The sequence below is a fragment of the Falsochrobactrum ovis genome, assembly GCF_003259955.1.
GTDB lineage: Bacteria > Pseudomonadota > Alphaproteobacteria > Rhizobiales > Rhizobiaceae > Brucella > Brucella ovis_A.
This window is the reverse complement of the sequence record NZ_QLMK01000010.1, coordinates 1-57,671: the sequence shown is the minus strand read 5'-3', so window position 1 is coordinate 57,671 and position 57,671 is coordinate 1. Positions and strand designations below refer to the sequence as shown.

Here is a 57,671-nt window from a genome sequence, read left to right as displayed (position 1 = left end):
AATCACATTGCTTTTGAAAAAATCATTAATAGCGGCACCCAACGAAGCGCCGATATGAATAGTCGGGCCTTCACGGCCTAAAACCAAACCGGAAGACAGGGAGACAACCCCTAAGGTGAACTTAACCGGCAATATACGCCGCCATCGCACCACGCGCAGGCCTTCCATCGCGCCTTCAATTTCCTGCACACCGCTGCCGCTGGCCTCGGGCGCAAGTCGCCGGACAAGGAAAGCGCCAAGCACCGTGCAAGTCATCGTTATAAATGCTGCGATTGCAACCAGTTCTACCCCGCTGAAATAGGTAGCAAGCTTTTGCGGCCATAAAAGAAGATAATTGATGGAAAGATGGAAATAGGACCCCACCGCCCCGGTTAATATTCCGGTCAGCGCGCAAAGGGTGATAAATATCGCTTGCTGAGTTTTAGACTCAGCCATTTCCGCCGGTCTTAATGCGGCAGGCGACATAGATTGGATGCCCGTATTTTTGTTGAAACCGTTATTCTCGCCCACGCTACTTTCCTGTGCTTATTCGAACCAGCTAAACTTAGCGGATAGCGATAGAAGAAAAAACAAACAAGATGCAGTTAATTTTTTACTTTTCTAAATGTGAGGTCGAATGCCCGTTTGCAGTTAGATCAATTACGGGCTAGTCGCGTTCGGGAAGTTTTCTTTTCCTATTCTCGCTGCGAATCCAAAAAGCGAATTTGAAAAGCGCAAAGTGTTATTCTTTTGCACATATTAGAATGTTCGAAATGTTGAAAAATACATAAGAATAGCAGAATAATAGTAATAATGAGGGTTTCCTACTGACGAAATTCTGCTTTCGAAAGCATTCGATAGCCGCGTTAGGGCACCCAAAATGAGATGGCCGGTGTTGATTTTAAGCGCAGCACCGGTGGACGTGAACGGATTCTGCGTGGTGTCTAGCGCCGTGCAGCCTAAAATGAGTGTGAATCGATGGCTTATTTGCCAACCCAATGGCTACAAAATCTTGCCAAGATGGCACCGGCACCGCAATGGCCATGGAGGCATTCATTGCGCACGGCCATTGCAATCACTGTTCCTATGGCGATTGGATTCGCGACGAATAATGTCGCTTCCGCAATGATCGTTTGCCTGGGGGCTATGCTCAGTTCCGTTAGCGTGCAATCGGACCCTTACAGGCTTCGCTTCCGCCGAATCTTCATTTCAGCACCGATTGGAATGAGCGGATATCTCCTCGGATCCCTGATCGGCGGGCATGGCGCATATACAATTGCCGCTGTGGTTCTGACTGCGTTGTTTTCCGGGCTTATAAGCGGATATGGGGCATATTTTTCCGCAGGTGCCATGCAAATGCTGATTATGGCTATTGTGGCCTCGCATTTCGGCCATGACGGACCGATCTGGATGATGCCGGCCCTGTTCCTGGCGGGTGCTGCTTTTGCTTGTGTTTTGCTTGCGGTCGAAGCCGTGCTGAGCCCGCACAAGCCGGAGCGGCAGATATTGTCTAATCTGTTAAATTCCTTGGCGGAATTGGCCAATGCAACCACCGATTCACAGATGGATGCGACGAAACTTGAAGCAATCCGCCGGAAGGTGACTGATGCGCAGGTTTCTACCTATAGCGCGCTGATGGGAAAGCCGTCTCATTCTGACGGTGCTTCTGAAAACGGCGATTATGTTGCGTCAATTTTGGCGGTAACCGACCAAATTTCAGCCTTTTTGATTGGGGGATCAAGAGATAAAAAGGTCCTAAATGAATGTGCCTCACAGCTAAGCGCAATGGCGAAGGCGCTGGATAGTAATCAACAAGCCCCGGCACTGTCCGATATTGATAGAAATAACCGGCTATTACGCAATATTGCGCGGCTTTTTGAGCTTCTTTGGCCAGATAATAAGCAATTGCGAAGCGGTCGTGTCGCAAAGCAATCCTGGTCTTTGCGGAACCTCCCTTCAATTGAAACAATAAAAGATCGGCTTACTCTGGGACATGAAGTAATCACCTCTGCTTTCCGGTTGGCCTTATGCATGTTACTTGCGCTTTTGGTTGAACAAGTGGTTCCGGGAAACCATTCATATTGGATTCCCTTATCGGTCGCGGTGATTATGAAGCCGGATTTCGGTTCGGTTTTTGCCAGAGCTGCTCTACGAAGCGCCGGAACCTTCATTGGCGTCTTGCTAGCAACCGCCATTATTATTCTTGTTCCAAAAGGCGTGCTGCTTGTTTTGGTAATTGCTATATTAGGATTTATCCTTCCTTGGGCGGGCTTACGAAGCTACGCTCTTCAATGCGCATTCTTAACGCCTATCGTTTTGGTTCTTATTGATTTTGAGATGGCCAAACCGACAATAGATTATGGAATCCAACGTCTTTCTGATACGCTGATCGGATCCTTGATAGCATTGGTTTTCGGCTACTTGATTTGGCCAAAGTCGATTCAGGTCGCAACGCGTCAAGGTTTTGCCGACGTGCTCACGACTTTAGCGACCTATTTGCGTAGCGCATTTCAAAATGCCGACCGTGACCCAGAAGCGCCCGCGAGAATGCTCGAAGAAACCGCTGCATTGAGAAGCTCAGCCTATAAGCAATTATCGAATATGCGCACAAGACTGCAGCGCAGCCTCCCCGAGCCACCCCCGACAAGCACCGAGGCGCTTGCCTGGTTGCCGGCGATTGCAGGCGCAGAAGCTTTGTGTGATCGCATTACGCAGCTTATCAATCTTTCAGAGGAAGTGGCTGCATCGCCCTCCAATGAGGTGATTGAGCAGCTTGCGACAGCGATCGAGCAGCTCGCCGCAACGGGCGATACTTCGCCTGCTATGGCTAAACTTTTGTCGCAAAATTCTTTGGAAAAAATCGACGAAAATCTGCAGTCGGCTCTTCGTGAAACTGCGGATGGCATTCAGCATCTGGCAGATCTTTGCGCGGTCACAAACCAAGAGCATGCGGCGGAACCTGTTCTTCAGCCCGCTTGATTCAACCTTTGCTTTAAACGGTCCCGGGAATATTTTTCAAATAGGTTGGGGTGCAATATGGCACCCTAGCCCTGCGATGCACCGAGCACAAAGGCAAGGTTTGCTGCGGCTGTAAACGCTGCCGCATGTGCTTCCGCTTCCGCGATTTGCGCATCCAGCAAACCATTTTGGGCAATTGCCGCAGCCGTCACCGTGCCAAGCCCGTTTCGATAGGCTTCCACAGTAGCATCGTAAGTTTTCCACGCAGCTTTCACGAGAGCATTCGCTGCCTGTTGCGCTTCGAGTGCCGTGGTCAACGCATTTGTAGCGATCACGATCTCACGCGCTGCGTCATCTTTCAGCCGCGCATAGTCCAATTCGGCTGCTTTTGCACGGCTTTCCGCCGCTTTCAATTGTGCTGCACGCAATCCTGAATCATAAAGTGGTACGGTTGCCCCTATAAAAACATCGGCAGAGCGCCCACGTGCTCCGATAGATGGTAGACCAGCTGCGTTCATATCTGCGGAATGGGTTGATAGGCTGCTGTAAAGGCCAACTTTCGGCAGAAATGCCGAATTCGCTTCGTCGATGCCCGAACGCGCTGCCTTGAGCGTCGCATAGCCAGCCCGAATATCGGGGCGCTGATCCAAAGCGATATCAACCATTGTCTGAATGGGGACAGCGGACGGAGTGGGAAGCTTTCGCGAACTTGTGTCTTCGATGCGCAATTGGGACGTTGGTGAAATACCAATAGCTGCTAAAAGTGCCTGATAGGCATCTTGTTCAGCACCTTTTGCCGTGACAAGGCGCAATTTTGCCTGAGCCAAAGCCTGCTCCGCTTGGGCAACTTCGACGACCGTACCAACCCCGTTTTTGCGTTTTTCTAACGCAGCGTCGAGCACGGTACGACTGTTTTTGACAGCCTGTTCTGTCGCCTGTTTCTGCTGACGAGACGCATTATAATTGTGGTAGTTGCGGGTTACGTCCAAAACCACTTTCTGATGCATCAAGTTGAACTGATAGTTTGCAGCCAAGGAAACCTGTTCTGCGGCTGAGACAATGGCGCTGCGCCCGCCAAAATCGAAAACCAGCCACTGCAACGCCACCGATGGCATAATTCCTTTCACTTCTGTATCAAAATATCGCTTGGCACCAATTGGAATTGGAAGCGGCGAACGATTGTGATGGATGCCACCAACTACATTTGCCGTAATGATGGGTAAATAGGTCGCTTCCGCCATGCCAACCGCAAGTGCCGCCTGTCGGGCGCGCTCCCAAGCGTTGCGCGTCGATGGGTTGTTACGCTGTGCCAAGTCAATCAAGGTGGGCAGCGTATAAGTTTTCTCTGAATAGACACCGGGTGTGCTAAGCGCAAACGCGGTTTGATTGGCGGTTTCCGCTTTTGAACCGGGTTGAGCCGATTGAGCTGGGGGCGTCCATTGCTGATCTGGGGTCGAAGGGGCAAGTTCCAAGGCGTCAGTTGCACAACCCGCCAACAGTAACGGGATGGTCAGCCAGCAAAGAACCGATCCGCCGCAACCAAATTTTACATGAGAGCGCTTTAGCACATCTAATCCGAGCGTAGCCTTCATTGACTAGGCTCCGCATCGCGCTTGATAGCTTCTGGTGGTAGAGCATCTGCCGCCAGCTCTGCATGGGTAATCTTTTCGTGAAAATCTGCTAAAGCCGACTGGGTCGCAGCGGAAATGTCGGGTTTGAAAAATAATTTCAAAGCTAATTGGTTAAGCTCTTCTGCCAATGCGTCAAAGGTTTTTCTTGTTTCATTATGAGGCCGCAGACTTCTTGGTTCATATGAGGCCATTCTCAGTGAATTATGTACGACACCAAGATCATTCTCGACCGAAGCCATCAAATTGGTCGAGGCATTGCGTTGGCTGAAATCGAGTTGCGCCAATTGTTGCAGTTTCCCCAATGCGCTTTCGAGCCGTGTTCTGATCGCATAAGTCACACTCACAGGCCAGATGGTGGTGAAAATAATAAATATCACGCAATTACCCAGCAAAATGCCAATAATACGATCGCTCGCTGCGCTAAGACTTGTGCCTGGCCCAAAACCTTGCAACGTTGTTAGCAAAAATGCCAGCGCTATCTGCACTCCTCCATAGGAAATGCGCTCATTTCCCGTGGAGACCCATGCTGCAATCGACACAAAAAAGAAGATCATGAAGGCGAGCGACCCAACTGATTCCATATGGGGAATGAGGTAGAGGATTGAAATTAAGCCAAAAAATGCGCCGATCAGGCAACCCGTTATCCGTAAAACAAGCTTGTGAACCGTATCTCCCGTTGTGCCCAGTGCAGCGACATAGCAGGTGATCATTGCTGTATGGATTCCCTGCCAATCCGCTGCGGAATATATGAAATAGCAGGTGACGGCGGCTAAAGTCGTCTTCAATGCAAAATGCAAATGAATGGGATTGCTCAGCGCATCCTTCGCTATAAACGGATCACTAACAGGCGCCTGTTTACCGGGATCTCTGCCTTGCGCTAGGTCTTCGAGTATTTCGGGTATTTCGCGGGCCTGGGTGATGTCTTCATCAGCAAAAGTGGCATTGATCGGCTCATGTTTTTTTTGGGCTGCAAGTTTTTGTGCAAGCACCTTGCAAGAATGAGCCAAACTGCCACGAAGCTCGGCATTCAACGTCTTATCGAAAGCCAGCACGGCGAGCATGAGCTTATAAGAATGCGACTGGGCTCGAAGAAGATATGATTGTTGCGAGGCGGGCAAAAGGTTGAGAACCTTTATCAAAAGCAGACGCTTGGTCTGTTCGCCCTCGCCTTCTTCAAGAGCATCGCGGAGTTTCTCGCGGTTTCTAGTTGTGGGGTTTTCCAGATAATCTGCTGCAAGTTCAAGCCGTTCAATAACCGTTTGTCGCAAGAGGTTTTGCGGCCACATGCCGAAGAATAAATTATAAACAATCATCACCGCCATCGGTAAAGCGACCATTGCCCATGCATAAAGCACGGCACGTGTGGCAACTTCTCCAAGCGGTATAATATCCATCAAAGTGAGCACAAATGCGATGACAAGCGCCACTATTCCTGCATTTTCTCCAAGCTGGCTGCAGGAATCTAAATAGAGAAAGACAAAAGATACCAATACGATAGCAGCAATTCGCGCCGGCGGAGATTCAATCGTCAAATTGATAATTCCGATCAGCAATATAACGACCAAGCTGACAGCCACGATGATGCCTGTGCCGGCCAGAATATTTTCTGCGGCATCAGCCTTCATCAAGAATATAACGAGATAACACCCAATCGCCGCCTCGGGTAACTTGTAGATCATCGCAAACGAAGTCGAGACAGCACAAATTATGCCGATGGAAAGCGCCAGATAAAAGCGGCCTGGAAAAGGCTGCAAATCTTCTAAGAGATGGCGAGCTGCCCGCCTGATCCAGCCTTCCTCAGCAATTTGTGTCATGCTCAACCACGGTCGAAGCTGATGCGCCCGCCCTCATAAGGTTTTCAGGGGGATCGAACAATTCTATGCGGACCGGGAAACGCTGAGCTACCCGTACCCAGTCAAGTTCTTTCGGAACATAGGGCAAACTACGCGGAATATTTATCGAGCTTTCGGAAGAGACGCCCCACCCAATACCTTGCACCCGCCCTTTGATGGCAATCGACTGATCAGCCATCACATAAACGATAGCGCATGAGCCAACAGCGATATTTTTAAGCTCTCCTTCACGGTAAAGAGCCGTGGCATACCATTGGTCTGTATTAACCAGAGTAAAAATGGATTCTCCCGTCACGATAAATTCGCCCGAGGAAACCTGAAGCCCCACGACGCGGCCATTATGCGGGGCATAGACTTTGGTATGCTCAAGATTGCGCTTGGCTATATCAAGCGCTGCTTTGCGGGCCTCGACAAGGGCCAAGGCCGCATCGGGTGAATTGACCAGCAAGTCCGCAGCCTTATTTTGCTGCACCGCCTGTTGAAGTGAGACTTCGGCGTCGAGTTTCAAAGTGCGGGCATCTTGTATTTGCTGATCGGTGACATAGCCTTTGGACTGCATGGGCAGCAGCCGCTCTAGCGACTTTTCCGCAAGATCGAGATTAACGCGCGCCCGTTCAATCTGTTTATTGGCTATGTCGGCATTGGCTTGTTCGGCAGCAATATTGCGTTTTTGTGTTTCATAAAGCGCTTCCGCCGCCTTAAGGTCCGCTTCAGCTTGCACGACAAGTAAGCGATAGGGTTCGGGGTCGAGGCTGAACAATAATTGCCCTTTGGTGACTGCATCATTCTCAGCTACGAATATTTGCGTGATCCGCCCGGGAACACTGGCAGAAATATGCGTTATGGCAGCGGTCAAACTGGCATCGCTGGACAGAAGGTTGGTGTCAGCCCTTTTGAAATAGTTCCAGCCCAGGAACACGGCCGCTGCGATGATGAGTACCGGCAATGCCACCATGATACGGGATTTTGTTTTATTCATAATAATCCTGTCTCACCGACCAAATATCATCAATGAAGAAGCAAATCCAATCGCCAAAGCAAGAGCTACGTAAGTGGCCAGCCGCCAAGCCAGTAGATCGTCAATTCCGGTTTTGATGAAAATCAACCGGATAAAAACAGCGCCAAGGATACCGATTAAAGAGCAGGCGATCCATGAAGGAAAATAAGCGCCATAAAGAGCGATCGTCGGATTTCGTTGACTGATACAACCGCTCAGAAACAATAGGGGTGAGGAAATGAGGCTAATCCGTTTCAACATAATCCGCCCCCTCGCAATATATGGTTTTATGCTTCTCATTCATTACAGATAGCTAATTAAAACCGAAAAGTTAAACCGATCAGGGGGCCATGCAGCGTGCTGTCAAACACCCGCCCATCCCTGCTATAATCAATGTCCATATATTTATAGCCCAAAGCCAGCGAAGTTTTATCGTTTATGGCATATTTGAGCGTTGCAATAGCCTGCACTGTGAGATCGGATCCGACATTGAACCCGCCGACATCGGCCTGAGTAACGAGCTGAAGCTTATCATTAAAATCATATTGAAGTCTGGCGCCAACCAAAGGATCGGCCCAGCCGAAACTGCTTTTTAAACGGTAATCCGCATGAAGAGGCGTATTGTTTATGCGCGCATTAAGTTTGAGATCGGTCCAGACGTGAAAAAACCGCACACCACCCAACGCATCGAGAGCAAAATTTTCATTTGACGCCACCCGATAAGCGCCCATAAAGGTACCGCTGAATATGGATGCATCGACTTTTACATCCAGATTTGTTGTCGCATGTCCAATAGGTAATGGAATTGGGCCAAAACCATGCGCTTCACTAAGGTTGACATACATAATGTCTGCCAGAAACCCGAATTCCCCATTCGTGCCCCAAGCATTTAAGAAAATAGCACCATTCAAATCTTCCAGCACATCGGAAAAGTCTTTTTCAATGCTAACGCTGGGCAGACGTCGAAAAGGTGAAATATCTCCTTTGAGGCCGGTCGCCCAAGCGTAAGGAGTGATTTCAAATTTCCAATCATTAGCCGGTTGAATATTTGTCACTTCGGGGGTGATCACGTCCGCCGCCATTGCAACAATAGGAGTCCCGATTGTGAAACAGGCGAGCAGCGAACATATACGACTAAGAGAATTCATCACCAGACCCGAGATAGAACTTCATTTTGAGATTTTAGCTTCAGCTTGATCAAAACTAAAACCGTGGTGTTTGCAACCTGCGAAAAGTCAACAGGGGAGTTACTAACCAGAAATACGGAATGTATGGTGAAAATCGTCCGTTCGGACCTTGAAACTCATTTCCATTGCGCTCGTCATTGCTGTTCTATAAAGCGTTTTATCAATTCAGTAGATAAGAAAATACAAAACTATTATCGAGGAATAGGTTATGTATCAGCAGAACGCGTTGTTTCAGCTATTTACCAAGGTATAAAATGCAAGCACTTGATATTCTATGGGTCGCTCTGGGGGGCGGTGCGGGTTCCGTGCTCCGTTGGTGGATCGGAAAAGTTGTTGGCGAGAATTACTCCGGAAAATTTCCGTTAGGAACGTTTTTGATCAATATATCTGGAGCGTTCGTGATTGGATTTTTGACCATTACATTCAATATGGAATGGCATGATCGTTTCGGTGGTTTTCTTACATCTGGAATTTTGACCGGTGTTCTTGGGGGCTATACGACATTCAGTTCAATGCAACTGGATGCAATTAAATTGGCCCGGAAACACTATGGCGGTTTGGCGGTGTTTTATCTTGTGAGTTCTGTTGTCGTCGGATTGATAGCAGCAGGCTTAGGCGCATCGCTTGCGCAAATTATTGGATAGGATGGGACGATGTTCAATACGATTATTCTCGTCTTTCTGGGCGGTGCGGTAGGTGCAGTGGCACGGGAACTCTTGATGCTGACGGTTCCTGATCTTGCTGACGGATTTCCTATGTCAATCTTTGTAGCGAATATCGTTGCGTCATTTTTACTAGGGATAGCTTCGGGCCTATCTGAAAAAGGCGCTCTGAGCCAAAATGCAAACCTGTTTATTGCCACCGGAGTTATGGGGGGGCTGTCGACATTCTCCAGCTTTGTATATGGCGGTTATGTTTTGATGACAGGCGGCACAAACGCGGTGTATGTGGCTTTGACCTATCTGGTAACCAGTGTCGTAATCGGCGCAATTGCACTCTATGTAGGTATGCGTCTGACGGGTGCACGCCTGTCGAGTTGAGCGGAATTTATCCCGAAAGTCGCACTATGAGAGCTGGTGTGAACCGATGAATAGAATATTCTTCGGTTCACAGATCTCAACAAGATTATCTAATTGCCGATTGGATCGTTTCAGGCGTCTGATTGTTGTTTGATTGAATGTAAAGCGTTTCGGATGGGAATGCGAAATCAGCACCTCTTGCGTGAACGATATCGATTATTTTCAAATAAAGTTCCTGTTGAGCAGCAAGCCAATCCGCCCAAACGGTGGTTTTGGTAAAGCAATAAATCATTATCTCAAGAGCAGAATCACCAAATCCATTAAAGAAAACCAACGTTGTCTGCCTATGATCAATTTTTTCATCGTTTTTGATCATAGTGCGAATGTCCTCAACGATATCGGCAATTTTTGCAGCATCTTCATATCGTAATCCGATGGTCGTATTGATCCGACGGTTGGTCATTCGGCCAGGATTCTCAACGCTGATTGTAGAAAACGCTGAATTCGGAACATAGAGCGGTCGATGATCAAAGGTCATGATTTTGGTCTGTCGCCAGCCAATTTCTTTGACGGTGCCTTCTATCTGACGATCGGGGGAGCTGATCCAATCTCCTATGCTGAACGGCCGATCGAAAAACAGCATTACGCCAGAAAAAAGATTACTCAAAACATCTTTGCCAGCAACGCCAATCGCTATGCCGCCAATGCCTCCGAAGGCCATTAATCCGGAAAGGCCGATCCCGAAATGCTCTCCAAAAAGCAAGACGAGTACCAAGAAAATTGACAGTTTGAGGACGCGCGCGATCAATCGAGCGGTTGTTGGATCATTGCTGCGGTTGATGTGGCTATAAGTCAGACGGTTGATCAACTGGAATGATTGCAGCATGGCCAGAATTGCCATCGCAAAAATCGATGTTGTATCCACCATGTCACTGGTGATGACGCTGATCTTAAAATGACCAAGCAATATATAAACCGCCTCGCGGATCGTCAGGATGAGGCCAAATACTGCTGCAATGAAAATAAGATGGGTTAAAATACTTTTGGCCCAGCGCTGATTGCGTCGCATCATGAGCCAAAGTGCTAGACTGGCTAAAAAGAGAAGCAGAATTATTGCTGCTAAAATCCAATACTCGGTCATTTTGCTCATGGTCTTATAATTTGGCGCCCTGCGCCAGAAGTTGCCGCGTGAAATCAGACATTTCACAATTCAACAAAAGTTCGAATTTGATCTGTCTACAAATTTAATAGCTGCGGCGCTTGAATTAAGAGTTAATCCATTAGCGATAAAAATCGTCGGATATATGTAATAGGCCTGCCAATGGGACGCAGATCTATTGAGCAGAACTGAATTATGCTCCTGGCTTGCTTTCGTAATCTATAGGATCTGATAAGCTGCTGGCCATTATCGAGGTGCTGATGAATGCAAAGAATTACAATAACAGTTGATGATGAGTTGATGTCCGATCTGGACAGTCTTATTGCCATGAAAGGTTATGCAAACCGATCAGAGGCAATCCGAGATTTGGTGCGCGCCAGTATAAAAGAGAATGCCATTTCGGCCGATAGTTTGCCCGATTGCGTGGGTGTATTGAGTTATGTTTATCAGCATAATGCGCGGGAACTTTCCAAGCGGCTGACTTCCTCGCATCATGAGCAGCATGATCTCTCAGTTGCATCACTTCATCTGCATTTGGATGCTGATTATTGCCTTGAGGTTAGTCTTTTGCGTGGTCCCGTCGACGAGGTAAAACAGTTCGCCGACTCGATAATTTCCCAACGGGCGGTGGTCCACGGTGACATATCGATTATTCCGCATGCAAACCAATCCGGCGTGCACGCCCACAATCACAGCCATAAGGATCGTGGTGAGGGTTAAAAGCGGTATTATTGCTTATAATTTTTCAATCGAAGATGATTTTCTGCGTCGGAAATCCGCGCTAGCAGCTCTTCATTATGGCTGATTGCCACCACGCCCAAATTGAACTTTTGCATCAATTTTTTCAACAAATACCAGATTTGTGCCTGAGCGACGGGATCCAATTCAGAGGTAATTTCATCAGCTATTAAATAACGCGGTCTGGTTCCAAGTGCTCTTAAAAGCGATACCCGCTGCAACTGCCCTCCCGATAATTCATGGGGAAATCGAGTGTTCCAATCAGGATCAAATCCGACCTCTTTCGCCAGATCGGGATCAACCGGTCCGGGCTCGCTGACAATTTCTTTAATACGCCAGCGAGGGTTCATCGCTGTGAGCGGAGATTGATATAAATATTGCACAGGCGAAATACCGCGCTTAATAGCGGCCCCGTCTAGCCAGACTTCACCCGCGGCGGGGGCCTGCAAGCCCGCTAATATGCGCCCAAGCGTTGTTTTTCCGCAGCCGGACGGTCCCGAAATGCAATAGGCTTGGCCGGGCAAGATTTTGAGCGAAACGCCTGAAAACAATATATTTTTAGAATAGCTGGCACTGAGCTTACGGGCTTCAAGCATAGACTTCAAAACCATTTTGCGGCAGCGCGCGCCAAAGTGAGCGCGCATAGTCGGAGGTCAAACCATCCCCGGAACCATTAAATGCGGAAGTGGGCAAGGTGCAGCTCATCTGGCCATCTCTGATCAGCGCTATGCGATCAGCCCGTGTTAGGGCTGGCATAAGATCATGAGTTATCAGCAAAACTGCGCCGCCCTGATCGGCATGTTTTCTTATCCGATCTAGCACCAAATCGCGTGTCGAGGGATCTAGCCCTGTTGTGGGTTCATCCGCTATCAAAAGGGGCGCTCCGGCGGTATTGGCCTGAGCCACGAGAATGCGTTTTGCCATTCCACCCGAGAGTTGATGCGGATAAAGCGAACCAACCTGAGGCGGCAGACCGACATTTATAAGCTGTTCATCCGCATTGACCTTGGTCCCTGCCCGCTCAGCAGCCCAACTGATTTGCTTGCCAACTCGCGCGGTCGGATCAAGGCAACTTATCTGCTGTGGCAAGAGACTAATTTCCCGGCCTCGCTTTTCTTCAATAATGTGTCGGTCAAGGACGACGCCATTATGGTAGATTTCGCCTTTCATGACGCAATTTTTGGGTAAAAGACCCATTATCGCGTGAGCGATCAAGCTTTTGCCTGCACCTGAAGGGCCTATCAATGCCACGACTTCGCCGGGCGCAACATCCAGTCTGATATTGCTCAATCGAGGGATCAGCTGCTGGCGTAACAAGCCATTGTATCGGCGAAACGAAATAGACAGGTCTCGAATTTTGAGCATTAGGTCTGAGCCTCCCTAGGGTTGATCAGGCGGCGCAAACCATTGCCAATCACGTCAAAACACAGCACCATGATCAGCAGTGCCAAACCCGGAAATACAGCAAGCCACCACCGACCGGCGCTGATGTAACGCGAGGCTTCTGAAAGCATGATGCCAATGGCTGGTCGCGACGGTTCCAGTCCGAATCCTAAAAATGTCATTCCCGCTTCGTGCAAAATGGCGTGGGGGAACATCAGCAAAAATCCGACAAGCATTTGCGGGATCAAATGCGGAACGATGTGATGAAACAGTATAAATGTTTGTGACTTACCGAAGCTGCGTGATGCTTCCACCCATGGCGCGGCCTTTACCTGCAATAGTTCGGCCCGCAAAATACGGGCAAAGCGCGGCCAATGCGAAACGGCTATGGCGATTATAACCGCACCAGTTCCGCCACCCAATGCAAAGCTGATAAGGATCAGCAAAACAAGATGCGGCATTGCTAGCATGCCATCTATTACGAAACTGCAAAACGCGTCCGCGGTCTGGCCGAAACCTGCGATCAACACAATTATCAGTCCGATAATTACGGAAAATGCGCCTGCGAATATTCCGACCTTTAGGCTGAGCGTTAAACCATGCATGGTGCGGGCGAACATATCTCGGCCCATTTGGTCGGTTCCAAACCAGTGGGACCAGGACGGCGGCATGTCGCGATTAGCAAAATTGGCGCGAATACCCGTATCACCAAAACTAAATGAAGAAACTGCGATGCCGAAGATGATGGCGAGAGCTAGGAGAGCGCTCGCAAGGGTGAAAATGCGGCTATTGGAAGCGAGTTCTTTCAATTCCTCGCCCTCAATCGCGGATCAACCACATGATAAAGAATATCTGCAATCATATTCGCCGTCGAAACGACAATTGTCGTCAACAAAGCAATGGCCAAAAGCAACGCCACGTCGCCACGAATACCGGCCTCTACGGTAGCGCGGCCCAAGCCGGGCCAGGCAAAAATCTGTTCGGCTAAAATAGCTCCACCAAAGATTTCACCAATGCTTGCAAATAAAACCGTTAAAGCAGGCAGAGCTGCATTTCTGATGCCATGCCGCAAGATAATATTGGCTTGGCTCGCGCCCTGCGCACGCGCAAAAACAATATAATCTGATTGCAAAACTTCGATCAGCTTAGCCCGTGAATGCAGTGCGATTTGCGCTACTCCAAACAAGGTCAGCGCGGTCAAAGGCAAAATGAGATGATGGAGGTGTTCGGAAAATGTGACTTGATCAGAAGGAACGCCAATCGGACCCGCACAACAGATCGGCGTCCAACCCAATTTAACCGAAAACAGCGCCAACATCAGCATTCCCAACCAGAAAGTCGGGGTGGCTGCTAAAATATAGCAATAGATCCTGATGATGCGATCAATCCAGCGGCCTTCAAAAGCTGCCGCTATCAAACCGAGCAAAAATCCCAGCAAGCCGGATAGAATCCACGCTAAACCGGTGAGTAAAAGCGATTTCCCAATGCGGCTGCTGATTACCTCACTGACGGATGTATTATAGGCGGTGCTAAATCCCAGATTTCCATCCAGAAGATTATTACCCCATCGCAAGAATTGCTCAAGGAAAGGACGATCTAGCCCCCATAAAGCTGCGATTTGCGCTTTTTGTTCTGGTCCTACATGAGCAAACGCAGATCCCAGATACGCATTCACAGGGTCTATTGGTGAGAGTTTCATCAGCGTGAACACCGATAAAGCAACGGCGAACACCAATGCACAAAGGCGCAATATACGTGTTGTTAGAAAGGCTATGATCTGGCTGGTCACTGGCAGGTCCACCGCCAGTTAGCAATTGTTGCGGTTATCGGCCAACCATGACCGTGTGGCTCGATTTGCGTCTTACCAACATCGAGACATTGATTTACGAAATAAACGTGATTGATATTGACCAACCAAGCCCAAGCATTGTCCCCTTTGACACCATAATATTCTGCGGCTTCTGACCAAAAAGGCAAAGATGCTTCAAGGCTTTGAGCACTTTGGGCTTTGTTGAATAATGCTTCTACCTTAGAATTCGCATAGTAGGTGGGGTTCATATATTCCACGCCACCTAATTCCGCAGCAAAGAGACTGTAGATTTGATAGGGTGAATGACTACCAAATCCGAATAATACCGGCTCTGAATTCATAACCCGGCCGATAGAATCCCAATTGCCACCCCGCGGGGTCGCTTCAATGCCCAATGGTAGCAAAAGCTCGGCGGAGATTTCAGCAAGTGCCTGACGGGTCGGGTCGCTAGCGGGATAATTTATCGGGAACGCCGCACGTATGCCGTCTTTGGTGCGAATTCCATCAACGCCCACGATCCAGCCGGACTCATCAAGCAGCGCTTTGGCTTTATCAAGTTCAAAATCAACGCGGTCGGCCTTGCCAGCCCAAGGAAGTCCGTCGGCTGGCCCATAGGCGGGCGTTCCATGACCATGCAACACGACATCGACCACCAGATCGCGATCAATCCCGATATTAATGGCTTTTCTTATTGCCGGATCGGAAGTGACCGCATGACCAATTTTGCGTCCATCAATCTCATGAGGTTTTGAAAAGGGCAGACTGATCCCCCGATTATCAACGGTCACTACCGGGACCGCATGAAAGCCATTGGGAACAGCGCTTGCAAGTTGTGCCGGCACCGCAACCATATCGACGACACCGGCATTGGCAGCCGCTAGCCCAGCATCTGAACCCGTGAACAGAAATGTGATTTTTTCGAATGGCCCGGTCTCGCCATAATAATCCTTATTGCGCTCGACGATTAATTGCTCGCCTTCATTCCAGGCAACAAGCTTGTAAGGCCCTGAACCAATTGGATTGCGCCCATAATCAGCTGAATAGGATGCAGCAGGTACAATGCCGAGAGTATAAAACGCCTCAACAAACGTAATCCATGGTTTTTCAAGGGTAATGCGAAGCGTTGATTTATCGAGAGCTTCAGCTTTCACCATTACCCGCAAATCAATAGCATTTGCTGATTCTTTTGCCTTATTGAAGGTAAAGGCGACATCTTCAGCCGTTACCGGCTTACCATCGGAAAACACTGCATCATTGCGCAGTTTGATAGTCCAGACGGTGCGATCTTCCGACAATGTCCATTCTGTGGCGAGGTCTGGCCTTGTATCAAGATTTATATCGCGACGGAGTAATGTGGATTGGAATAAGGGATTTCCATATCCGCCCCATCCTGCCAATGGATCAAATCCATTATCTGGCTCTCCGCCAATGGCCAGCACCAATGAATCTTTCGAATTAGCCTGCGCAAACATGGTGAGTCCAAATAGACAGACCGTAGCCAAAGCAACTCCACGCAGGATCATAAGCTTCCCTCAAAAGTATGATGTTTTACAAAAATGATCATACTGAGAGAAAAAATTGCGGGCAACAAAAAATAGAATTTAGTTGCATTTACTAAGAAGAATATTTCTTGGATGAAACAGTGCCCGCACGTAAATGCGCGCGGACACCGAAGATCTGACGCTTTAATAGCGCTGATAGGTCTTTTATTTTTACTTTTCCATTTCCCATAGGTCGAAAGCATTTTCGCCGTAGAGGTTCTTATCAAGACCGTCGATTTGGATTGAATCGGACACCCGCAGAATTCCGAAGGAATCAATGACTTTCAGCAGTAGCCAAGTGATTGCGGATGCATAAACTGCAATCAATGCAACCCCAAAGAGCTGAACTCCCAACTGATACGCTCCAGCAGAGACTGCATTAATGTGAGGGCTTGCAAGCAGACCGATCAAAATTGCGCCCGTCATGCCGCCCACGCCGTGAGCACGCCAGACTTCCAGAGCATCATCAATTTTGAGCCATCTTTGCACATATTTGGCATTAAAGCAGACGCTGGCGCCAATCGCACCAATCAGGATTGCTGTGATTGGTTCGACATAACCCGCGGCGGGGGTGATGGTGGCAAGGCCTGTGACTGCTCCGACCAACACGCCCGAGAATGTCGGACGGCGTGTTTCCATCCACTCCCACAGCATCCAGACGAGCATTGCAATGGAACCGGCCAGCATCGTATTGGTGAAAGCATAAACTGCAAGCGCGTCGGCCGCATAAGCACCGCCAGCGTTGAAGCCAAACCAGCCAAACCACAATAGACCCGCGCCTATCGCAACCAATGGTAAGCTGGCATGTTCTGATTCAGCTGCGCCGGGACGCAATACGCGTTTGCCAAGATATTTCGCCGCGACAAGGGCCGAGAAACCAGCCGATACGTGGATGACAATACCGCCAGCGAAGTCCACAACACCAAGTTTCGAGAGGAAACCGCCACCCCAGATCCAATGCGCTGCTGGAAGATAGACAATTATGGTCCACAGTGCGACGAAAATGAGATAGGCACCAAATCTGAAACGTCCGACGAACGCGCCTGTCATCAGCGCTGGGGTGATAATCGCAAACATCATCTGATATGCGAAGACTGTCATGAACGGAACGTCATCTGCATAGGCAGGATTTGGTTTAATCCCGACATTATACATTCCAAAATAGGTTGTGATGTCACCAATGACACCGCCCACTGTGGGGCCGAATGCCATGCTGAACCCGCCAAAGACCCAGATAAGCCCTACGACGCCCATACAGACAAAATTTTGGATCATGATTGAGAGAATGTCGCGTTGACGGACAAGTCCCCCATAAAATAGCGCTAGCGCGGGTGTCATCATGCAGACAAGTGCCGTGCAGATCAGAATAAACGCGGTATCGCCTGAGTTTATCGTGTGCATTTTAGCCTCGGTTAGAAGAATGATCAGCTGCTCGTTTTCTTATGCGTAACCAGATGCTGTGCCACGGGTTTATGGGGATGTGGCGCCAGAAGCTTTTTAGGAGCAATGAAAAGATAAAGGGTTAGAACATAAGGTGCAGTGAAAGAGGGCAGCCCAACGGAAGGCATAATCACGTCATAGGCACCTTGAATGAAGACTGTTACGATTGTCGCCAGCGCTGCGTAGGCAATGACTTTGCCATCTGTCTTCAAAAACACTGTGCCCACGGCAATTGCTGTTAAAACAGGGCTAAATCCGTAAAGACCTTGAATCACGACAGCAGGATCTGCACGCATCGCAATTGCCATGATTATGGCAATAAGAGACCCGAAGATCGCCGCTATCCCCGCCGGACGGGAAGCAATGAAGATGCCAAGCAGGATAATCGCTCCGCTTATTTCATTGCCCAGCAAAAATACTTGCGCAATGTTACGGAAGAAAATCTCAACAAGCTCAACAAGTGACGGGATTGAAACCTCGCCCTGCAAATAGTCGGTTGCAAGCTTGGGCGTGTCGCCGGTCACATCCAGAGTTCCAAATGCGTATGCACCAGCCACCATCAGCCAGCCGGTTAGAACAAATGGTCCGGTTGATCCGGGAATGCCCCAACTTTTTGTCAGCGTGGCGCTAAATGCTGCTGTGACAACAGTGCTAAGCGCCGAGCCGACAATGATGTAAAACCACAGCGAAGGCGATGCTGCAATGAAAGTTGGCAAAGCAACGCCGACAAGAATCCCGTTAAATCCGAACAGGCCAGATCCAATGGACGGCTCATCACAGTCTAACAATTGCGCGGTCAGTGTGGCCACGATCAGGCCGATCACCGCACCAATTGTTGTTGCCCAAACGCCAGTCGCAAAAGACGCATATGCAATAGCTGAGAGGAACAGGAGGCCCGTAAAAGAGTTTTCCATAAAGAAAACCTGACCCGCCCCACGCAGACAAGCAGACACGAAATTATTCTTATTTTGTGTCATATCGTAAACCCCATCTCATTAACGCCAGAGGAATTCCTCTGGCAGTGTGCGCCCCCGCGCTTCTTCGCGAACGATCTGCCAGAACCGCCGAACTTCAGCGCGAACATCGTAACTTTCGATACCCACCACGCGCAGAATTAGACCGGCATTATTGGGCAAAGAAGAAACACCCGATATTGCGCGAGGCGACTCCGCTTCAAAATTGACCGGCGTGCGCTCTTTAATCCGCGATGCGATCTCGGGAGGCGTGATGCAGACAATATTTGCAAAAGCATCAAAGCCCCCCATCACTGCCGGAAAATCAATGGTGGAGTTGCTCTTCTCGATCAAAACCTTATCGGTAAATAGGCGTTTTCCGTTCGGACGTTTCGCCGTCATGATCATCGACAGAAGGTCGAAGCCAAACCGCTCACTTTCATGATGGTGTTTTCGGCCCGACATAAACATTTCGCCGTAAAGCAATGTCGCACTCTCATCCACGACCATGTCGGTATGGTTGATAAAGCGGGAATCGCGATAGGGAATCGTGAAATCGGGCAGATATTCAAGATAAGCGCCTGCGTCCAAAGTAACCGTTTGATACTGGGATGCATAATTTGCATCCATGCGATGAATCCGGTTCGCACCTTGCGAGGTTACATGCGCGCAAGCGTCCTCTCCGACGGAGATGTCGATCTTGTAACGATCGCCCTGCAGTATACCTCCACCTACCGAAATGATTGAACAAATCGGCAATTCCGGCATGGCTTCGTCCCAGTACAGCGCTTGCTGGACCAAAATCGGTGCAACACGATAAAGATCGTGCAGAACCGAGCGGCCATGACGCATAGAGAACCCCAGACGCAATTCTCCGATCTTACCAGGCCCGGCAGCGCGCATCTGGGCAGGTTCATTTTGATAGTCTCGGAGTTCTCGGGCCGCGTCAATACGCGTTAACCGTTCGTGCAAACTCATATTGTCAACCGGCTGCTGCAGGAGCCTGGACTGTCTTTACATCGAACAGTGCCATGTCCAGTATCAACTTCATCAGTTCGTCGACGCCCTCGCCTGTTTTGCAATTTGTGAAAACAAAGGGCTTCTTCCCGCGCATCAGCTTGGAATCGCGATCCATCACTTCCAGACTGGCACCAACATAAGGCGCAAGGTCGGTCTTATTGATGACAAGAATATCCGACTGACAAACGCCAGCGCCATTCTTGCGCGGAATTTTGTCGCCCGCAGCAACGTCGATTACGTAAATATAGAAATCAGCTAAAGCCGGGCTGAAAGTGAGCGTGAGATTATCACCGCCCGATTCAATCAGAATAACATCGCTATCTGGATATTTTTCTTCGAGCTCTTCAACCGCCGCGATATTCATCGACGGGTCTTCGCGCACCGCCGTGTGCGGGCACGCGCCGGTTTCAACACCGACGATTTTCTCTTCAACCAGAATCCCGTTAAGGGTGCGCCTAACTTGTTTTGCGTCTTCGGTAGTAACGACATCATTGGTGATGATCAGTGGCTTGATACCTAAATCAATCAAACGCGGCGTGATGGTTTCAATCACCGCCGTCTTTCCAGAACCAACCGGCCCACCAATGCCAATACGAGTGATTTTTTTCATAATGCGTTCCTGTTTCAAATGCCACTCAGTTCATGAAGAGGCGGACATGCGTTTTAGTGTGATGCGCGACCAGCACGTCGAAAACCGGGGCAAAACTCGACATTTCATCCAGAGAAAGCTGGCAAATATCCTGATAATCGCTTTCAACGCGGGCTTGGGTCGCAAATAATATTCGCTGTGTATCGAGATGATCGATGCGCATCAGCCGAACGGCAGCACTCATAATCATCGATGCCACGCCATATTGATGTACGACAAAAGCTTGTTTTTCATCGGCACCCATTTGCGCGAGAGCAATTGAGTGGCCAATGGGAAAACATCCCGGCGTCGATCCAGATTTGATGTCGGCTAGCCACGTTTCGAGCCAAGGAAAATCACTGATCTTCAATGAGAGCTCAGTAAATTTCTTGCCCATTCGCGAAAGCATCAATTGCTGCTCTTCACCCACCCTGCGGTTCCAAAGCTCATGATCAGCCGCAACTGCCGCTTTATAATCGCCAGCCATGTAGGCGCGGTGAGTATGCAAAAGTGCAATACCATCCATGTGAGCTGCTTGACGAACAATTAGTTCGACAAATTGCTGCAAACTGGATGCATCGGTTACCACGCCGGTTTGCAGCGCGGATTCAAGCCCATTGGAAAAGGCAAACGCGCCCACGGGTAAGGTTGAATCCGAAAATTGCAGCAATCTGGATAAAAGAACCATTTCCGAAGAGTTTGTCAGTTCTTTCTTTTGTTTGCCGGTCATGTCCTGTCCGTGGCTACATCGTGCGAATGGGTGTGATCATCACCGTGATGTTCATGCGCATGAACATGCGCGCCATGGTGGTGATGCGGTGTTGCATCGGCACCCGCAAACAACATCCGTACTTCTTTTGCATCTAGTTTGGCTGCTATTTCTTCGCCCGGCGCAAAATAGGTTTTAACGCGATCAAAGGCATGCGTGCGCATAACCGATGCCATCACCTTTTGATCAACCGAGAGTGGCACATAAACATTGGTGCCTTTGATAACTGCAGGCCAATGCTGATTGCCCAACCCATGCCCGAGTTCGAAGCAAATCCGAAGGATTTCTTGCGGTGAAAGACTTTCCAGATCCTGCAGCTCGATCACCATAACTTCTTTGAGCGCAATGCGAGCCACGACGATGATATTCTTTTCCTCGTCGTAATGAAGAACATCGCCATCATGCAGATGTTCGGAACGAGGCAGGGAAATTGCGAGTTCTATGCCGCCTTCGCTGGCCTTGCGCAGTCGGCTTTTGGGTGCTTCCCACTGTTCCAGTGAAAGAAGGTCAACCTGCGCGTGATGCGAACGATCATGCCACACAGGATCCTTGATATTGCCGAGCGTTTTCTCAACGAGGATCATACTAACTCCGAAAGCTTGCAAAAATTTATGTCCGCCGCTGCAGCGCTGTTCAACCGCATGCTAAGCGTCTGCTTACAAGGAGGGGGCATTAAACCCCCTCCTGTTTTTTCGATTAACTGAAGAAATGCAGCTGGGTTAATGGAACCGTGGTCGCCGGTTCGATCGTTGCGTGTTTTCCATCAACGGTAACAGCAAAGGTTTCAGGGTTAACTTCAATGGTGGGCAATGTATTATTGCGAACCATTGACGCCTTGCTGATTGTCCGCGTTCCATGAACCGGCATGACCTGCGACTGCAGCTCATAACGATTAACAATACCCTCATCAAACGCAGCCTGAGATGTGAATGTCACTCGGGTTTTGGCCAGTGCCGAGCCCATAGCGCCATACATCGGACGGTAGGTAACAGGCTGTGGCGTCGGCAATGACGCGTTTGGATCGCCCATCAGAGCCCAGGAAATCATGCCGCCTTTGATAACCATTTTCGGCTTGGCGCCAAAGAAGGCAGGTTCCCAAAGTACCAGGTCTGCCATTTTTCCGACTTCAACCGAGCCGATGACATGTCCGACGCCCTGCGCGATGGCTGGGTTGATCGTAACCTTGGAAATAAACCGCAGCACACGTTGGTTATCATTGCCCGATTCATCACCGGAATAAGCACCAAAACGGGTCTTCATCAGATGTGCGGTTTGAATGGTACGCGCCCAGTTTTCACCCACGCGACCCATAGCCTGACTGTCGCTCGACAGAATTGAAATTGCGCCAATATCATGAAGCACATTTTCTGCTGCGATGGTTTCCGGACGGACGCGGCTTTCCGCAAATGCAACGTCAGTCGGAATCTTGGGGCTCAAATTGTGACAGATCATCGTCATGTCGAACAATTCGGCCTGGGAATTGATGCCATATGGCAGCGTCGGGTTGGTCGAGCTCGGTATAACGTTTGATTGACCCGCAACGCGAATAATGTCAGGCGCGTGTCCGCCGCCCGCACCTTCGGTGTGATAGGTGTGGATGGTTCGACCTTCGAAAGCTGCGATTGTGTTCTCCACAAAACCAGCTTCGTTAAGCGTATCAGTATGGATACAGACCTGAACATCATACTCGTCAGCAACCGTCAATGATGTACGGATTGCCTCAGGCGTGCTGCCCCAGTCTTCGTGAATTTTAAGACCCAACGCGCCAGCACGGATCTGTTCTTCACTGGTTAATGCGCAGGAGGAGTTGCCTTTACCCAACACACCCGCATTGACAGGCCATGAATCGAACGAGCGCAACATCATTTCGATGTTCCAGGTGCCTGGCGTGATGGTTGTGCCGTTGGTTCCGTCCGTTGGCCCTACGCCGCCACCAAAAAGCGTGGTTACGCCATTGCTAAGAGCAGCCTGAGCCTGTTGCGGGGAAATGAAATGAACGTGAGCGTCAATGCCGCCTGCTGTCAATATCAGATGTTCACCGGAAATAGCGTCGGTGCCAGGACCAAGTGGCAGGGTGACGTCTGGCATGATGGAAGGATTGCCAGCTTTACCGATACCGCAAATCAAACCATTCTTGATCCCGACGTCGGCCTTAATAACGCCCTGAACAGCGTCAAGAATTGTTACGTTGGTGATGACGAGATCGGGAGCGCCCGCAGCACTCGTATATTCGCTGTCATAACCCATACCGTCGCGCAGCGTCTTACCGCCGCCATAGACTGCTTCCTCGCCATAAACGCGAAGATCCTGTTCGATCTCAATATAAAGATCAGTATCACCAAGGCGTATCTTGTCGCCTGTCGTCGGACCGTAAAGATCCGAATATTGTTGCCTTGAAATCTTTGCCATTTCAGAATCCTGCTACTGATATATTTGGGGCGAGGGATTACGGCTTGTTTTTGAAGCCGTACCGTTCGACGCGTTCCATCGCATCGGTCAGTCGCGGCCGAGACTTGTTGTAGCTCTCTTCGCCGATCCAGCCATTGACCAATCCATTGAACCCAAGCACTCGCTGCTTGCCTTGAAACGGAACGAGGGAGACTTCTTTCTCGTCGCCAGGTTCAAAACGTAAAGCGGTTGTTGCAGGAATATTGAGGCGCTTGCCGAAAGCCTGTTCGCGATCAAATTCCAAAGAGGCATTGACCTCGAAAAAGTGGAAATGTGACCCTACCTGAATAGGACGGTCGCCCGTATTGCGCACTTTCAAAGCCGTTACTGGATAACCGGCATTGATTTCAATATCGCCCTTGCCGAGGACTAGCCCACCGACGGGTGTCTTAACTTTATCTGTAGTCATGATTTGACCTCCTACAGGAATCACTGAATAGGATCGTGAACGGTCACCAGACGGCTTCCATCGGTAAATACAGCTTCAACCTGAACATAAGGAATCATTTCGACTACGCCTTCCATCACATCGTCTTTGGTGACGGTTTTACGGGCCAGTTCCATGACTTCTTCAACTGTCTTTCCCGCCCGTGCGCCTTCAAGAGCGGCGGCTGCGATTAAAGAAACAGTTTCGGGGTGATTGAGTTTTAGCCCCTGATCTTTTCGACGCTGAGCAACCATTGCCAGCGTATGGATCATGAGCTTGTCTATTTCACGAGGCGTGAAATGCATATGAAACCTCCGTGCCTGAACGACTGGAAACCTAGATTCACCGATCGACCTAAGCTCCAGCTTCGAAAGCGCTACCAATTAAATGCTAGTCGTTCAACGCCATAAATAAAACACAATCCTCTTATGCGCAGATAATTTAGCATTTAGATAATAAGGCAAACCATTATTAGCGTTTTACTTTCTTTGGCGCGGATTATCGAAGTCCGGCAATGGGCCGTTTACAGAAAATAATATACCCAACCCAGTGCGACGAGCATGGACACCACCGAGACGATCAGTCCGGTACGTGCAAATTCCCAAAATGATATTTTAATCCCGCGGGCTTCTGCTTCTTCCACCATTATAATTCCCGCAAGACTTCCAAAAATGATCATGTTACTGGAAAATCCGGTTCCAAGAACAAGAGCCGCCCCTAGCGCATCTGCACCAGCACCGGTGTGCAAATAGGGTATTAAAAGCATTACAGCAGGATTGTTGCCCACAAGATTACTCACCAGCCCGCTAGTCAAAAACAGCGTAACCGGCTCATTGAGGTTAATTCCCATGCTGGCCAGCGCGGTTAGAAACTGTTGCGGCAATCCAGTCGCCGCCACTGCCGCATTCACAATGAACAATCCCATAAGTAGCAAAATCAGATCGCCATCGACATGTTTAAGCATATTATGCGACGAAATTTTTCGGCTTAATAACAGAACGCCCGCACCCGCCAACGCCACAATATCCCTAGGCAGATCGCTGAAGATGAGTGCTCCAATCACCGTTATTGCAACCACAGCGGTTTTTGCAGTCTCAAGAAGGTCAAGCGGAATTGTTTCCTCAGCGACATCTTTAACCGCAGAGTCTTTCGGTAATTGCCATCGTCCCCGGTAAGCAGAAGTGACCACTGCCCAAACGATGGGAAGCGATAACAGGGCGGGTGTAGCGGTCGCAGCTACAAAATTGTTAAACGATATATCGAGTTTCTGTGCCGTGATCATATTTTGCGGGCTGCCGATCAATGTGGCGGTTGATCCGGTATTAACCGCGAAACAAAATGCGAGCAAAAAAGGCACTGGATTTAAACCGCGTGCAAGGGTGACGGACACAAGAAGCGGTGTCATCGCAACGGCTACGACATCTTTTGTCAGTAAAGACGATAAGACCGCACCAACAGCGATCAGCACAACGCACAATAAAGGCGGCGACAGGGGCAAACCAGCAACCCGCGATGCCGCCCAAGCGTAGAAACCCGACACGGTAAACCCGGCGGATACCACCATTAGGCCGAAAAGCATTCCCAGCGTGTGATATTCTATCGCGTTCCAAGCAGCTTGCGAAGTGATGCTGCCTGCAGACAACATTGCTAATGCGCCAATAATTGCAGCGCCTGTGCGATCGACCTTGAAACCGGGCAAAGTTCCGCAGCCCATGGCAAGATAGACCAGCAAAAAAATTATTATTGTAATATCCATGCCAGAGTCCCAGCCCGTCTCTTTTACAACGACAATGGCATTGATAGCCTGAATTTGCCGAGAAGCATTCCTTAGTCAGTACTAATGTTCTCTTAGGCTTATCAAACAGTTAAAAAGATTAATGCAATCCATAAATTACGGCAGCAGGCTTTTGCATCAAAATAACTGTTGAAGAGAGGCGCAAGCGAGCGTCACTCGCTCAACCCTCCACAACGCACGATTTAGCATGGTCAGGATTATCCGCCTGCTCATGATTTTCATGCGAACAAACTTGCGCCCGCTGCGTTAGAAAGGAGAAACACTGTCCTGGCGAGGTTGATATGAACAAGGTTATTTTTGGTGCATTGGCAGGCATTACCGCTACCACAGCGATGACCTGCTTCATGCGCGTCAGTTTCAAATGGCTTAAACCCGAACACCGCTATCCGCTGCCCCCGCGTGAACTAACAGATAATCTATTACCGCACATCTCTCCTAAAAGTGATGCGGCTCCGGTTGCTGCGCATTTTGCCTATGGTGCTTTGGCGGGCGCGCTTTATCCAATATTGAGACGTCGAAAACCCAATGGATGTCTTTACGGCTTAGCTGTCTGGGCAGCGAGTTATCTCGGTTGGATACCGCTTATCAAAGTGCTTAAACCCGCAACACAGCACCCGGCTCAGCGCAATCTATTAATGATTGTGGCGCACCTCGTCTGGGGTGGCATACTTCAACATAGCTATGAAGAGATTTCGAGATCATCTGCCACACAATTTGCGGCCGGTTGGAATAAGGACACGTTCTAAACTATCCAACCGCTAGGGCTTGAGCCACAATGATAGTTTGTTTTTGCGTTATTTACGCGGTTTAGAGCGGAGTTTGGGACGGCTTGTAAAGGCACAGTCAGCCAGCCAGAACCGCCACGGCAGCTCGGTGGCGCGGCTTATTCCTATACGTTCACCTTCCAATATTTCAACCGGCTGTTCACTACGTGCTCTTAATGTAAAGGGTGGAGCAAAGAGGGATGCACCGTCTAAATTTCCGCTTATGCCGAGCGCTTCGGAAAGTTTGGCGGGTCCCGAACAGAGTTGAATCTCGCTGACCCCTCCTCTGCGTGCTTTCATGAGCTCGATGCCGTTAACGGGCAAAAGAGCACGTAACAGCACCGCTGATGCGTCCGCGCACACAAAATTCATGCACCAATGCAGACCATAAATTCTGTAAACATAAGCGGTTCCGGGTTCACCAAACATGGATTGGTTTCTGCGCGTCGGGCCGCGAAAGCTGTGCGATGCGGGATCAAACCTTGTATAGGCTTCCGTCTCGACAATTTTGCCGCCCACCCCCTCAACGAAAAATTCGCAACCGATCAAGTCTGGGGCGACTTCTTCTGCACTTCGAGCAAAGAACGAATTCGTCAAGCCAGCATTCTGTTTTCGCATGATCAAATTTCAGTATTCTGCAATGCGGTTGGGAACATCATTTGCCTTCCATGGTTTATTTTAAGACCCAAACAGAAATTGGAGGGCGTGTCATGTATAAGGATAAAAATATTTTTGAATCCTGGGGCGAACGCGCAGATCATGGAGTAAAAGTTGACAAGAACTTTACATGTTATGCCTTTCTGCTAACGCCTTTTACTAAGGAAGATCAGGGGGATCTCGCCTCCAAATATGGTTCTGTTTTGGTATCGGCTCGATCGGCCGCTGATGCGCGGGTGGTCGCAAGCCAAGCCGAAACATGTGCACGATCCGGCGAGGTTGCAATCGGCGACAAGGATCTGACCACAAACAGTCACAGCGCTTTTCGCAACGAAAAACTATATGGCGTCTTTCAACTCTCTGCTGAGCCGGTTGACGCGCCGCGCGGGGTGATCGTGTTGGAACGGGGCGGGTTTAACACGTAAATCTTCCGCCCTGCCCCCAATTATGAAGTCGTAAAAAATTTAGTTTTATCCCAATACCGGTTGATTCAGCCTTATGAATACGGCACAATAATTGTTGAAAAGGTGGGCGATGTTTCTTCTTTATCGAAAGGAGACTATCATGCCGCTTTTTAATGAAGCGCATCGCATTTACCATCCGGACGAAATCAATTTCCTGCGTAGCTGTTACTCTAAAGCAGCGATGAACCTTGAAAAGCAGGGTCGAGATTATTGTGCTTCGGAATTGGCTTCCTGCATAATGATGCTCTATGAAAGCGGGCTGCGCAATGCAGCTTATGTTAGCGAGATGGCCGCGCGCTTGGCATATCAAAGATCCAAAAAGCGGCGTCTTGACGGGCCTTATCGCGCAGCGAATTCCAACATATCGTCCTCACTTGATCACGATCCCCGGCATCCAGATAATCCAAGCGGTTAACGCTTTCTCATGTCCGGATCTCGGCGCTGACATTTTAAGTGTAAAATTCCGGTATCTTGGAACAATTCTTTTTCCCCTTCGTTTGAAAGTACCATTTCCAATGGTGCGTGTTTAACGTCATGGACACGAGGCCCCGACGAAGGGAAGCGTCGGGGCCAGCCGTTTGATCCTTCCGATCACCAAATCAGACGGTGTTAGGCAAAGCATTCCGAATTCTGCGAGTGAGGAGGCAAGTCAATGCCAGCCAAATCCAAAGCACAACAGAAAGCTGCAGGCGCAGCTCTTTCGGCAAAACGCGGTGACACTCCAAAAAGCAAGTTGCGTGGGGCGTCAAAAGAGATGGAAAAATCCATGTCTGAGGAGGAGCTTAAGAAAATGGCTTCGACCAAGCGAAAAGGCAAGCCCGAGCATAAGTCCAAAAATTGACGGTTTCTCGGTCAGGCAAGGCAAGGTGACCGTGCCCTGTTCACATCATCAGAAATCATCTTTTTCTAAATGATGCAACAAAACGCAATCCTGAATGTTGAATCAGTTCCGAAGCAAGTTTTCGCAATTTCACCATAGGAGGACCGGCATGGCCAAGAAACAACGCAATCTGGAAGATTTGTTTTACGATACTTTGAAAGACATTTATTACGCTGAGCGTAAGATTTTGAAAACACTACCTAAAATGGCAAGAGCTGCGAATGACGATAAGCTCAAAGCTGCTTTCGAAAAGCATCGTTATGAGACCGAAATGCAGATTGAGCGGCTACAGCAATGTTTTGAAAGCCTTGGCAAGCGTGCGCAGGGTAAAACCTGTGATGCTATTGAGGGCATTATTTCTGAAGGCGAAGAAATCATGGAGGAGTTTGCAGGCACTCCCGCACTTGATGCTGGTCTAATCTCTTCTGCTCAGGCCGTGGAACATTATGAAATCACCCGTTACGGCACGCTGAAACGCTGGGCTATAAGGATGTTGCGAAGCTGCTTGATCAGACCCTTCAGGAAGAAGGCAAGACGGATGAGAATCTCACGCAGCTTGCTGAATCTTCAGTGAATGCTCACGCACAAGCGGCGTGATCTGAGAATTAATAAAGTGAAAAGAACCGTGCAAGCTGCGCGGTTCTTTCTTTTGAAACGCAGTTCAGTCTTAGTTGTGACTATCGGTTTTTATTGCGCAAATTTAATTCTAGTGACCGCATAAGGCGCGAGCGTCAAATTTTGAGCCGATTGCGGTTTAAGCTCGTCCAGTAGGTTGGGGGTTTGAGCTGCCTCCACAAAATTATTCTCATCAAGCTTTGCCATCCCGCTTGGTTCCTTTTCCAGACTTACCGTGACTGTTTCCTGTGTCAGATTGGCAAGCCACAATTCCACGTCTCCGCTCTCCGTTTCGGCAGCTATGGCCTGGACAAGATCGGAGCGGGAAATTTCCAACTTTCGCAAAGATTTATGATGGAGTTTAGCCAGACCTCGAAGGATATGAAACACCGGATAGACTTCTCCGGCGGTGTCAAAGGCTGGCAGGGGCAAGTCGGCCTGCGTCACCACGGCACCTGACGCCCCCACAGGCGCGCCGATGGCGATATGACTTGCGCCACCATAGGAAAAGCGCGCAAAATACCCAAGCGCCCAGGCAGCCCCCAGCAATCCGCGCTGGCGCGGATCATTGCGGTTCATTGCCTGACGAATATTGCTCGGATTTTCTTTCGGAGCTTCACCATAGGGATTATCGCGCATGCCTATGGCTGATGGACCCACAGCATAGGGTAAATGTTCAGCTATTGCCTGAGCACTTTCGGCAATTGCTGGCAAAGATTGCAAGGTCTCCATAACAGAACGATCGTCACCGGCATGAACCAGTGCGGATGTGGTGAAGCTTACAAGATCAAGCGGGCCAAGCGGCGGACGTTTGCGGTTAAGCTCGGTGAAGTAGCTGAACATTCCGCCGCCGATTTCGGCACTAGGAAACGCCTTTCGGGCAGCTTCGTACATTTGTTCGGCTGGCGGAGCCGGAGGCCAGACACTCCCGGGCAATGTGCATTTAAGGTCGGGAGCCGGTGATACCAGAACGACGCTAAATGGTGAGCCAAGTTCAGAGACTATTTTGCCTAGTTCGGAAATCTCGGCTTCGTAATTGTCAACGGATGCAACCACCGCTTCGAGCCAGGGGGTTGCGTTGATTTTCCTCGCCAAATTAATCTGGCCTTCAAGACTGGTTCTGTCATGGCCACGACGTGGATCAAAATGGCAAACTAGGTGATGGGCGCCAATATCTGCAACCCTATTTACGACGCTTTGAGCCGCTTCAATATCGTCAGGATCAATCCCCAATCCAAGTGCTGGCACTTTTCCATCCGTGCCTAATATTCGTATCGATACAGGACTACCGGTCGCATTTCCTTCACAGGTTCCGCTTACGCTCAATGTAATGCATTGGACAATTTTCTCTCCCGCCCTGATCGTATAAGGCCAAGGCAGCGCTAACGGGCGGACATAGGTTTTATAAGAAGCGTCAGTCCAGTTCCGCTGATCCTCCATTTCATAGGTATCGCCTTCCATAAGGCAATCAATGCGTAATTGGCCGTCCCCTGCCCAGTGTGTCAGTCTCCTGAGTTCCATCATCGGCTGCACTGGATCAATGAGACGTGGAAACCGGCTTGCTACGATCTTGCCGTCAACATGTTCGATCTCGACCTTTTCGCCCGCGACACCATCAATCGGATGCAGGATCACAAATCCGGTGCGATTGGTGAGAAAATCTGTGTCGGCGCTGCCAGTCGCATCGAAAATGAGCTTGCCATCTGTATTGCCAGTAATTTTCACCTGATAGGTGAATGACTGCACGTCATCTTTCGTGCAAGCCTGATAGCGAATCGTAAATCCGTGCTCATCTTCTGCGACTTTGAGATCAAATATATCGGGTTCATAAGTGCCCCAATCTTTATCACGGACGATAAAGGAAATCGCCCGCATCACTTCCACGCCATTAAAGCGGATATAACGAAGATTACCCGCTTCAAGTTCAGCACTCAGAGCACCAGCCTTAAGTAATAAAGGGGGAGTAACAGGCTGATCTGTTCCAAAAAGTCGGATATTTCTGCTGGGATTTTCTTGCATGATAACCTCCTTATCGAGCAGATCGCCAGTTGACGAGACGCTCAGCTAGCAATGCCAAAATGATAATTGAGCCGATGGCAGTGCCCTGCCAAAAAGGTGAAACGCCCATCAAGTTCAGACCATTGCGGATCATGACCATTATGATGACGCCAATAAGTGTGCCGATGATGGAGCCACGACCGCCATAGAGGCTTGCACCACCGATCACGACTGCGGCAATTGCATCAAGTTCCATCTGATTGCCCGCGAGCGGGTCCGCAGATAGGATTTGCGCAATGGAAAATGTGATCGCTACCGCGGCAAGAGCGCCGGAAATCACATAAGGCAGGATCGAATAAAATAGCACGTTTAGGCCCGCAGCACGCGCTGCTTCGGCGTTTGATCCCACCGCATAAATGGTGCGCCCGCCCTTAGTATAGGTGAGATAGGCCCAAGCTATCGCGTAGAGAATAAGAAGAAACAGCACATTGCCCGGAATGCCCAACACTGTTGTGTAAACAATGTCCGACAATCCGCTGGGAATATTTGAAATCGCCGTCTGGCCTGAGAAAATATAGGCAAGGCTGCGCGCAATGGCCATCATGCCAAGCGTCACCACAAAGGGTGCAAGGCCGAACACTGCGATTAGAATGCCTGAAATAAGACCGATGCCGGCACCGCTCAGCACCGCAACAGCTATTGCAACGGGAATTGGCAGGGATTGCAATGCAAGGCCCAGAATAATCCCCGTAAGTCCCGCGACAGAGCCAACTGAAAGATCAATCCCCCCAGTTAGAATGACCAAAGTCATACCCACGGCAACAATGCCGATAACCACCGACTGATCAAGAATGTTGAATATATTGTTCTGGGTCAGAAAATAGGGTGAAAGCAGCGAAAGACCGATAGCAAGAATTAAAGCCAGACCGAGCATGCGGATTTCCAGGCTACGGATCACGCGCGACCAGACCTTTGACACAGATGAGGTAGATGTCGACATTATGAGGCTCCAGAAGATAGATCGGCGTCTGTCATGTCCGAAATTTGGCTGATGATTTGCTGGCGGTCGGGCAAGGGCGCATCAGGATTGATGCTCACCCCAATCCAGCCAAGATCGTGCCCACGTTTATTGCGCATTGGGACCAGTAGCGTTGCAATGCCACTTTCCGGTTCGCGTATAAAATCATCAGATTGCTGATTTAAAGCATAAGATATATTTGTTTCTTCATGTGGAAAGGCATTGCCAGCAGTCAGTCCCGTCTGCGGAGCCGATTTTCCCGAAGATGTACCAAGACAAATAAGCTCATCAGTATCGATCAATGCCCAGAAGGTGCTTGCATTATATTCATCACTGAGTTTTTTGAGCAGTTGCATGTTGCGCTGAGTTGAGGTGCGCGGCGCGGCAAGCAGGGTGAGCTTTTCCTCATTCAGCACGCTTTTTGGCAAATCAGCAATCGTTATTCCATCACTCATAACCACGACTCGAGCACAGACGCCGAGCAGTTCTTCAAAATCGGATGAGATGATGATAACAGCCACGCCTTGATCGGCGATTTCCCGCAGGATTGAATAAATCGAACTGCGCGTTCCAATATCAACGCCTTTTGTGGGTTCGTCGAGAATAAGGATAGATGGCTCAACAAGCAGCCAACGCGCGATAATGACTTTCTGCTGCATGCCGCCTGAGAATGTCAGCAGACTAGCATCAAGGCGATCTTTCGGTAGGTCGAGCTTGCTAAGAAGCTCATCAACCATTTTACGGCGCGAGCTATAGCCAAGGGTAAAACCCTTATGGCTGCCAATATGGGCCAGATAAAGATTTTCACCCACTGTCAGGTCAGGCACAATATTTTGCGCACGCCGATCTTCTGCAACCAGACCAATGCCAAGTTTAATTGCCTGAGCGGGACTGCGTGGGTCCACCTGTTTGCCATTGATTTTGATTGTTCCACCATCGCGATGGCGCAGGCCAAACAATGCACCAACAGCTTCGGAACGTCCTGCCCCCACCAGACCACCAAGCCCTAGCACTTCGCCTTTTCGCACGCTGAACGACACATCATGCACAATGGGATGGCTGACGAGATGCTCAACTTCCAATATGGTTTCGCCAAAACGGTTATTTTCCGTTTCATCGCGCTGGCCATATATGCTTTCCAAATCACGTCCGACCATATGACGGATTATGTCAGACTGCGTTAAGGTGGCCGTTTGCAGATTGCGAGCGACTGTTGCGCCTTCCCGCATGATCGTAACTCGATCTGTAACCGCAAAGACCTCTTCCAGACGATGCGAGACGAAAACCAGTCCATGCCCCTGCTCTTTCAGACGGGACATGATGTCAAATAATCGGCTTACTTCTGAAGGGCTTAGCGAAGATGTCGGTTCATCGAAAATCATCAAGCTCGCTTCAAGTGCGAGAGCTTTGGCGATTTCTACCAGCTGCCGTTGTGCTGCCGAAAGGTCGCGCACAATTTGGTCCAGTGGTAATACTTGTTCATGTCCCAAACGGCTAAGAATCGCATGCGCTCGCTGGCGCATTGAGCCATAAGACAAGCGCCCACTTGTACCATATTCAGGCAGAAAGATATTTTCCAACACCGAAAGATCCGGCGCTAGGCTGGTTTCCTGCGCGACAAGGGCAATGCCGCTACGAAGTGCATCGCGGGTTGAGCGTGGATTTAGTGGTTTTCCATTATAGAGAATATCGCCACTATCGCGGCGAATATGTCCGCAAATAATGCGTGAAAGAGTTGATTTGCCCGCACCATTTGCGCCGAGTAATCCATGCACCTCGCCGCGCCTGACTTCAAAAACAGCGTCAACGAGGGCGCGGGTACTGCCAAAGCGTTTAGCAACACCCGTAGCGGCAAGCATTGCCGGTTGTGCAATGCTATTTGCCTTATCATTCATAGTTTCGCCTCCGAGGGATCAAATCTGTCGCCCAGCAAGCCAGGCGACAGTATGCTCGTAATCAATGTATCGAGACGGAATTTCCGCTCTATTCCATTTCATTAGCGAATACGGTTTCTTTAATTGTAGGCAGCATTTCCTCAATATTTGTCGAGGTAACGACGACAATTGGCACGAGGATTTCTTTTTCAACTTCCTTGCCTGCAAGGTGGTCAAACAATGCCTTGCCGGAGGTTTCGCCCATTAGATATGGCTGCTGCATGCCGGACGCGACCAGCTCACCAGATTGAAGTAGCGGCACAAATTCTGGGATACCGTCAAATGCAGCAACGGCGACTTCGCCTTGGCGTCGGGCCGCTTTAATTGCGCGCAGCGCGCCTATAGCGGGCTGATCTGTCTGCACAAAAAGGCCACGCATATTTGGATTTGCCGTCAGCATGTCCTGCGTGAAGCGAAAGGTTTCGTCCGCCGTGTAAGACTGCATTTGCTGTAGGCCAGCATCACCGGTAATATTGGCTTCCGCCAGCGCATCTTTAAAGCCCTTTGTACGGGCCTGGCCGTTCAAACGGGCTTGTGAAATGGCAACAATACCGACAGATCCGTCTTCCCAACCTTTTTCTTTCAACGCGGCTGCCAATGCTTTGCCGGTGCCGTTCGCGCCTTCATAATTATCAGAGATAATAAAGGAGACGTAATCGCCGCTATTTGTACCAATATCTGCGATAACGACCGGAATATTGGCTTTTTCAGCGAGTTGAAGCACACTGGGCGCGGTTGAACTATCAGTTGGCGACAGCACAATACCCGCAACTCCGCGGGCTATGGCATCCTGAGCATTTTTTAGTTGCGTCTGGGCGCTGTTTGCTGAATCAAGCGCTTGAAAACTATAGCCATTTTCCGTTGCAACCTTCTCAACACCCTTTGAAAGATAGCGCCAGAACGGCAAATCCAGGCCGGGTGTCAAATAAACAACTGATTTTTCTTGCGCATAGGCAGGGATAGCGCTACCGAAAATGGCGCCTGCCATTGCGACTGCACCTGCCGTCAGCGCCAAAATACTACGTCTGGTAATCATGATTTTCCTCCTCCGTTAACAGCCGATTTCATCGGCTTGATAAAATTTAAATGTTTCCGGCTTTCGTTCTGCCCGCAACTTGCAGCAGTTTTTGTGTGGAAACGTAAATGCGCTCCTCATGCGCAGCGAACGCCTTCATAGCAGCTAGTCGATCGCGCTTTTCCAGTGCGCTCAGGATAGACTGATGATCAGCGAAACTTTCTTGGATCGCACCGGGTTGAGAAACCGCACGGCGGCGAAATTCCATCATATATGTGTAAAGATCCGTAACAATATCGGCGAGCAGAGGATTGCCGCATTCACGATAAATCGTAACATGGAATTCACGATCACAGATCAGAAAACGCACCGGCTCTTTCATGCAGGTGGATTGCGTATCCAGCGATCGACGCAATAGTTCAAGCGCTTCGTCAGAGATATTCTCTGCCGTATCGCCAACGACTTTTTGCTCAATAAGCAGGCGCGCCGCATGCACCGAATGGACATCATATAGATCGACATTCAAACGGGACGTTATTCCCACTGCTGTGGCAGACAGGTTGGGATTGGCAACGCGTGTACGAGAACCGTGGGTAACTTCGACTATTCCCTGCGCCGCAAGCGATTGAATGGCGATCCGAATTGTCTGGCGACTAACAGAAAGCGCTGTGGCCAGCGCCCGCTCACCCGGCAATTCATCACCGACGCTAAGCAGCCCGGACGCGATCAGAGCTGCGATTTTATCCGCGATTGCATCGGCAAGTGTGCGCCGTTGCAAGTCCCGGTTAAGAGTTGCGTCCTTTCCCAACAAAAGGTCATAAGCGACTTTCACTGAGGGCCCCCGAAGTGATCTGCTGGTCTATCCACTAGTCCAGTTAAAATCATCAACCGGTGACCCAGAGTCAATAGGTTTTTATAAGATTCTACGGATTGCTTACGAAACCGTCTGAAAAGCGTTCACTGCCGTTTGGGCTAGTTCAGGCGGCAGATAGCTCCATTTCACGCTCCGTAAGCACCTGCACGAAATGCCCCGGCGTGACCTCAATATATTCGCGTCTTGGTGGCACATAATCCAGCGGCCTCAACGCGCTTTTTATTTCTCCCGCCAGCCGCGGCCTTGTGAGGTCTCGGTTTTTCGGATCCGGGATCGGGACTGCCGAAATCAGCCGTTTTGTATAGGGGTGCTGCGGATTGTTAAACACCGATTCCCTCGGCCCAATTTCTACGATTTCGCCAAGAAACATCACCGCCACACGATGGCTTAACCGCTCGACCACCGCCATATCATGGCTGATGAACAAATATGACAGATCGTGCTTTTCCTGTAGATCAAGCATCAAATTGGCAACCTGCGCTTTTACTGAAACGTCGAGTGCTGAAACAGCCTCATCTGCCACTATCAGTTTGGGATCTAGCGCAAGCGCACGCGCAATGGAAATACGTTGACGCTGACCACCGGAAAATTCATGCGGAAAGCGATCAGCCATGGCTGCCGAAAGCCCCACCTGCTCAAGCAATTCAACAACGCGATCTTTTGCTTGACGCTTTCCCATCAATTGATGCGACAAGATCGGCTCGGCAATCGCAGAGCCGATTTTAAGCCTCGGATTGAGCGAAGCGAAAGGATCTTGGAAAATCATCTGAACTTTGCGCCGCATTGATCGCAACTGGGAAGCTTTGAGTTGGGTGATATCCTCGCCATCAATCTTTATTTCGCCAGATGTCAGTTGCAGAAGGCGCATAATTGCCCGACCGGTGGTGGACTTTCCACAGCCCGATTCTCCAACCAGGGCCAAGGTTTCACCCGGCCGCAAATCAAAAGAAACATCCTCAACCGCATGAATGCGCCCATGAGGAAGATCAAAACGCACGACGATATTTGAGGCTTCTAATATCGGCTGGCGATCCTGATTTAACGGGCGCATCTGCACGCCATCAGCGGCCTCACCGGTTTTTGGATCAACTTCAGGAAAACGCTCAGGCGCGTTGGTATCTGCCATTGAACCGAGCCGCGGAATAGAAGCCAGAAGGGATTTTGTATAGATCGCTTTCGGAGCGGCAAAAATATCTGGGGTCGTCCCGGTTTCGATCATGTCGCCACGCAACATGACAACGGTGCGATCAGCCACTTCCGCCACCACGCCCATATCATGCGTGATGAAAAGAACGGCCATATTCTCTTCTTGTTGCAATTCGCGGATGAGATGCAAAATCTCTGCCTGAATGGTAACATCCAATGCTGTTGTCGGCTCATCGGCGATCAAAAGCCGTGGGCGACAGGCCAGAGCCATAGCGATCATAACGCGTTGGCGCATGCCGCCGGAAAACTTATGCGGATATTCTTTCAAACGCGACTTTGCTGCCGGAATTCGCACCCGTTCCATAAGCTGCAAAGCTTCATTTTCGGCCTGTTTCCAGCTCAATTTCTGATGAAGAACAATCGCTTCAGCGAGCTGATTACCAACCGTGAAAACGGGGTTGAGCGATGTCATCGGCTCCTGAAAAATCATGCCAATGGATCCGCCGCGGACGGATCGCATTTCTTTTTCTGAAAGTGCGAGCAAATCCCGCCCATCCAGAAGTATTTTTCCCGTCATGCGGGCGGAAGGCAACAAGCGCATCGTCGAAAGCGCTGTTACACTTTTGCCCGATCCGCTCTCACCAACTATGGCAACGGTTTCGCCTGCATTCACATGGAAATTAATATCTCGAATGACCGGTTTCCAGCCGCCATCGCTTTTGAAAGAGGTGGTCAGATTTTCAACCGCCAGGACAGGTTGAACAGAAGATTTAATATCATTCATCATCAACTCTCCTTCGCAAGGCGGGGATCGACAAGATCACGCAATGCGTCTCCGACAAGTTGCAGCGAAAGGACAGAAAAGACGATCGCAAGCCCCGGAAAAATCATAAGCCACGGTGCATTATTCATATATTCCCGGCCCGAAGCGAGCATAGTTCCCCAGGTCGGCATATCGGCTGAAACGCCCACGCCCAAAAATGACAGGCTGGCTTCGGCAAGCATAGCAGAGGCAAAAACAAATGTTGCCTGCACCAGAATAGGCGAGAGAAGATTGAGAAGAATATGGCGGGATAGAATTTGCCAAGTGGGCAATCCCAGTGACATCGCCGCTTCCACATAGGGCATTTCACGTATCACCAATGTTGATCCCCGGACAATGCGGGCAAGACGCGGAGCATAAGTAATGCCGAGCGCGATAATCACTGTGATAACGGATGGACCAAGTGCCGCTACCAGTGCAATCGCCAGCAGAATATCCGGAAACGACATCATTGCGTCCAGCAGCCGGGAAATCGGTGCATCAAGCCTGCGGAAATAGCCCGCCAAGACGCCAAGTATGACACCAAGAACCGTTGAAAGAATGACCACGCCCAAGCTTACAAGCAGTGAAATTCGCCCTGCATAAATTGCACGCGAAAATATATCGCGACCAAATTCATCGGTTCCAAACAGGTGCTTTAGCGAGGGTTCCTGCAATTTATTGACGATGGAAAGCTTATTGGGCGCGTAAGGGACAATCCACGGCGCGAGCAAAGCTGCGAGCACCACAGTGAGCAGGATTAGAGTGCCAAACAGGATTGCGCGATTGCCTAGAAACCGGCGCAGACTGCTTGCAAAAGGCATGGACATAGAAGCAAGCATCACTGGCGCACCCTCGGATCAACGAGAATATACAGCATATCCACCATGAAATTGATCAGAACATAGATAGCGGCGACAACAAGCAGGGTTCCCTGAATGACTGGATAATCCCGACGAAGAACGGCAGAAACAACGAGATTTCCGATGCCCGGCAGGCCAAAAACGGTTTCTGTTACCACTGCGCCGGCGACCAGCATTGCGATGGAAAGACCAATCACCGTAATGATCGGAACCAGTGCATTTTTGAATGCATGTTTGAGAATGACCCGGCTTTCGCTCGAGCCTTTGGCCCGCGCTGTACGAATATAATCATCACCGAGCACGTCAAGCATGGCAGCTCGTGTGAACCGGGTAATGAGAGCGGAGTTGACCACGCCAAGTGCCACAGCAGGCAGCACTAAGTGCCGTAATCGGACCCAAAAACTCGTATCGGGTCCACCATAACCCGATGCCGGGAACCAGCCGAACTTAACCGCAAATATTTGAATGAGCATAAGCCCCAGCCAGAAGCTCGGTACGCTGGCTGCAACCATGGTCAGAGTGACAACGGATTGGTCAAAAACGGTTCCGCGTTTTACGGCTGACAATATTCCAACAGGCAATGCGATCAGCACTGCTATCAGTATGGAAAAAAGCGTTAGGAAAAAGGTTGGCTCAGCCCGTGAGGCCAAAGCCTGTGTCACGGGCTGATTGAGGAATATAGATTGCCCCAGATCGCCTTTGAATATGCCCAGCACGAACTGCCCATATTGCACCAGCATTGGAGCGTCGAGCCCCATACGGCTGCGCAGTTCGGCAATATCTTGCGGGGTTGCGTCAGAACCCAACATAACAGCAGCCGGATCGCCCGGCGTTACACGGACAATGATAAACACGACCGTTACCACCAGTGCGAGAACGATCAACATTCCCATTAGGCGATTGATTATGGCACGGGCGATCCAGAGCATGTTTCAAGCCTCACTTTGCCGGGGTGACATTCCAGAAATGCGGCCAATAGGTTGGCGTATAGCCCTCTACACCGGCGGCAAGGCCGGAAAGAGCGTTGAAGTTACCAACCTTATAAAGCGGTGCGTCATCATAAATCACGACCTGTATATCAGCCCAGGCTTTCTGCTTGGCTTCTTCGGTCGTCGCATCCATATAGGCGGCAACTACTTTGTCTTTCTGGTCAGATACATACCAGCCCGGATAAGTGTCGGTAATCGTGTTGATGGTTGTGGGATCACCCGGAAAGTTTGAATGGGTGATGAAAATATCCCATTGGGCCGGGTCTGCGCGGCGGGTTGTTAAGGTTGCCCAGTCAACTACTTGCAGATCGACTTTGAAGCCCGCAGCTTCCAAATAGGCTTTTGCCACTTCGCCGATTTTGTAATGGAACTCATATTGACGGCTGGTCAGAAGCCGGATCGGAGCGCCATCATAGCCCGCATCTTTAAGCAGCTTTGCCGCTTCTTCCGGGTTGCCCTCTCCATATCTGACAACGCCTTCTTGCGTATTCCAGAATGAGCCTTCCGGGAAAATCGAACCATCAAGACTATAAAAACGATCATCAGAGAAGGCGGCTAGCATCATATCTGATGCATTAAGAGCTGCCTGTACTGCTTGTCGCAGTTCTTTACTCTGTAGCGGACCTTCTTTCATATTCATATTGAGCGAAGCCCAGCCGGAATTCTTGAAAATCACCGGCTTTGCCTTGTCGCTTGTCTCAATGCGATCATAAGCGCTGACGGGAAGTGAATCCGCAAAATCAAACTGTCCGGATATTAAACCTTCGACACGCGTATTGGCATCGGGCACGGGAATAAAGCGCAATTCTTTGGCAATCGCTTCGCGCTTGCCGGCAAAGTTGCTCGGCTCACCTTCGGGCGATTTATAGTCATCAAATCGTTCAAGCTGGGTATATTGGTCAGGCTTGCGCTCTTTGAGTTTATAGGGACCGGTGCCGATAAATTTGGTGAGTGTTTCTTCTACTGTCTCAGAAGGAATAATCACCGAAGCTTGCGATAAGGTCGCAAGCAGTGGCGCATAGCGCGACTTTAATTTGATGATAACCGCATGGTCGCCATCGCTTTCAATAGTTTCAACAATTTCGGCTACTTGCTTGCCTTTGGAGTTGATTTCCATCCAGCGCTTTAGTGAGGCGACGACGTCTTCTGAATCCAAATCGCTGCCATCATGGAATTTTACGCCCTCACGAAGAGGAATGCGATATTGCAGACCATCTTCAGAAATTTCCGGCATATCAGCCGCCAGAAGCGGTACAGAACGCCACTGTTCATCATAGGTGAAAAGGGTTTCAAAAATGTGCTGATCAATGGTCAGGACAATATCGGTTGGTGTCTGCATCACATCGAGTGTCGGCGGCTCACCTATGGTGGCGATGTTAAGGACACCTTCTGTATTGGCGCTTGCCAAAGCGCTGGAGCACAAAAGTGCGCTAGCAATGAGTAAAAGTTTCTTTCTCATCAGTTTCCCCTATTTGTAAGATTTATAGATCAAGCCTAATCCAGACCCAGCGGATCACTCACCCGCGGCCAGATTTCCAAACTGGCTTTGCGATAGTCTGTGACTGTTGGATCAGTCGGATAAGACGTTGGCGCAGCGATATAGACGATTTCCGATGTGATGGGTTGAAACCCAGCCTGAAAATGATTGGTAGATTTCACCAACAGATAATCTTTGCCCGCATAATTGATGTCGAGATTGGAGAAAATGTCCGGCTCATAGGTTTGTGAGCGGTTGGTAATCAGGATGATATCAATTTGCGTGCCAACAGGACGCACAACAGCTACGCGACCAAGATTAACCCGGCTTTTGCGAAAACTCTGCCAACCCGTCTCTGCAACCTTGCGCACGATCACCTGTAGATCAAGCGGCTCGCCACCGTGGCGAGAGGATTTACCGCCCGTGCGCAGTTCCAGTTCGGCCCCCTCACCTGCTGCATGGCAAAAGGATACTGCGATCGGATCCCAAATCGTCGCGACCGCAAAATTATCCATACCGCGCTCAAGCATCCGCCGTAAAATAGTGGTGGCATCACCGGCGACCCCGCCACCCGGATTGTCCCAAATATCCGAAATTACAACCGGCCGGCTTTTATCTTTGGCTCTGGTCTCAACAGCGTGATCAAGCCCCGCCTCAATATCAAATATGGGCATGATCGTCCGCTTGCGCATACGGTAAAGCTCATGCCCCAGCTCCTGTGCCAACTGGTCGCCACGCGCCTCATTATCATCGGTGATCACAAGAATTTTTGTGCCCATTTCTGGTGCATCACCAGCCATAAATCCATGGATCACAGAAATAGACAGAATATCGACTTTTCCATGCAGCTGTTTTATCCGATCAACAAAGGAGCGCATCGGCTCGCGATTGGTCGGGAAAATGCTGATCATGCGGCAATCGAAAGTGGAGATGACGGGTTTTATCTCGCCGCGCAATGCGCGCAAAGTGAGATCCACTACATGCTCACCACGCTCTTCAAAATCGGTATGCGGGAATTCCAGAAAACAGGCCAGAATATCAAGCTGCGCCACGCGTTTTGCGGTCAGATGGCTATGCGGATCAAATTCGGCAGCAATCAAAATATTTGGACCGACAATTTCTCTCACATGTGAGAGCAGGTCACCTTCGGGATCATCATAACCCTGCGCAATCATCGCGCCATGCAGACCGAGCACCACAGCGTTGACGGGCAACGCCGCTTTTAGCTCGGAGAGAATCGTATCACGCAGATGCTCATAGGTCTGGCGCTGGATAAGACCGGCAGGCTCCGCCCAACAGGACGTGCCTTCGATAACGGTGAAGCCCTCAGCCGCGCCGCGCCGACGCAAAATCGGGACGACCGAAGAACACAAAGTCGGTGTTTCGGGATGTTCACCAGGTCCCGCATAAAAACCGTTACGGAAAGAATCCATATCGGTAGGGACAGGAGAGAAAGTATTTGTTTCAGTCGCAAGAGAGGCAGTGAATATGCGCATTGTTTGATCCGAACAGATAGTTCGCGACACTCTGTCTGCAGAGAGTTCCGTTAAGCGGCTTTAAACCGGAGTAATAATGGCCACAGTGAATGTGATCGCTAGTTTCACCTGAAACAGCGTTATAAAAGCAGAATTGTCTTATTTCCTCCCTACACTCCCTTAGCTGTAAATTATTTTCTTCATAATGCCGTGAAGTGAAACACTGTCAACTAATTTTGTAGAAAAACACGCAGAGCTAAGCCTCTAATGAAAATTACTTGAAATTGATTTTCAGAAGAATGCGCCATCACGCATGCGGCTATTTTCCAATTTCTTATTTGGTTCAATCATTTCTGCTGTTACGGATCAGTTCCCACCAAAATGCTCACAAAAAACGATGAAAATCAGAACCTACAAGTCGGCCATAAATTTCATCCGGTGGCGCCTGCCTTCTGATCGCCTTTCTCCACATTGCCACTGTTGATGGCGAATCAGTTGTTATTTAATTTCTAAAATAGTGAATTGGGGGCCTATTTTGGCTCGCTAGGTTCTGATAAGAACAAATCAATGAAAAGAATTTTCATCAATCCAGTTTTCCGGGACACGGAGCGAAGATGGATATTATTCAAGCTTTAAACGACAAGGGTGAAAAACTATCGGCGCTTGAGAAAAAACTTGCGTCTTTCGTGTTGGAGAATGTCGACTTTGCTGTCAATTCTTCAATTGGAGAATTGGCCGCTCGCGCCGGCGTATCCCCGCCAACGGTCACGCGCTTTTGCCGTCGTGTTGGATGTCAAGGCTATAGCGATTTCAAAGTGCAATTGGCCAAAATTACCTATGTCGGCTTGCGTTATCTCATGCCGGAAACGCAGACGAGCACGGTCGAAGAAGTCGCGGAAGATATTATCACAAAAGCCCAAAATGCTTTGTTTCAAATTCACCGCCAACTTGATTTGGAGAAGCTCGAACAGGCTGCATATTTATTGCGCGGCGCAGAATTTATCCAGGCTTTCGGAGCCACTGGCAATTCATCCATGATTGCAAAAGAGCTTCATAACCGGCTTTTTCGCCTTGGCTGCCGCATCAACGCATCGACCGATCATAATATGAGCCTGATGTTGTCCGCCGCGGCCCAGCCGGGAACGGTGGTGATCGGATCCTCTATTTCTGGACGGGACCGGGATCTGGTTCATTGTATGGACCTTTTGCGCGCCCGCAATATCCCAACCATTGCGATTACTCAGAGTAACTCCCCCGTCGCTGAGGCCGCCGATATCGTTATCACGATAGACCTTGAGGAAGGGAACAATATTTTCCGCCCAACCTCGACCCGCTACGCTTATCTTGCAACGGTCGATATTTTGGCAAATATGGTCGCTTATGCCGATAAAGATCGCGCGATTCAGTATCTACGACATATCAAACATGAGCTGGTACGCTCGCGGGATGGCGATAACCGACAAGTGCTTGGGGATTGAAGTTAAAATCTTCCATTTCAAGCAATTGCTGCACGAAATGGCATTTTTGCTTTAAAGTGTTTTTCTCGCAAATTGAAAGCAGCTCAGTACGATTTGTTGGTCTCCGCCGACTGTTTATCAAATACTCATCTTTGCCAAAAAATATGCCGGGATTGATTTCACGCGCCCGGTTATAAACAAAGAAGATCTCTTTGACCGCCAGTTCTTATTGACCCGGGCAGTCTATTGCCTCAAAGATACTTGGATTAATCAGGCATTTTGTAACCGAAAAAAGTGTTAGGCTCGCTCTGTGAGCACAGCACAGAATAGGAACGGCCGTGTCGGTCATAAATTCAATAGTAGACTTTCTAAACGCCATCATTTGGAATTATGTTCTTATCTACGGCCTTATTGCTGTGGGAATTTATTTCACTTCACGTCTTGGATTTATTCAGTTCAGACATTTTCCGGAATTTGTACGGTCAATTGTCCGCGCACCGGTTAAAGATAGTAGCGGTATCACGCCGCTTCAGGCGCTTTGTACCAGTCTCGCTTCCAGAGTAGGCACTGGTAATCTTGTGGGCGTTGCGGTGGCATTATTTTTGGGCGGTCCGGGCGCTTTATTCTGGATGTGGGTTGTTGCTGCTCTGGGCATGGCAACGGCTTATGCAGAAAGCTCTCTTGCCCAACTTTATAAAGTCCGCGATCAAAACGGCCAATATCGGGGTGGACCGGCTTTTTATATCGCACGAGGTCTCAACGCGCCTTGGGCAGCGGCGTTTTTCTCTATCTGTCTGATCATTGCCTTTGGCTTGGTCTTTAATGCCGTGCAAGCAAATTCGATTGCGGATGCTGTTCAGGGGGCTTTCGGCATCGATAAAGTCTGGGTCGGATTAGCGATCGCAATTCTTAGCGGCATAGTTATCTTCGGCGGTATCCGGCAGATTGCTCAGGTCTCCGAATATATAGTTCCGTTCATGGCAGTCCTCTATATTGGTATGGCTGTTTATGTGATGATTGCCAATATCACGGAAGTGCCAACCGTTCTTGCGCTAATCGTAAAAAGTGCGTTTGGTTTTGAACAAGCAGCCGGCGGCATAGCTGGCGCTATGCTCAACGGTGTCAAGCGCGGCCTGTTCTCCAATGAGGCTGGCATGGGTTCAGCGCCCAATATTGCAGCTGTTGCTACCCCTACTCCACATCATCCTTCCAGCCAGGGCTTTGTTCAAGCATTGGGAGTGTTTATCGATACAATCTTAGTTTGTACCGCCACCGGTATTATGATCCTTATGTCCGGGGTAATGACGCCCGGAGGAGAGTTGACCGGAACACCCCTCACTCAAGAAGCTCTGACGGTCCATATTGGCGAATTTGGCCGCTATTTCATCGCTATTGCGATCTTTTTCTTCGCATTTACTTCGATCATCGGCAATTATGCCTATTCAGAAAATGCGATGGTTTATCTGAAGATCGATAATAAGGGTACCATCACTATTTTGCGCTTAGCTGTATTGCTGATGGTGGTCTGGGGTGCCTATACCACGGTCGACGCCGTCTTTAACCTTGCAGATGCGGCCATGGGCCTGATGGCATCGGTTAACCTTATTGCTATCGTATTACTTTCAGGAACAGTGGCTAAACTGACCAAAGACTATTTCGAGCAGAAGAATAAGGGGGAACCCCGGTTTGACCCCGATCAATATCCAGAATTGAAAGGCAAAATTGAATATTCAATCTGGGCTAAAAAGGACCTAAAATAAGATCGATCCATATTTGGAAAAACAGCCGCAGAGATCATCTGCGGCGGTTATTTGGGGTTGATCACAAAGCGAGCTGAACCTTCATAGATCGGCTGCGATCGCCGGCGATTTCAAAGGCCTCGATTGCTTTTTCCAACGGGTAGACTGCGCTTAACAATGGTTGGACATTGACAGCCCCACGATTAAGCATATCGACCGCTAATGAGAATTCTTCATGGAAACGGAATGAGCCGCGAAGTTCTATTTCTTTGGCAACAACCATATTTTGCGGAATAGACACATCACCGCCAAGCCCCACCTGCACTATAATGCCGCGTGGCTTGATCACTTCAAGACCTGATCGCAGCGCCTGTTCATTGCCGGATGCTTCAAATATCACATCAAAATAGCCTTTATTGGCCGCATAGGCAGAAAGTTGCTCCGGATTTTCAGACACATTAATTGTCCGATCAGCACCCACTTCCTTCGCTTTTAGCAGAACCGGGTCCATCACATCGGTGGCAATAATTTCTCTGGCACCATAGGCGCGGGCGGCAATAACAGTAAGCGCGCCGATAGGTCCGCAACCTGTCACCAAAACGCGTTTATTTAGAAGCGAACCGGCTTGAGCAATCGCATGAAGCGTTACGGCTAAAGGCTCGGCGAAAGCGGCTTCGTGAACTGAAATATGCTGTGCTACTTTATGACATTGCCAGCTTTCAGCCACTAGTTTTTGACGAAATGCGCCCTGAATATGCGGCATCGGCATTGCGCTACCGTAAAAACGCATATTCAGACAATGATTTTGCATTCCTCTCAAACAATATTCGCACGCGCTGCAAGGCCGGCTGGGTGATACTGCAACCCGATCACCTATCGAAAACTCGCTGACCGATGCGCCAAGCGCAGTAATCGTTCCTGCAACTTCATGACCAAGGATCATAGGTTCACGTATGCGAATCGTGCCAATCCCGCCATGGTGATAATAATGGAGATCGGAGCCACAAATTCCACCGGCCTGAATGGCAATTTCCACTTGGCCTAGGCCTACGCTTTCTGCGACCCGCTCTTCTATCCGAAGATCTTTCGCAGCGTGAATGACAACCGTTTTCATGCGCTCCTCCTTATAGGCTTGCCTATGTTTCCGATAACAACTAGGGCATAAGCAAGCATCACTGACGCTTTATACAATTAGCAGCTAGGATTGGGAGGAATTTATGGGATTTCCGCTTTTTGATCTGACCGGCAAACTGGCCTTGATTACCGGCTCCAGCCAGGGGATTGGATTTGCGCTTGCTCAAGGGCTTGCCGAGCACGGCGCAGCGGTCGTCATTAATGGGCGAGACCCCGGCAAAGTCGATGCAGCTGTGAAAGCGCTCATTGACAAAGGTCACAAAGCGTATGCTTCGAATTTTGATGTCACAGATGCGGATGTAGTTGAAGCGAGTATAGATGCAATTGAGCGCGATTTTGGCCCCATTGAAATCCTCATCAACAATGCTGGCATGCAGTTTCGCGCACCGCTTGAAGATTTTCCGCAAGATAAATGGCAGCTTCTGCTTGAGACAAATATTTCAAGTATATTTTATGTAAGTCAGCCGGTTGCTCGCCATATGATTGCACGCAAACGTGGCAAGATAATCAATATTGCTTCGGTACAAAGTGAATTGGCGCGGCCTTCGATTGCCCCCTATACCGCTACCAAAGGTGCTGTGCGCAATCTGACGCGTGGTATGGCAACGGACTGGGCTAAATATGGGCTTCAGGTCAACGCTATCGCACCAGGCTATTTTGCGACACCGCTCAATCAAGCGCTGATTGATGATCCGGAATTTACAAAATGGTTAGAAAAGCGCACGCCTGCTGGCCGATGGGGCAATGTCGAAGAACTGGTCGGCGCAGCAGTTTACCTAAGCGGCGATGCCTCTTCCTTTGTGAACGGTCAGGTTCTGCATGTGGATGGTGGCATGACCGCGAGTGTTTAGCTCTTTGACTAAAATTGATCTGGAAATCTGACTACCTGAAGAACCGGAGCGGCTGGCTGATATTATCTTATGTTATTGGCGCTTTCGGTATTTAAGATAGGCAACAAGACCAGAAAGATAGTGCTCCACATCGTCTATCCGAATTCGAAAAGCGTGGTGACGAATGAAAAAGCTGCCTCGGATGCGTTGAGGATTAGCATAGAACATTGCCAGCTCTGGCCAGAAGTGCCCATTAAGCAAATAATGGGCACGCTTTTCTAATGCCGAATAAAATTTTTCGAGATCGACTGCAGCCAGCAAAGCAGCAAAAGTTTCGTCATTTTGCAGCCGCTGAACCATTTGCTCCGCCGCCATCATCAATTCGAGCAATGTTGGAAATGTGGTGATGCGATTGGCCACAAAATCGAGATAATCGGCAAAGTTCTTTATGCCGAATTCGAAATATTCCTGCCTTGGGTGATAGCGGGTCAGTTCATTGGTTGCATAGGCGAGCCAATGATCATGCGCTTGCCAGTGATCAGCCGCAATAAAATAAGAATATCCTCGCTCGACCGCCTCAAGCCACCGCCTATCTCGGGTTAAGCCATAAAGCCGCATCAATCCGAAGGCAGCTTCTCCATCATAGTAAATAATGCGGAATTCTTCTTTAACGGTAAGGTCAGGGAAATTAAGCACATGCACGAATTTGCCGGTTTCGCGATCCTGCATATAGAGAATGGCTAATGCGAGTTTTTCTAATAAGCCCAGATACTTATCAGATCCAGTCACCTCACTATATTTAACGAGCGCAAGTAGACAAACTGCGTTGCCGCCAAGTTTTACTTCGTTATTGGCATCAACTAGGACAGCTATTTCCTGTCCATTATGCTTTACCGTCTGAATGAGTGAAGTTGTGAGATAATCAAGCCCGCGGTCAATCGCAGATTTGAGTTGCATATTTTGCGTAATTTCCCAAGCCTCAATCATTGAATAGAGCGTACTTGCATGCCGCAAACTATTATAGGCTTTGATCTCTCGATCGAAACAAGGATGCCATCCATAGATAAACCGGCCATTTTCTTTCACTTGTGATGCAAGAAACTGGCTGCCATCCTCAATCAAGGTCTCAATTTGATCGGGCTGAAGATGTGTGACCTCACGACGACCCGCATTGCGCCCTACGCCATTGATAAGATAGGTCTTTTCACTATCTAACGTTCCAAAAACAGCGCGTGTTGAAAACTGAATAAGTGGGGCATCATCGTCAAAGGAAATTTGTTCAATTCCGTGCCGCAGCTTTGCATAACGAAGAAAATTGGCCTCGTTTACAATTGCATGACTGATCTTCGGCCCACCATAAAGCATAGCATTGGCATTTAATTCTGTTTCCAAAAATGCCGTGCGAAAGTGACGATCAAGCGCCAAAGAATGACGAAAATAGTTACGTTTTGTTGATTTTAGCCGCGATTTTAACGTTTTCCAGTCGATTTTTTCAGCATTTTCGACCCAATCGACGCGAATCCACGCTGGTTTAACCCCAGTTTTCACCGTTTTTTGACGCAATTTTTCAACACCAGCTCTCCACGCATCTCGTAGATTCGCCGCAGAAACCGTAAAAACGGTTGCACGCTGTTTTGTGTCGGTGAACGAAAAAAACAAGGTGCATGACGGTGCAGATCCTGTGGCTGGCTGATATTCGGCAGCAATTTTTTCCTGAAGGCGGCTAAGCAAATTTTGTAACTTATCTATATTTGAATCGAGAGGCATTTATCTTTCCCGCAACGCTTCGCGAGCGCGATTAAACGGCTTCACCAGATATTCAAACACGGTTTTGCTTCCAGTATGAATGTCCACGGTCGCGATCATTCCAGGCGCTATAGGAAAGCGTTGGCCATTTTTATTAAAAAGCGCGTCGTTTTCTGTTTTGATATAAACCCGGTAGTAGAACTCTTCCGGCCTGACTTCATCTTGAATTGTATCCGGCGAAATACTCACCACCTTGCCTTCAAGATCGCCATAAATAGCATAGTCATAAGCGGTAATTTTTACGCTGGCGGGCTGATCGGGATGAATATAAGCGATATCTCGGGGCGAAATACGCGCCTCGATAAGCAATTGCTCATCAAGCGGAACAATCGCCATTAATTTCCCATTGGGCGGTACGACCCCACCAATCGTAGATACTTCAATGTCTTTGACGATACCACGCACGGGAGACCGGAGGGTTAGGCGCGAAAGTGAATCTGAACGCCCGCGAATAACTGAGCTTAGCGCTTCTACTTCAGCATTGGCCTTTGCCAATTCCTCTCGCGCCGTCACAATATATTGCGATTGAATTTCCGTTTCTTTGAGTTGAAGCTCAACTAATTGTCGTTTGAGACGGATGACTTCCACACTGCTGGCCGCACCCATTTTGGTCAGAGATTCATTGATTTTTAGTTCCGCTTCGACCAGCTGCTTGGATTCACTGATCCAGCCAAGAGATTCACGCAAGCTGCGCGCACGCGCCTCATATAGTTTGGTTTCAGAGGCTATCAGCGATGGGTAGTTCTCAAGTTCTGCCGGAAACTCAAGCTCCGTACCACCCACTTCAGAGGTCAATCGAGACGCGCTGGCCAGTGCTGCACGATATTTCGCAGCGCTTTCCTGCACATTGGATTCAGTCACGGTCGGGTCTAATTGCGCGAGAATTTGCCCCGGCATGACGACGTCATCCTGCCTTACATGTAGTTTTGCCAAAACTCCGCCTTCGAGTGAAGCGATAACCTGTTCCTGAGACGTCGGCACCACTTTTCCGGTACCGGTAGAGACTTCGTCGAGTAGCGCAAGATAGGACCAGCCCAAAAGAACCGCGAAAAAGAGAAGTACCAGACGCACAAAGCGTTTATTACGCTTCAGGCGATCACCCTCTTCGTTTTCCCGGCCCAAGGCCCCAAACTCGTCGCCAAAGGCGGCCATTGCGTTTTCCGTCTCCTAGATCTTAGGGCTTTTGAACTTTGCTCATGCCGAGCAAGGTCTGCAAGCCGCGTTCTTTGGTGTCATTGAGTGCTATCTGGCCGTTTTCTACGGCAATGAGCCGATCAACCAGTTCGAGAACCCGCATACGGTGCGTAGCAATCACCACGGTCCGCCCCTTGCTCCATTCCGCAAATTGCTGAATGAAATGTCTTTCGGTCGCCTCATCCATGGAAGAGGTCGGCTCGTCCAGCAGCACAATGGATGGATCACGAATTAATATGCGAGCCAGTAAAATTGCTTGTTTCTGGCCGCCGGAAAGACCCGATCCGCCTTCCTGAACCAAAAAATCAAGTCCGTCAGGCAGTTTGCGGATGAAATTGTCTGCCCCCACCATTTTGAGCACATACTGGATATCTTCATCAGACGCGTTTGGTGCGCCCATTGTGATATTGTCCCGCAGGCTTCCGAAGAAAAGCCGGGAATTTTGAGTGAGAAGCCCAACATCTCTGCGCACATCCGCCGGGTCAATCTGCGGTAAAGAGAGATCATCAAGCAGCACCTCGCCCTCCGCCGCTTCAAGCAAGCCCGATAAAGCAAGCAAAAGAGTGGATTTCCCCGCTCCGTTTCTGCCCAGTACCGCTATGCGTTCACCCGGTTTAATTTTGAGTTCTTTAACCAACAGCACCGGTGGCGAGTTCTGATCACCATAGCGAAACAAAGCATTAGAAAACCGAAAACCCCCGCGAATATGAGGGCAGTGAATTTTGCTCTCATTGTCGGGATGATCAACCGGCAGCTGCATAAGCTGATCAAGCCCTTTTTTAGCAATTCGCGCATGCTGAAATCGTCCTGCTATCTGCGAAATTTGCCCCATAGGTGCAAGCATACGCGAACCAAGAATAGATGCGCCGACCAATGCGCCGGTTGTAATATCACCATTAATTACCATCGGCGCACCGACAAAAACGGTTAAAGCATAAACGCCGGTTTGGACATTTTGGGTCCAAACGCTCAAACCATTGGTAATGGAGCGCAATTTGATCTGCGCATCGCCGGTTACCGCGTTAAAATGGTTCCATTGTTGTTGAAATCGGTCTTCTGCCTGCAGAGTTTTTATATCTTCAAGGCCCTGAACCGTCTCAACCAGCATGGCATTGCGTAAAGAGGCTTCTCGCATGGCCTCATTGGCATGTTTACGCAAACGTCGTTGCAGCAAAATTCCGGGAAGCAATAGCGCAACCAAAGCGCCTAGCGGAATGAAAACCAGAGGACCAGCCAACCACCAGAACAATATCAGAAACAGAAAAAAGAAAGGAAGATCGGCAATCGCGGTTACTGTCGTGGATGTCAAAAGCTCCCGCACTTGGTCAATATCACGCAACTGCGCGATATAGGAGCCAGTCGAAGTTGGCCGCGCACAATTGCGCACGCGCAAAGCGTGGCCAAAAATAACATCGGACATTTCCAGATCGGCTTTTTTGCCCAACACATCCGCAATGCTCATACGTGCCCGGCGCATCAGGAAATCAAAACAAATTGCCAAGACCACGCCGCTAAACAACACATAAAGCGTATTAAATGATTGAGCAGGAATTACTCGATCATAGACCTGCATAGAAAAAAGAATACCCGCAAGCCCAAGCGTGTTAGCAATTAAAGAGGCTATCATCACATGGCCGTAGGAACCCAGATCACGAAATAGAATTCGCCGCAGCCAGTTTTCTTCATAAGGCTTGATATAGGCATCGACGCGAGCATCGGGTATTGTTTTTGCAGGTCGCGCCAGAATTACCTGTTCTGTTTGTTGAAGAAGTTCATCTAGTGCGAATATTTGTTCGAGCCCTTCCTCACCGATCAGTGAAGTAGCGGCTTCACGCTGAGCCGAGATTTTATGAACAATCGCCAGCTGTCCACCGGTAAGCTGGAGAATAAAAGGCACATGCCAAGCAGAAAGTGCAATGCGCTGCGGCGCAATAAGCCGTAGGCTCAATCCCATCTGCCGCGCGATTTTTTCAAGTTTGGCTTTATCGGATTTGTTATGATCCGCGCTTGCAGCAAGCTTCGCCCGTTGGATCGAAACAGGAAGCTTATAATGTAGCGCAACAAGCTGCAGCGCTTCGGCCCATTGTTCATTTTGAATCTGCTTTGCGGCGGGCGGCTCAGTTTCAAAAGATGCGTCGAAATTGACGTTGGTTATAATGTCATCGCCTTTCATTGGGTGATCACACCTCCCGCCAAGGCAAAAGCATTAACCCCAAATTGCTGACGTATCTTACCGGAATTATAGAGGCAATTGATGTTCAGCCGTCGAATATCATGAGTGGTGTTTGCAATTTGAAACCGCGCTTCATGCAGTTCTTGTTCAGCATTGAGCAAATCAAGAAGCGTGCGCGTTCCGAGCTGGACATATTGTTCGCGGTACAGATCCCGTGTTTTTATCATCATGCTAGCACGTGATTGAAGTGCATCAGCAAGGCGTCCGAGCGTGCCGACCTGACTTCGCGATTCCATTAAATTACGCTCTACATCATAACGGGCGGTGCGTATGGCCGCCTCAGCAGATCGCAATCCATGGGCCGCAGCGCGCTTTTGCGCCGCTGTTTGCCCGCCATTATAAAGACTGGATGACACATTGATGCCGACAGAATATTCGGGTTGGCGATCATTGCTTCTTGTGTCATCGCGCGAGGCGTTGAAATCATATCCGGTGGATGCTTCAAGCGAAACTGTTGGCAGCCCATCTGCGCGGCTCGCAGCGAGTTGGGCTTGGGCTTCTTCCTTTTCCGCTTCGGCCTGACGTATAGCAGGAACCTCGTCCCAATCCGGAGTTTGAACGCTGCAAGCCTGTCCAAGCCATGTTGGCGCATCAGAGCGCGGATCGGGCGAGCCTCCTCCGATAAGAGCTGCAAGAGCGACCTTCCAACGGCTCAATTCTGATTGATATTGTAATTGTGTTGCAAGAGCAGATTCCACACGTGCATCGGCCTGCACCTTGTCAGACATTGTGCTCGCGCCACGATCTGAGCGCTCATTGACAAGCGCGGCAATGCGTTTGACGCCCTCAACCTGATCTTGCGCAAACGCCAAAAGTTGACGGTATCGCTGTACTTCCACCACCGCATTGGCTGTATCACGTGCGAGATTATCAACCGCAAGCAGCAACTGTGCCTGACTGATATTTTTCCCCGCTCGTTCAATCTCAACTGAACTTGATACTTTACCGAAATCGTAAAGCATCTGCGATGCTGAAACATTAAGATTTGGGCGCCAGCCCTCACGATTGCGGCTTTGATAGCCAGAGTTTACGCCTGCATTGAGCTGAGGATAATAGCCCGCCTTTGCTGCACGAATACGCTCTTCCGATTGAAGTATTCGTCCCGTTGCATCTTCGACAGACGGATGCCATCCCACTGCGCGCAGGACCGCGGCTTCCATTGAAAGGGAGCCACGGTCCCGCGTCTTGGGAGCATTGCCTTTGTCGGCATTGCCCCCCTCAATGGCGCGTCCGGGGGTTGACGCGGCCATTGAGAGGGTTGGGGGAGCTTCGATTTTATTTGCCTGTTTGATCGAATTATCGGTCAAAGCGAGGTCATTTGCAGACATCTGGCACGCGGCCAAAAGGCATGAGCTCAGAAATAGGGGCACCAAACGTCGCAAGACCGAAATTTTCTGCATTCATCATCCGCAATAACCAGTATTAACCGGTAATTCTCATGAGAGCCTCCGCCGCTAATCAATCAGCGGCGGAGGAATTATTCAGCTCCAAACACATCGGTCGTATGGTCTGATAGACCAGTTAGATCACATGTGCCGGATTGAGATCATCCTCCTGAGCAAGTGGGTCTGGAGCCAGATGCCCCAACGGGTCAGCAGATGCGTTGACCGGATCAACTGGGAACGAGGATAGATCTGAATTGGCTTCGCTTGCATTATCGCTATTGCCAAAGGGCAGTGTGATTTCACCACTGTCTTCCTCAAGAAGAAGGGTGTTTTGCAAGCTAGCTGGCTCTTCGATATCACCCGGCTGAGCATCTTCATCGGTTGAAAGTTCAGCCATCGGAATAACGTCACTATCTTCGATGGAGAAGGATGCGATATCAGGGATTGCTGGCTCAACCACCTGCCCTTCGACAGTCGCATTTATCGTTACTGTCAGCGTTGCTTCCTCATAATTGCCGTCACCGCGGTCGATACGATAGGTGAACGTATCGGTGAACTGGCCACCGGGCGTTGCCCGATCATCCGGGGTGTAAGTATAGCTACCATCGGCTTCAACAATCAGCGTGCCGTAGCTACCATTGACCGTCTGAGATGTAGCAACTTCGACGAAGCCTTCTCCATTATTAATTTCGAAAACTTGCCCAGCTTGGACCAGATCATTCTCGAAGAGATCACCCGTTGCCGCATAGGAGTGAGGGGTCTCATATTGATCGAGATGAGTGACAGTCGTACTTATATCTAAGGAGAAATTGCCCGCAACGCCTATACCGGTTGTTACAGTCCTTATCCGGTACTCGCCCGGCTCAAGTCCCAACACCAAGATTTCACCCGGTCCGGAATCGCCAATCAGGGTTACTAGGCTTGATGAATCATACGTCGAATGTACGCTCCATGCTCCAGTAGAAGATGATCTAGTTTCAACATAGACGGTCACGCTACCGCCAAGCCCAAGCAGATTCCCCGCGTTCACGCCCAAGGTCATATCCTGAAGCGTGTTCTCTGCTACGAAGATTGAAGAGCTTGTGTTTTCTCGCGGCGTCACCGCCAGTAACCAGCTGTCAGTAATCGCACCAGGACTGTTAACGCCCGGTGTCACGAGATATTCATAGTCAATACCGGCTCTCGCGACATCATCAGTCAGAATAGCACCATCCACGGTGATCGTCAGATCAGCCGTAGCCGAACTCGAACCATCCGAGATAGTATAGGTGAACACATCCGTTTGCCCCACTGACTGAGCATCACCATTCGGTGTGTAAGTGTAGGAACCGTCAGAATTGATCACGAGAGTACCATAAAGACCTTCGATGGTCGCACTGCCATCGGTCAGCGTAACCGCATCTCCTCCTTGAAGCGCCACTTGGGTCACAGTCGTTCCCGGAATAATGCTATCTTCACCTGCCTCGCCGCTTTGCGAGGCGTCAGGATCAATCACATTTCCACTAATAGGTTCGCTTCCGGCCTCGAAGCTATGTTCGGTCACGGTAGCGGTGACTGACGTACTCTGCAAAAGCGTCAGCGTGTTACTTAACAGTGCGTCTGCGACAGCGCCGAGAACCAGATCCAACGAACTGGTCAATCCAAGATTGCTGAGCGCGGTACTAAGGACCTCTACCAATTGGCCCGCACCGAGCGCAGTAGTGGTATCGAGGACAAGCTCTAGGATCCCACGGACAGTGCCTCCAAGGACAGGCCCCAATGCGTCTTCGATAGCGTCTAGAATTAATTCTTGGTTTTCCGCACCGAGAACAACCCCGCCTTGGCCGAGTTCCTCCAAAGACACCCCATCGCCGTCAGCATCCAACAAACGACCAAGCGCGCTATCGCCTTTACGGACGACGATTGTGTAATCACCCGGAGCAAGCCCAGTGACATTGGCGACCAAAGTGTTGTTGTTGGTCAGCCCCAAGACGCCCAGTCCCAAAACATCGCCGAGTAATGGATCGCTGTCTTGAGTTGTGATCACACCGACAAGCTCGCCATTTTGGTCGTATATTTCGACGTTGAAAGCGTCAGCTACTGCGATCAGCGCTGTTTGGCTAACCTCAATAACAACATCGCCTGTTGCGCCTTCAGCGACAGAGAATTGTACTCCGGTTGAGGGCGCGCCTGTATCCAGCAAGCCCAACACTTGAAGGTTGTCGTTAGAGATAGTTTCTTGAGTTTGAGATACACGACCTCCCATGTCGACCGCGGCGCTATCATTAACTGCGGCGAGTGAAACGATAGATATTGCTCCAAGTTGGGAAGCCGGACCTACATTTTGCCCCGTGTCGGTCTGGCGAACCTGAATGTCGCCTTCACCATATTGGCCCGGTTCGAGCACAAAGCTTGTACCCTCTCCTTCCTGCCAGGTGACGCCACCATCGACCGAGTATTCCCAAGTCGCTCCCTCTTCGAGACCTGTAACTGAGACTGTTCCGTCGCTGGTGACACCGTCATCTTCGAGGCCGGTATCGTTTGCAAGCACGGCCTCTAATGCTTCTGGCGGAAGCGTATCGGGTAGACTTGCAGGGGTGGAAGCGGATTCATTACCTGCAGCGTCAGTCAGCGTGACCGTCACATCTTGGCCATTGCTAGGCGCCATCACGAATGTCGCAGTGCCATTTTCGGACAGTTCAGCCGTGCCGATAACGTTCTGGGCGGCATCATAGATGGTTGCGAGGGTATTGGCTTCGCCAGTGATCATGAGCGTCACGCCGTCGATGTCCACCTCGACCCTAGGAGCTTCAGGTGCTTCGGTATCAGCATCCGAATCTGCATCCGCGTCCGCATCAGCATCTGCGTCGGCATCCGCATCTGCATCCGCGTCGGCATCAGCATCGGCGTCCGCATCAGCATCTGCGTCGGCATCCGCATCCGCATCGGCGTCGGCATCCGCATCAGCATCCGCGTCGGCATCAGCATCGGCGTCGGCATCAGCATCTGCGTCGGCATCCGCATCTGCATCGGCATCCGCATCTGCATCCGCATCCGCATCGGCATCGGCGTCGGCATCCGCATCAGCATCCGCGTCGGCATCAGCATCGGCGTCCGCATCAGCATCTGCGTCGGCATCCGCATCCGCATCGGCGTCGGCATCCGCATCAGCATCCGCGTCGGCATCAGCATCGGCGTCGGCATCAGC

Annotated in this window: 49 protein-coding genes and 2 pseudogenes (1 of these 51 running past the window's edge); 12 read left to right on the top strand and 39 right to left on the bottom strand. The window is 49.7% G+C overall.

Features of this window, described 5'->3' with window-relative positions; translation table 11 throughout:
- Positions 1 to 510 carry the 5' portion of a H(+)/Cl(-) exchange transporter ClcA gene (clcA, locus tag C7374_RS11560; protein WP_245412644.1) on the bottom strand. The gene continues 855 nt to the left of window position 1, outside the view, so only the first 510 of its 1,365 coding nucleotides appear in the window; its start codon is at positions 508 to 510; its stop codon lies beyond the left edge, outside the window.
- A 447-nt stretch (positions 511 to 957) separates the two neighbouring features.
- On the opposite strand from clcA, the gene C7374_RS11555 reads away from it, so the two are divergent.
- On the top strand, positions 958 to 2,958 hold the full coding sequence (locus C7374_RS11555) for an FUSC family protein (RefSeq protein WP_111575782.1): 2,001 nt from the start codon (positions 958 to 960) through the stop codon (positions 2,956 to 2,958).
- 65 nt (positions 2,959 to 3,023) lie between these two features.
- Here the strand turns inward: C7374_RS11555 and C7374_RS11550 are convergent, their stop codons facing one another.
- The 5 genes from C7374_RS11550 to C7374_RS11530 are packed head-to-tail and all read right to left on the bottom strand — an operon-like array spanning position 3,024 to position 8,566.
- Entirely contained in the window at positions 3,024 to 4,529 is a 1,506-nt protein-coding gene (locus C7374_RS11550; RefSeq protein ID WP_111575781.1) for a TolC family protein, read from the bottom strand.
- Positions 4,526 to 6,382, bottom strand: a complete 1,857-nt coding sequence (locus C7374_RS11545; RefSeq protein ID WP_111575780.1) for an FUSC family protein — start codon at positions 6,380 to 6,382, stop codon at positions 4,526 to 4,528. The genes C7374_RS11550 and C7374_RS11545 overlap by 4 nt, the downstream gene beginning before the upstream one ends.
- Positions 6,366 to 7,400, bottom strand: a complete 1,035-nt coding sequence (gene mdtN / locus C7374_RS11540; protein ID WP_111575779.1) for a multidrug transporter subunit MdtN — start codon at positions 7,398 to 7,400, stop codon at positions 6,366 to 6,368. The genes C7374_RS11545 and mdtN overlap by 17 nt, the downstream gene beginning before the upstream one ends.
- 12 nt (positions 7,401 to 7,412) lie before the next feature.
- Complete coding sequence (locus C7374_RS11535; RefSeq protein WP_111575778.1) at positions 7,413 to 7,679, bottom strand: YtcA family lipoprotein; 267 nt, start codon at positions 7,677 to 7,679, stop codon at positions 7,413 to 7,415.
- 56 nt (positions 7,680 to 7,735) lie between these two features.
- Complete coding sequence (locus C7374_RS11530) at positions 7,736 to 8,566, bottom strand: outer membrane protein (protein ID WP_111575777.1); 831 nt, start codon at positions 8,564 to 8,566, stop codon at positions 7,736 to 7,738.
- Positions 8,567 to 8,859: 293 nt separating this feature from the next.
- On the opposite strand from C7374_RS11530, the gene crcB reads away from it, so the two are divergent.
- Together crcB and C7374_RS11520 are read left to right on the top strand one after the other, a co-directional pair.
- Positions 8,860 to 9,249 (top strand): fluoride efflux transporter CrcB, encoded by a 390-nt coding sequence (gene crcB / locus C7374_RS11525; RefSeq protein WP_111575776.1) that lies wholly within the window; start codon positions 8,860 to 8,862, stop codon positions 9,247 to 9,249.
- Positions 9,250 to 9,258: 9 nt separating this feature from the next.
- Positions 9,259 to 9,645, top strand: coding sequence for a CrcB family protein (locus C7374_RS11520; RefSeq protein ID WP_111575775.1), 387 nt, complete (start codon positions 9,259 to 9,261; stop codon positions 9,643 to 9,645).
- A gap of 85 nt (positions 9,646 to 9,730) precedes the next feature.
- Here the strand turns inward: C7374_RS11520 and C7374_RS11515 are convergent, their stop codons facing one another.
- Positions 9,731 to 10,765, bottom strand: a complete 1,035-nt coding sequence (locus tag C7374_RS11515; protein WP_280969939.1) for a mechanosensitive ion channel family protein — start codon at positions 10,763 to 10,765, stop codon at positions 9,731 to 9,733.
- Positions 10,766 to 11,047: 282 nt separating this feature from the next.
- On the opposite strand from C7374_RS11515, the gene nikR reads away from it, so the two are divergent.
- Positions 11,048 to 11,503, top strand: a complete 456-nt coding sequence (gene nikR, locus C7374_RS11510; protein ID WP_111575773.1) for a nickel-responsive transcriptional regulator NikR — start codon at positions 11,048 to 11,050, stop codon at positions 11,501 to 11,503.
- Positions 11,504 to 11,511: 8 nt separating this feature from the next.
- Here nikR and C7374_RS11505 read toward each other — a convergent pair whose 3' ends face one another.
- From C7374_RS11505 to C7374_RS11435, 15 genes are all read right to left on the bottom strand, one after another.
- On the bottom strand, positions 11,512 to 12,117 hold the full coding sequence (locus tag C7374_RS11505; protein ID WP_111575772.1) for an ABC transporter ATP-binding protein: 606 nt from the start codon (positions 12,115 to 12,117) through the stop codon (positions 11,512 to 11,514).
- Positions 12,110 to 12,886: an ATP-binding cassette domain-containing protein gene (locus C7374_RS11500; protein WP_111575771.1), complete on the bottom strand. Its 777-nt coding sequence runs from the start codon at positions 12,884 to 12,886 to the stop codon at positions 12,110 to 12,112. The genes C7374_RS11505 and C7374_RS11500 overlap by 8 nt, the downstream gene beginning before the upstream one ends.
- Positions 12,886 to 13,713, bottom strand: coding sequence for an ABC transporter permease (locus tag C7374_RS11495; protein WP_111575770.1), 828 nt, complete (start codon positions 13,711 to 13,713; stop codon positions 12,886 to 12,888). Before C7374_RS11495 ends, C7374_RS11500 begins: the two co-directional genes overlap by 1 nt.
- Positions 13,710 to 14,693 carry an ABC transporter permease gene (locus tag C7374_RS11490; RefSeq protein ID WP_245412643.1) on the bottom strand — a complete coding sequence of 328 codons (984 nt, stop codon included), beginning with the start codon at positions 14,691 to 14,693 and terminating at the stop codon, positions 13,710 to 13,712. Before C7374_RS11490 ends, C7374_RS11495 begins: the two co-directional genes overlap by 4 nt.
- On the bottom strand, positions 14,690 to 16,237 hold the full coding sequence (locus C7374_RS11485) for an ABC transporter substrate-binding protein (RefSeq protein ID WP_170130245.1): 1,548 nt from the start codon (positions 16,235 to 16,237) through the stop codon (positions 14,690 to 14,692). The genes C7374_RS11490 and C7374_RS11485 overlap by 4 nt, the downstream gene beginning before the upstream one ends.
- A 189-nt stretch (positions 16,238 to 16,426) precedes the next feature.
- Positions 16,427 to 17,656, bottom strand: coding sequence for an ammonium transporter (locus tag C7374_RS11480; RefSeq protein WP_111575769.1), 1,230 nt, complete (start codon positions 17,654 to 17,656; stop codon positions 16,427 to 16,429).
- Between the two features lie 23 nt (positions 17,657 to 17,679).
- Complete coding sequence (yut, locus tag C7374_RS11475; protein WP_111575768.1) at positions 17,680 to 18,672, bottom strand: urea transporter; 993 nt, start codon at positions 18,670 to 18,672, stop codon at positions 17,680 to 17,682.
- A gap of 18 nt (positions 18,673 to 18,690) precedes the next feature.
- A complete protein-coding gene (locus C7374_RS11470) occupies positions 18,691 to 19,626 on the bottom strand; it encodes an urease accessory protein UreD (protein WP_111575767.1) in 936 nt (311 codons plus the stop codon).
- A gap of 4 nt (positions 19,627 to 19,630) precedes the next feature.
- Complete coding sequence (gene ureG, locus C7374_RS11465; RefSeq protein ID WP_111575766.1) at positions 19,631 to 20,278, bottom strand: urease accessory protein UreG; 648 nt, start codon at positions 20,276 to 20,278, stop codon at positions 19,631 to 19,633.
- A gap of 25 nt (positions 20,279 to 20,303) precedes the next feature.
- Positions 20,304 to 21,026, bottom strand: coding sequence for an urease accessory protein UreF (locus tag C7374_RS11460; RefSeq protein WP_245412642.1), 723 nt, complete (start codon positions 21,024 to 21,026; stop codon positions 20,304 to 20,306).
- Positions 21,023 to 21,649, bottom strand: coding sequence for an urease accessory protein UreE (locus C7374_RS11455; protein ID WP_111575765.1), 627 nt, complete (start codon positions 21,647 to 21,649; stop codon positions 21,023 to 21,025). Before C7374_RS11455 ends, C7374_RS11460 begins: the two co-directional genes overlap by 4 nt.
- 112 nt (positions 21,650 to 21,761) lie before the next feature.
- Entirely contained in the window at positions 21,762 to 23,474 is a 1,713-nt protein-coding gene (locus C7374_RS11450) for an urease subunit alpha (RefSeq protein WP_111575764.1), read from the bottom strand.
- Between the two features lie 37 nt (positions 23,475 to 23,511).
- Complete coding sequence (locus C7374_RS11445; protein ID WP_111575763.1) at positions 23,512 to 23,922, bottom strand: urease subunit beta; 411 nt, start codon at positions 23,920 to 23,922, stop codon at positions 23,512 to 23,514.
- Between the two features lie 20 nt (positions 23,923 to 23,942).
- The gene (locus tag C7374_RS11440; RefSeq protein ID WP_111575762.1) at positions 23,943 to 24,245 is read right to left on the bottom strand and encodes an urease subunit gamma; all 303 of its coding nucleotides are present in this window, start codon (positions 24,243 to 24,245) and stop codon (positions 23,943 to 23,945) included.
- Between the two features lie 218 nt (positions 24,246 to 24,463).
- Positions 24,464 to 25,696: an ArsB/NhaD family transporter gene (locus C7374_RS11435; protein ID WP_111575761.1), complete on the bottom strand. Its 1,233-nt coding sequence runs from the start codon at positions 25,694 to 25,696 to the stop codon at positions 24,464 to 24,466.
- Between the two features lie 320 nt (positions 25,697 to 26,016).
- Here C7374_RS11435 and C7374_RS11430 point away from each other — a divergent pair, with 320 nt between their 5' ends.
- Positions 26,017 to 26,481, top strand: coding sequence for a hypothetical protein (locus C7374_RS11430; RefSeq protein ID WP_111575760.1), 465 nt, complete (start codon positions 26,017 to 26,019; stop codon positions 26,479 to 26,481).
- Positions 26,482 to 26,529: 48 nt separating this feature from the next.
- Here C7374_RS11430 and C7374_RS11425 read toward each other — a convergent pair whose 3' ends face one another.
- Positions 26,530 to 27,117 (bottom strand): DNA-3-methyladenine glycosylase, encoded by a 588-nt coding sequence (locus C7374_RS11425; RefSeq protein WP_111575759.1) that lies wholly within the window; start codon positions 27,115 to 27,117, stop codon positions 26,530 to 26,532.
- 92 nt (positions 27,118 to 27,209) lie between these two features.
- On the opposite strand from C7374_RS11425, the gene C7374_RS11420 reads away from it, so the two are divergent.
- The 4 genes and pseudogenes from C7374_RS11420 (at position 27,210) to C7374_RS11405 (ending at position 29,097) form a co-directional block, all read left to right on the top strand.
- The gene (locus C7374_RS11420; protein ID WP_146612728.1) at positions 27,210 to 27,581 is read left to right on the top strand and encodes a hypothetical protein; all 372 of its coding nucleotides are present in this window, start codon (positions 27,210 to 27,212) and stop codon (positions 27,579 to 27,581) included.
- Positions 27,582 to 27,720: 139 nt separating this feature from the next.
- Positions 27,721 to 28,035, top strand: a complete 315-nt coding sequence (locus C7374_RS11415; protein ID WP_111575819.1) for a hypothetical protein — start codon at positions 27,721 to 27,723, stop codon at positions 28,033 to 28,035.
- Between the two features lie 237 nt (positions 28,036 to 28,272).
- Complete coding sequence (locus C7374_RS11410) at positions 28,273 to 28,461, top strand: DUF3008 family protein (protein ID WP_111575757.1); 189 nt, start codon at positions 28,273 to 28,275, stop codon at positions 28,459 to 28,461.
- Between the two features lie 148 nt (positions 28,462 to 28,609).
- A pseudogene (locus C7374_RS11405) lies at positions 28,610 to 29,097 on the top strand (YciE/YciF ferroxidase family protein).
- 90 nt (positions 29,098 to 29,187) lie between these two features.
- Here the strand turns inward: C7374_RS11405 and C7374_RS11400 are convergent.
- From C7374_RS11400 to C7374_RS11355, 10 genes are all read right to left on the bottom strand, one after another.
- Positions 29,188 to 31,134 carry a D-apionate lactonase family protein gene (locus tag C7374_RS11400; RefSeq protein ID WP_111575756.1) on the bottom strand — a complete coding sequence of 649 codons (1,947 nt, stop codon included), beginning with the start codon at positions 31,132 to 31,134 and terminating at the stop codon, positions 29,188 to 29,190.
- Between the two features lie 10 nt (positions 31,135 to 31,144).
- Positions 31,145 to 32,113 (bottom strand): ABC transporter permease, encoded by a 969-nt coding sequence (locus C7374_RS11395; RefSeq protein WP_111575755.1) that lies wholly within the window; start codon positions 32,111 to 32,113, stop codon positions 31,145 to 31,147.
- A complete protein-coding gene (locus C7374_RS11390) occupies positions 32,113 to 34,026 on the bottom strand; it encodes a sugar ABC transporter ATP-binding protein (protein WP_111575754.1) in 1,914 nt (637 codons plus the stop codon). The genes C7374_RS11395 and C7374_RS11390 overlap by 1 nt, the downstream gene beginning before the upstream one ends.
- A gap of 88 nt (positions 34,027 to 34,114) precedes the next feature.
- On the bottom strand, positions 34,115 to 35,101 hold the full coding sequence (locus C7374_RS11385; protein WP_245412641.1) for a substrate-binding domain-containing protein: 987 nt from the start codon (positions 35,099 to 35,101) through the stop codon (positions 34,115 to 34,117).
- Between the two features lie 46 nt (positions 35,102 to 35,147).
- Complete coding sequence (locus tag C7374_RS11380) at positions 35,148 to 35,912, bottom strand: FadR/GntR family transcriptional regulator (RefSeq protein WP_111575753.1); 765 nt, start codon at positions 35,910 to 35,912, stop codon at positions 35,148 to 35,150.
- 145 nt (positions 35,913 to 36,057) lie between these two features.
- Positions 36,058 to 37,884: an ABC transporter ATP-binding protein gene (locus C7374_RS11375; protein WP_111575817.1), complete on the bottom strand. Its 1,827-nt coding sequence runs from the start codon at positions 37,882 to 37,884 to the stop codon at positions 36,058 to 36,060.
- 2 nt (positions 37,885 to 37,886) lie between these two features.
- Entirely contained in the window at positions 37,887 to 38,744 is an 858-nt protein-coding gene (locus C7374_RS11370) for an ABC transporter permease (RefSeq protein WP_111575752.1), read from the bottom strand.
- Positions 38,744 to 39,685, bottom strand: coding sequence for an ABC transporter permease (locus tag C7374_RS11365; protein WP_111575816.1), 942 nt, complete (start codon positions 39,683 to 39,685; stop codon positions 38,744 to 38,746). The genes C7374_RS11370 and C7374_RS11365 overlap by 1 nt, the downstream gene beginning before the upstream one ends.
- A 19-nt stretch (positions 39,686 to 39,704) precedes the next feature.
- Positions 39,705 to 41,213 carry an ABC transporter substrate-binding protein gene (locus C7374_RS11360; protein WP_111575751.1) on the bottom strand — a complete coding sequence of 503 codons (1,509 nt, stop codon included), beginning with the start codon at positions 41,211 to 41,213 and terminating at the stop codon, positions 39,705 to 39,707.
- 35 nt (positions 41,214 to 41,248) lie between these two features.
- Entirely contained in the window at positions 41,249 to 42,727 is a 1,479-nt protein-coding gene (locus C7374_RS11355; protein WP_111575750.1) for a M81 family metallopeptidase, read from the bottom strand.
- Positions 42,728 to 43,320: 593 nt separating this feature from the next.
- On the opposite strand from C7374_RS11355, the gene C7374_RS11350 reads away from it, so the two are divergent.
- Positions 43,321 to 44,184, top strand: coding sequence for a MurR/RpiR family transcriptional regulator (locus tag C7374_RS11350; RefSeq protein ID WP_111575749.1), 864 nt, complete (start codon positions 43,321 to 43,323; stop codon positions 44,182 to 44,184).
- Between the two features lie 326 nt (positions 44,185 to 44,510).
- Positions 44,511 to 45,923 carry an alanine/glycine:cation symporter family protein gene (locus C7374_RS11345; protein ID WP_111575815.1) on the top strand — a complete coding sequence of 471 codons (1,413 nt, stop codon included), beginning with the start codon at positions 44,511 to 44,513 and terminating at the stop codon, positions 45,921 to 45,923.
- 61 nt (positions 45,924 to 45,984) lie between these two features.
- On the opposite strand, the gene C7374_RS11340 is transcribed toward C7374_RS11345, so the two are convergent.
- The gene (locus C7374_RS11340; RefSeq protein WP_111575748.1) at positions 45,985 to 47,016 is read right to left on the bottom strand and encodes an L-idonate 5-dehydrogenase; all 1,032 of its coding nucleotides are present in this window, start codon (positions 47,014 to 47,016) and stop codon (positions 45,985 to 45,987) included.
- A 103-nt stretch (positions 47,017 to 47,119) separates the two neighbouring features.
- Here C7374_RS11340 and C7374_RS11335 point away from each other — a divergent pair, with 103 nt between their 5' ends.
- Positions 47,120 to 47,887, top strand: a complete 768-nt coding sequence (locus tag C7374_RS11335; RefSeq protein WP_111575747.1) for an SDR family oxidoreductase — start codon at positions 47,120 to 47,122, stop codon at positions 47,885 to 47,887.
- 72 nt (positions 47,888 to 47,959) lie between these two features.
- Here C7374_RS11335 and C7374_RS11330 read toward each other — a convergent pair whose 3' ends face one another.
- From C7374_RS11330 to C7374_RS11310, 5 genes and pseudogenes are all read right to left on the bottom strand, one after another.
- The gene (locus C7374_RS11330; RefSeq protein WP_111575746.1) at positions 47,960 to 49,633 is read right to left on the bottom strand and encodes a glycoside hydrolase family protein; all 1,674 of its coding nucleotides are present in this window, start codon (positions 49,631 to 49,633) and stop codon (positions 47,960 to 47,962) included.
- Positions 49,634 to 50,824 carry a beta-barrel domain-containing protein gene (locus C7374_RS11325; RefSeq protein WP_111575745.1) on the bottom strand — a complete coding sequence of 397 codons (1,191 nt, stop codon included), beginning with the start codon at positions 50,822 to 50,824 and terminating at the stop codon, positions 49,634 to 49,636.
- A 22-nt stretch (positions 50,825 to 50,846) separates the two neighbouring features.
- Positions 50,847 to 52,949: pseudogene (locus C7374_RS11320) on the bottom strand (type I secretion system permease/ATPase); the annotation flags it as partial.
- An 86-nt stretch (positions 52,950 to 53,035) separates the two neighbouring features.
- Positions 53,036 to 54,499: a TolC family outer membrane protein gene (locus C7374_RS11315; protein WP_111575743.1), complete on the bottom strand. Its 1,464-nt coding sequence runs from the start codon at positions 54,497 to 54,499 to the stop codon at positions 53,036 to 53,038.
- Positions 54,500 to 54,620: 121 nt separating this feature from the next.
- Positions 54,621 to 57,671, bottom strand: a 3,051-nt coding sequence (locus C7374_RS11310; protein ID WP_170130244.1) for a BapA/Bap/LapF family large adhesin, incomplete at its 5' end; no start/stop codon positions are given.

Excerpts from the sequence above, each read along its gene's own strand:
- C7374_RS11375 (WP_111575817.1), bottom strand. The coding sequence starts at position 37,884 with ATGAATGATATTAAATCTTCTGTTCAACCTGTCCTGGCGGTTGAAAAT.
- C7374_RS11460 (WP_245412642.1), bottom strand. The coding sequence starts at position 21,026 with ATGACCGGCAAACAAAAGAAAGAACTGACAAACTCTTCGGAAATGGTT.
- C7374_RS11515 (WP_280969939.1), bottom strand. The coding sequence starts at position 10,765 with ATGACCGAGTATTGGATTTTAGCAGCAATAATTCTGCTTCTCTTTTTA.
- C7374_RS11455 (WP_111575765.1), bottom strand. The coding sequence starts at position 21,649 with ATGATCCTCGTTGAGAAAACGCTCGGCAATATCAAGGATCCTGTGTGG.
- C7374_RS11395 (WP_111575755.1), bottom strand. The coding sequence starts at position 32,113 with ATGTCGACATCTACCTCATCTGTGTCAAAGGTCTGGTCGCGCGTGATC.
- C7374_RS11370 (WP_111575752.1), bottom strand. The coding sequence starts at position 38,744 with ATGCTTGCTTCTATGTCCATGCCTTTTGCAAGCAGTCTGCGCCGGTTT.
- C7374_RS11350 (WP_111575749.1), top strand. The coding sequence starts at position 43,321 with ATGGATATTATTCAAGCTTTAAACGACAAGGGTGAAAAACTATCGGCG.
- C7374_RS11385 (WP_245412641.1), bottom strand. The coding sequence starts at position 35,101 with ATGATTACCAGACGTAGTATTTTGGCGCTGACGGCAGGTGCAGTCGCA.
- C7374_RS11420 (WP_146612728.1), top strand. The coding sequence starts at position 27,210 with ATGTATAAGGATAAAAATATTTTTGAATCCTGGGGCGAACGCGCAGAT.
- C7374_RS11440 (WP_111575762.1), bottom strand. The coding sequence starts at position 24,245 with ATGCATTTCACGCCTCGTGAAATAGACAAGCTCATGATCCATACGCTG.
- C7374_RS11430 (WP_111575760.1), top strand. The coding sequence starts at position 26,017 with ATGAACAAGGTTATTTTTGGTGCATTGGCAGGCATTACCGCTACCACA.
- yut (WP_111575768.1), bottom strand. The coding sequence starts at position 18,672 with ATGACACAAAATAAGAATAATTTCGTGTCTGCTTGTCTGCGTGGGGCG.
- nikR (WP_111575773.1), top strand. The coding sequence starts at position 11,048 with ATGCAAAGAATTACAATAACAGTTGATGATGAGTTGATGTCCGATCTG.
- C7374_RS11505 (WP_111575772.1), bottom strand. The coding sequence starts at position 12,117 with ATGCTTGAAGCCCGTAAGCTCAGTGCCAGCTATTCTAAAAATATATTG.
- C7374_RS11335 (WP_111575747.1), top strand. The coding sequence starts at position 47,120 with ATGGGATTTCCGCTTTTTGATCTGACCGGCAAACTGGCCTTGATTACC.
- C7374_RS11520 (WP_111575775.1), top strand. The coding sequence starts at position 9,259 with ATGTTCAATACGATTATTCTCGTCTTTCTGGGCGGTGCGGTAGGTGCA.
- C7374_RS11325 (WP_111575745.1), bottom strand. The coding sequence starts at position 50,824 with ATGGCCGCCTTTGGCGACGAGTTTGGGGCCTTGGGCCGGGAAAACGAA.
- C7374_RS11410 (WP_111575757.1), top strand. The coding sequence starts at position 28,273 with ATGCCAGCCAAATCCAAAGCACAACAGAAAGCTGCAGGCGCAGCTCTT.
- C7374_RS11480 (WP_111575769.1), bottom strand. The coding sequence starts at position 17,656 with ATGCACACGATAAACTCAGGCGATACCGCGTTTATTCTGATCTGCACG.
- crcB (WP_111575776.1), top strand. The coding sequence starts at position 8,860 with ATGCAAGCACTTGATATTCTATGGGTCGCTCTGGGGGGCGGTGCGGGT.
- C7374_RS11355 (WP_111575750.1), bottom strand. The coding sequence starts at position 42,727 with ATGCGCATATTCACTGCCTCTCTTGCGACTGAAACAAATACTTTCTCT.
- C7374_RS11550 (WP_111575781.1), bottom strand. The coding sequence starts at position 4,529 with ATGAAGGCTACGCTCGGATTAGATGTGCTAAAGCGCTCTCATGTAAAA.
- C7374_RS11500 (WP_111575771.1), bottom strand. The coding sequence starts at position 12,886 with ATGCTCAAAATTCGAGACCTGTCTATTTCGTTTCGCCGATACAATGGC.
- C7374_RS11450 (WP_111575764.1), bottom strand. The coding sequence starts at position 23,474 with ATGGCAAAGATTTCAAGGCAACAATATTCGGATCTTTACGGTCCGACG.
- C7374_RS11530 (WP_111575777.1), bottom strand. The coding sequence starts at position 8,566 with ATGAATTCTCTTAGTCGTATATGTTCGCTGCTCGCCTGTTTCACAATC.
- ureG (WP_111575766.1), bottom strand. The coding sequence starts at position 20,278 with ATGAAAAAAATCACTCGTATTGGCATTGGTGGGCCGGTTGGTTCTGGA.
- C7374_RS11555 (WP_111575782.1), top strand. The coding sequence starts at position 958 with ATGGCTTATTTGCCAACCCAATGGCTACAAAATCTTGCCAAGATGGCA.
- C7374_RS11330 (WP_111575746.1), bottom strand. The coding sequence starts at position 49,633 with ATGCCTCTCGATTCAAATATAGATAAGTTACAAAATTTGCTTAGCCGC.
- C7374_RS11445 (WP_111575763.1), bottom strand. The coding sequence starts at position 23,922 with ATGACTACAGATAAAGTTAAGACACCCGTCGGTGGGCTAGTCCTCGGC.
- C7374_RS11315 (WP_111575743.1), bottom strand. The coding sequence starts at position 54,499 with ATGCAGAAAATTTCGGTCTTGCGACGTTTGGTGCCCCTATTTCTGAGC.
- C7374_RS11435 (WP_111575761.1), bottom strand. The coding sequence starts at position 25,696 with ATGGATATTACAATAATAATTTTTTTGCTGGTCTATCTTGCCATGGGC.
- C7374_RS11545 (WP_111575780.1), bottom strand. The coding sequence starts at position 6,382 with ATGACACAAATTGCTGAGGAAGGCTGGATCAGGCGGGCAGCTCGCCAT.
- C7374_RS11400 (WP_111575756.1), bottom strand. The coding sequence starts at position 31,134 with ATGCAAGAAAATCCCAGCAGAAATATCCGACTTTTTGGAACAGATCAG.
- C7374_RS11390 (WP_111575754.1), bottom strand. The coding sequence starts at position 34,026 with ATGAATGATAAGGCAAATAGCATTGCACAACCGGCAATGCTTGCCGCT.
- C7374_RS11470 (WP_111575767.1), bottom strand. The coding sequence starts at position 19,626 with ATGAGTTTGCACGAACGGTTAACGCGTATTGACGCGGCCCGAGAACTC.
- C7374_RS11360 (WP_111575751.1), bottom strand. The coding sequence starts at position 41,213 with ATGAGAAAGAAACTTTTACTCATTGCTAGCGCACTTTTGTGCTCCAGC.
- mdtN (WP_111575779.1), bottom strand. The coding sequence starts at position 7,400 with ATGAATAAAACAAAATCCCGTATCATGGTGGCATTGCCGGTACTCATC.
- C7374_RS11340 (WP_111575748.1), bottom strand. The coding sequence starts at position 47,016 with ATGAAAACGGTTGTCATTCACGCTGCGAAAGATCTTCGGATAGAAGAG.
- C7374_RS11425 (WP_111575759.1), bottom strand. The coding sequence starts at position 27,117 with ATGCGAAAACAGAATGCTGGCTTGACGAATTCGTTCTTTGCTCGAAGT.
- C7374_RS11415 (WP_111575819.1), top strand. The coding sequence starts at position 27,721 with ATGCCGCTTTTTAATGAAGCGCATCGCATTTACCATCCGGACGAAATC.
- C7374_RS11485 (WP_170130245.1), bottom strand. The coding sequence starts at position 16,237 with ATGATCCTGCGTGGAGTTGCTTTGGCTACGGTCTGTCTATTTGGACTC.
- C7374_RS11535 (WP_111575778.1), bottom strand. The coding sequence starts at position 7,679 with ATGTTGAAACGGATTAGCCTCATTTCCTCACCCCTATTGTTTCTGAGC.